At 67.5% G+C, this 57,671-nt stretch carries 49 protein-coding genes and 3 pseudogenes (2 of these 52 only partly in view); 23 read left to right on the top strand and 29 right to left on the bottom strand.

Annotation, left to right across the window (positions count from 1 at the left end):
- Both DMB37_RS35535 and DMB37_RS35530 read right to left on the bottom strand, forming a co-directional pair.
- Positions 1–1,072, bottom strand: partial view of a bifunctional 3'-5' exonuclease/DNA polymerase gene (locus DMB37_RS35535; RefSeq protein WP_135236435.1) — the 5' portion only. It extends 596 nt beyond the left edge of the window; 1,072 of the gene's 1,668 nt are visible here — the first part of the coding sequence; the start codon lies at positions 1,070–1,072; its stop codon lies off the left edge, out of view.
- Between the two features lie 72 nt (positions 1,073–1,144).
- A complete protein-coding gene (locus tag DMB37_RS35530; protein WP_135236434.1) occupies positions 1,145–1,723 on the bottom strand; it encodes a TetR/AcrR family transcriptional regulator in 579 nt (192 codons plus the stop codon).
- 45 nt (positions 1,724–1,768) lie between these two features.
- Here DMB37_RS35530 and DMB37_RS35525 point away from each other — a divergent pair, with 45 nt between their 5' ends.
- On the top strand, positions 1,769–2,620 hold the full coding sequence (locus tag DMB37_RS35525; protein ID WP_135236433.1) for a phytanoyl-CoA dioxygenase family protein: 852 nt from the start codon (positions 1,769–1,771) through the stop codon (positions 2,618–2,620).
- A 117-nt stretch (positions 2,621–2,737) separates the two neighbouring features.
- Here the strand turns inward: DMB37_RS35525 and hrpB are convergent, their stop codons facing one another.
- Positions 2,738–5,179, bottom strand: coding sequence for an ATP-dependent helicase HrpB (hrpB, locus tag DMB37_RS35520; RefSeq protein ID WP_206055088.1), 2,442 nt, complete (start codon positions 5,177–5,179; stop codon positions 2,738–2,740).
- 174 nt (positions 5,180–5,353) lie between these two features.
- Here hrpB and DMB37_RS35515 point away from each other — a divergent pair, with 174 nt between their 5' ends.
- The 4 genes from DMB37_RS35515 to DMB37_RS35500 all read left to right on the top strand — a co-directional run bounded on the left by DMB37_RS35515 (position 5,354) and on the right by DMB37_RS35500 (position 10,569).
- Positions 5,354–8,122: a PQQ-binding-like beta-propeller repeat protein gene (locus DMB37_RS35515; RefSeq protein WP_135236432.1), complete on the top strand. Its 2,769-nt coding sequence runs from the start codon at positions 5,354–5,356 to the stop codon at positions 8,120–8,122.
- Positions 8,123–8,167: 45 nt separating this feature from the next.
- Complete coding sequence (locus DMB37_RS35510; RefSeq protein ID WP_240771801.1) at positions 8,168–9,007, top strand: alpha/beta hydrolase; 840 nt, start codon at positions 8,168–8,170, stop codon at positions 9,005–9,007.
- Between the two features lie 18 nt (positions 9,008–9,025).
- Positions 9,026–9,799 carry a MerR family transcriptional regulator gene (locus tag DMB37_RS35505; RefSeq protein WP_135236431.1) on the top strand — a complete coding sequence of 258 codons (774 nt, stop codon included), beginning with the start codon at positions 9,026–9,028 and terminating at the stop codon, positions 9,797–9,799.
- A 74-nt stretch (positions 9,800–9,873) separates the two neighbouring features.
- Entirely contained in the window at positions 9,874–10,569 is a 696-nt protein-coding gene (locus DMB37_RS35500; protein ID WP_135236430.1) for a PAS and ANTAR domain-containing protein, read from the top strand.
- 3 nt (positions 10,570–10,572) lie between these two features.
- On the opposite strand, the gene DMB37_RS35495 is transcribed toward DMB37_RS35500, so the two are convergent.
- From DMB37_RS35495 to DMB37_RS35465, 7 genes are all read right to left on the bottom strand, one after another.
- Positions 10,573–11,502: a bile acid:sodium symporter family protein gene (locus DMB37_RS35495; RefSeq protein ID WP_135236429.1), complete on the bottom strand. Its 930-nt coding sequence runs from the start codon at positions 11,500–11,502 to the stop codon at positions 10,573–10,575.
- Positions 11,503–11,667: 165 nt separating this feature from the next.
- The gene (locus DMB37_RS35490; protein ID WP_135236428.1) at positions 11,668–13,692 is read right to left on the bottom strand and encodes a LuxR family transcriptional regulator; all 2,025 of its coding nucleotides are present in this window, start codon (positions 13,690–13,692) and stop codon (positions 11,668–11,670) included.
- Positions 13,693–13,920: 228 nt separating this feature from the next.
- On the bottom strand, positions 13,921–14,862 hold the full coding sequence (locus DMB37_RS35485) for a hypothetical protein (protein WP_135236427.1): 942 nt from the start codon (positions 14,860–14,862) through the stop codon (positions 13,921–13,923).
- Positions 14,863–14,865: 3 nt separating this feature from the next.
- Entirely contained in the window at positions 14,866–15,915 is a 1,050-nt protein-coding gene (locus tag DMB37_RS35480) for a 3-oxoacyl-ACP synthase III family protein (protein WP_135236426.1), read from the bottom strand.
- Between the two features lie 91 nt (positions 15,916–16,006).
- Complete coding sequence (locus tag DMB37_RS35475; protein ID WP_135236425.1) at positions 16,007–16,843, bottom strand: SDR family oxidoreductase; 837 nt, start codon at positions 16,841–16,843, stop codon at positions 16,007–16,009.
- 223 nt (positions 16,844–17,066) lie between these two features.
- Positions 17,067–17,516 carry an SRPBCC family protein gene (locus tag DMB37_RS35470; protein ID WP_135236424.1) on the bottom strand — a complete coding sequence of 150 codons (450 nt, stop codon included), beginning with the start codon at positions 17,514–17,516 and terminating at the stop codon, positions 17,067–17,069.
- A gap of 94 nt (positions 17,517–17,610) precedes the next feature.
- A complete protein-coding gene (locus tag DMB37_RS35465) occupies positions 17,611–18,492 on the bottom strand; it encodes a helix-turn-helix domain-containing protein (protein WP_167769035.1) in 882 nt (293 codons plus the stop codon).
- A 322-nt stretch (positions 18,493–18,814) separates the two neighbouring features.
- Between DMB37_RS35465 and DMB37_RS35460 the strand changes: the two genes are divergently transcribed.
- Complete coding sequence (locus tag DMB37_RS35460) at positions 18,815–24,271, top strand: carboxyl transferase domain-containing protein (RefSeq protein WP_135236423.1); 5,457 nt, start codon at positions 18,815–18,817, stop codon at positions 24,269–24,271.
- A 53-nt stretch (positions 24,272–24,324) separates the two neighbouring features.
- On the opposite strand, the gene DMB37_RS35455 is transcribed toward DMB37_RS35460, so the two are convergent.
- From DMB37_RS35455 to DMB37_RS41565, 3 genes and pseudogenes are all read right to left on the bottom strand, one after another.
- Entirely contained in the window at positions 24,325–24,684 is a 360-nt protein-coding gene (locus tag DMB37_RS35455) for a hypothetical protein (protein WP_135236422.1), read from the bottom strand.
- 217 nt (positions 24,685–24,901) lie between these two features.
- Positions 24,902–25,273 (bottom strand): polyketide cyclase, encoded by a 372-nt coding sequence (locus DMB37_RS42060; protein WP_370465435.1) that lies wholly within the window; start codon positions 25,271–25,273, stop codon positions 24,902–24,904.
- A gap of 87 nt (positions 25,274–25,360) precedes the next feature.
- A pseudogene (locus tag DMB37_RS41565) lies at positions 25,361–25,894 on the bottom strand (YbhB/YbcL family Raf kinase inhibitor-like protein); the annotation flags it as partial.
- A gap of 118 nt (positions 25,895–26,012) precedes the next feature.
- On the opposite strand from DMB37_RS41565, the gene DMB37_RS35445 reads away from it, so the two are divergent.
- Positions 26,013–26,687 (top strand): GntR family transcriptional regulator, encoded by a 675-nt coding sequence (locus DMB37_RS35445; protein ID WP_135236421.1) that lies wholly within the window; start codon positions 26,013–26,015, stop codon positions 26,685–26,687.
- A gap of 48 nt (positions 26,688–26,735) precedes the next feature.
- On the opposite strand, the gene DMB37_RS35440 is transcribed toward DMB37_RS35445, so the two are convergent.
- The 3 genes from DMB37_RS35440 to DMB37_RS35430 all read right to left on the bottom strand — a co-directional run bounded on the left by DMB37_RS35440 (position 26,736) and on the right by DMB37_RS35430 (position 29,474).
- A complete protein-coding gene (locus tag DMB37_RS35440) occupies positions 26,736–27,749 on the bottom strand; it encodes an alpha/beta hydrolase (protein WP_135236420.1) in 1,014 nt (337 codons plus the stop codon).
- Between the two features lie 269 nt (positions 27,750–28,018).
- Positions 28,019–28,780, bottom strand: a complete 762-nt coding sequence (locus DMB37_RS35435) for an AraC family transcriptional regulator (protein WP_240771800.1) — start codon at positions 28,778–28,780, stop codon at positions 28,019–28,021.
- A gap of 118 nt (positions 28,781–28,898) precedes the next feature.
- A complete protein-coding gene (locus tag DMB37_RS35430; protein ID WP_167769034.1) occupies positions 28,899–29,474 on the bottom strand; it encodes a TerD family protein in 576 nt (191 codons plus the stop codon).
- 144 nt (positions 29,475–29,618) lie between these two features.
- Between DMB37_RS35430 and DMB37_RS35425 the strand changes: the two genes are divergently transcribed.
- Complete coding sequence (locus DMB37_RS35425) at positions 29,619–30,305, top strand: Crp/Fnr family transcriptional regulator (protein WP_135236417.1); 687 nt, start codon at positions 29,619–29,621, stop codon at positions 30,303–30,305.
- Between the two features lie 82 nt (positions 30,306–30,387).
- A pseudogene (locus DMB37_RS35420) lies at positions 30,388–31,573 on the top strand (NAD(P)/FAD-dependent oxidoreductase).
- A gap of 147 nt (positions 31,574–31,720) precedes the next feature.
- Here DMB37_RS35420 and DMB37_RS35415 read toward each other — a convergent pair.
- The 5 genes from DMB37_RS35415 to DMB37_RS35395 form a co-directional block, all read right to left on the bottom strand.
- Positions 31,721–32,143: a hypothetical protein gene (locus DMB37_RS35415; RefSeq protein WP_135236416.1), complete on the bottom strand. Its 423-nt coding sequence runs from the start codon at positions 32,141–32,143 to the stop codon at positions 31,721–31,723.
- Between the two features lie 213 nt (positions 32,144–32,356).
- Positions 32,357–32,869, bottom strand: a complete 513-nt coding sequence (locus DMB37_RS35410) for a DinB family protein (protein ID WP_135236415.1) — start codon at positions 32,867–32,869, stop codon at positions 32,357–32,359.
- Positions 32,870–32,987: 118 nt separating this feature from the next.
- Positions 32,988–33,485, bottom strand: coding sequence for an SMI1/KNR4 family protein (locus tag DMB37_RS35405; RefSeq protein ID WP_135236414.1), 498 nt, complete (start codon positions 33,483–33,485; stop codon positions 32,988–32,990).
- Positions 33,486–33,522: 37 nt separating this feature from the next.
- Positions 33,523–34,398, bottom strand: a complete 876-nt coding sequence (locus tag DMB37_RS35400) for an alpha/beta fold hydrolase (RefSeq protein ID WP_135236413.1) — start codon at positions 34,396–34,398, stop codon at positions 33,523–33,525.
- Positions 34,399–34,582: 184 nt separating this feature from the next.
- Positions 34,583–35,017: a hypothetical protein gene (locus DMB37_RS35395; RefSeq protein ID WP_135236412.1), complete on the bottom strand. Its 435-nt coding sequence runs from the start codon at positions 35,015–35,017 to the stop codon at positions 34,583–34,585.
- Between the two features lie 209 nt (positions 35,018–35,226).
- Here DMB37_RS35395 and DMB37_RS35390 point away from each other — a divergent pair, with 209 nt between their 5' ends.
- A complete protein-coding gene (locus tag DMB37_RS35390; protein ID WP_135236411.1) occupies positions 35,227–35,580 on the top strand; it encodes a VOC family protein in 354 nt (117 codons plus the stop codon).
- A 9-nt stretch (positions 35,581–35,589) separates the two neighbouring features.
- On the opposite strand, the gene DMB37_RS35385 is transcribed toward DMB37_RS35390, so the two are convergent.
- Entirely contained in the window at positions 35,590–36,375 is a 786-nt protein-coding gene (locus DMB37_RS35385; RefSeq protein WP_135236410.1) for a MerR family transcriptional regulator, read from the bottom strand.
- 32 nt (positions 36,376–36,407) lie between these two features.
- The gene (locus DMB37_RS35380) at positions 36,408–38,294 is read right to left on the bottom strand and encodes a S9 family peptidase (RefSeq protein ID WP_135236409.1); all 1,887 of its coding nucleotides are present in this window, start codon (positions 38,292–38,294) and stop codon (positions 36,408–36,410) included.
- A gap of 212 nt (positions 38,295–38,506) precedes the next feature.
- On the opposite strand from DMB37_RS35380, the gene DMB37_RS35375 reads away from it, so the two are divergent.
- Positions 38,507–39,646 (top strand): LLM class flavin-dependent oxidoreductase, encoded by a 1,140-nt coding sequence (locus tag DMB37_RS35375; RefSeq protein WP_135236408.1) that lies wholly within the window; start codon positions 38,507–38,509, stop codon positions 39,644–39,646.
- Between the two features lie 76 nt (positions 39,647–39,722).
- Entirely contained in the window at positions 39,723–40,520 is a 798-nt protein-coding gene (locus DMB37_RS35370; RefSeq protein ID WP_206055086.1) for a class I SAM-dependent methyltransferase, read from the top strand.
- A 13-nt stretch (positions 40,521–40,533) separates the two neighbouring features.
- Here the strand turns inward: DMB37_RS35370 and DMB37_RS35365 are convergent, their stop codons facing one another.
- On the bottom strand, positions 40,534–41,415 hold the full coding sequence (locus DMB37_RS35365) for a hypothetical protein (protein ID WP_135236407.1): 882 nt from the start codon (positions 41,413–41,415) through the stop codon (positions 40,534–40,536).
- Between the two features lie 206 nt (positions 41,416–41,621).
- On the opposite strand from DMB37_RS35365, the gene DMB37_RS35360 reads away from it, so the two are divergent.
- The 5 genes from DMB37_RS35360 to DMB37_RS35340 all read left to right on the top strand — a co-directional run bounded on the left by DMB37_RS35360 (position 41,622) and on the right by DMB37_RS35340 (position 46,265).
- On the top strand, positions 41,622–42,080 hold the full coding sequence (locus DMB37_RS35360) for a hypothetical protein (protein WP_135236406.1): 459 nt from the start codon (positions 41,622–41,624) through the stop codon (positions 42,078–42,080).
- Between the two features lie 163 nt (positions 42,081–42,243).
- Positions 42,244–42,867, top strand: coding sequence for a TetR family transcriptional regulator (locus DMB37_RS35355; RefSeq protein WP_135236405.1), 624 nt, complete (start codon positions 42,244–42,246; stop codon positions 42,865–42,867).
- Between the two features lie 18 nt (positions 42,868–42,885).
- Positions 42,886–43,551, top strand: a complete 666-nt coding sequence (locus DMB37_RS35350) for a VC0807 family protein (protein WP_135236404.1) — start codon at positions 42,886–42,888, stop codon at positions 43,549–43,551.
- Positions 43,552–43,726: 175 nt separating this feature from the next.
- Positions 43,727–45,247, top strand: coding sequence for an FAD-dependent monooxygenase (locus DMB37_RS35345; protein ID WP_135236403.1), 1,521 nt, complete (start codon positions 43,727–43,729; stop codon positions 45,245–45,247).
- 205 nt (positions 45,248–45,452) lie between these two features.
- The gene (locus DMB37_RS35340) at positions 45,453–46,265 is read left to right on the top strand and encodes an MBL fold metallo-hydrolase (protein ID WP_135236402.1); all 813 of its coding nucleotides are present in this window, start codon (positions 45,453–45,455) and stop codon (positions 46,263–46,265) included.
- Positions 46,266–46,288: 23 nt separating this feature from the next.
- Here the strand turns inward: DMB37_RS35340 and DMB37_RS35335 are convergent, their stop codons facing one another.
- Together DMB37_RS35335 and DMB37_RS35330 are read right to left on the bottom strand one after the other, a co-directional pair.
- Positions 46,289–46,753: an SRPBCC domain-containing protein gene (locus DMB37_RS35335; RefSeq protein WP_167769033.1), complete on the bottom strand. Its 465-nt coding sequence runs from the start codon at positions 46,751–46,753 to the stop codon at positions 46,289–46,291.
- A 154-nt stretch (positions 46,754–46,907) separates the two neighbouring features.
- Positions 46,908–47,357: a protealysin inhibitor emfourin gene (locus DMB37_RS35330; protein WP_135236400.1), complete on the bottom strand. Its 450-nt coding sequence runs from the start codon at positions 47,355–47,357 to the stop codon at positions 46,908–46,910.
- Positions 47,358–47,763: 406 nt separating this feature from the next.
- Here DMB37_RS35330 and DMB37_RS35325 point away from each other — a divergent pair, with 406 nt between their 5' ends.
- On the top strand, positions 47,764–49,005 hold the full coding sequence (locus DMB37_RS35325) for an oxygenase MpaB family protein (RefSeq protein ID WP_135236399.1): 1,242 nt from the start codon (positions 47,764–47,766) through the stop codon (positions 49,003–49,005).
- Between the two features lie 7 nt (positions 49,006–49,012).
- Here the strand turns inward: DMB37_RS35325 and DMB37_RS35320 are convergent, their stop codons facing one another.
- Together DMB37_RS35320 and DMB37_RS35315 are read right to left on the bottom strand one after the other, a co-directional pair.
- A complete protein-coding gene (locus DMB37_RS35320) occupies positions 49,013–49,675 on the bottom strand; it encodes a response regulator transcription factor (protein ID WP_135236398.1) in 663 nt (220 codons plus the stop codon).
- Positions 49,672–50,778 (bottom strand): sensor histidine kinase, encoded by a 1,107-nt coding sequence (locus DMB37_RS35315; RefSeq protein ID WP_135236397.1) that lies wholly within the window; start codon positions 50,776–50,778, stop codon positions 49,672–49,674. Before DMB37_RS35315 ends, DMB37_RS35320 begins: the two co-directional genes overlap by 4 nt.
- A gap of 213 nt (positions 50,779–50,991) precedes the next feature.
- Between DMB37_RS35315 and DMB37_RS35310 the strand changes: the two genes are divergently transcribed.
- Positions 50,992–51,387 (top strand): DUF6223 family protein, encoded by a 396-nt coding sequence (locus DMB37_RS35310; protein ID WP_135236396.1) that lies wholly within the window; start codon positions 50,992–50,994, stop codon positions 51,385–51,387.
- Positions 51,388–51,429: 42 nt separating this feature from the next.
- Here DMB37_RS35310 and DMB37_RS35305 read toward each other — a convergent pair.
- Positions 51,430–52,677, bottom strand: a pseudogene (locus DMB37_RS35305) (APC family permease); the annotation flags it as partial.
- 1,000 nt (positions 52,678–53,677) lie between these two features.
- Here DMB37_RS35305 and DMB37_RS35300 point away from each other — a divergent pair.
- From DMB37_RS35300 to DMB37_RS35285, 4 genes are all read left to right on the top strand, one after another.
- Positions 53,678–55,462 carry a non-ribosomal peptide synthetase gene (locus tag DMB37_RS35300; protein ID WP_206055085.1) on the top strand — a complete coding sequence of 595 codons (1,785 nt, stop codon included), beginning with the start codon at positions 53,678–53,680 and terminating at the stop codon, positions 55,460–55,462.
- On the top strand, positions 55,459–56,688 hold the full coding sequence (locus DMB37_RS35295) for a cytochrome P450 (protein ID WP_206055084.1): 1,230 nt from the start codon (positions 55,459–55,461) through the stop codon (positions 56,686–56,688). Before DMB37_RS35300 ends, DMB37_RS35295 begins: the two co-directional genes overlap by 4 nt.
- Before the next feature lie 66 nt (positions 56,689–56,754).
- A complete protein-coding gene (locus tag DMB37_RS35290) occupies positions 56,755–57,528 on the top strand; it encodes a thioesterase II family protein (protein WP_206055083.1) in 774 nt (257 codons plus the stop codon).
- Positions 57,525–57,671: the beginning of an MFS transporter gene (locus DMB37_RS35285; RefSeq protein ID WP_206055082.1), read on the top strand. 1,071 nt of this gene lie beyond the right edge of the window; 147 of the gene's 1,218 nt are visible here — the first part of the coding sequence; the start codon lies at positions 57,525–57,527; the stop codon falls past the right edge of the window. Before DMB37_RS35290 ends, DMB37_RS35285 begins: the two co-directional genes overlap by 4 nt.

Here is a 57,671-nt window from a genome sequence, read left to right as displayed (position 1 = left end):
GACCGGCGACCTCCATCAGTCCCGGGTCGCGGGAGATCGCGGCGAGGACGCGCGGCTCCATCTGGTCGGCGTCGGCGACCACCAGCGTCCAGCCCGGGTCCGCGCGGATCGCCTGCCGGATCACCTTCGGGATCTGTAGCGCGCCACCACCATTGGTGGTCCAACGACCGGAAACCGTGCCACCGGGCTGGTATTCGGGGCGGAAGCGGCCGTCGTGCACCCACTGCTCGAGCCAGGACCAGCCGTTGGCGGTGTGTAACCGATAGAGCGATTTGTAGGCCAGCAGCGGTGCCACTGCCGGGTGATCGATCTGCTGGAGCTCCCATTTTCGGGTGGAGGACAAGAAGATTCCGGCACGGGCGAAGGCTTTGATGATGTCGTTGGGCAGATCCGGCCGCACCCGCACGCCCGTTCCGAAGGCCCGCGACACCTCGTCGGCCAACTCCGCCATCCGGCGCGGTTCCAGCCCGCCGGGAAAGCGCTCACCCAGCAGCTTGTCCAGCAATTCGCGGTGCACGTCGGCGCGCCAGGGGATCCCGGCTCGCGACATCTCCGCGGCCACCAGCATGCCCGCCGATTCGGCGGCGACGAGCAGCCGCATCCGCTCCGGATGTTCGGCCTTCGCCGTCCGGGCGAGCTGACCCTGATACACCTCGAGCAGTGCCGTGAACTCGTCCGTGCCCGGCGGCAGCGGTACCGGACCCGACTCGAACAGCGACGGCTGCGTCTCCGCCGCCCGCGCCGGCGCGTCCGCCGGAACCGGCAGCCGGTGCAGCCGCGCCCAAGCGGCGGCGAGCGACCGCGCCTGACCCGACTGCCCCTCCTCATGCCCGATGAGCAGCGCCTCCGCGGCCTGCACGTCGTAGCACCGTTCGACCCGCACTCCGGCCGCCAGCAACGACCGATAGATCTCCGCCGTCGACCGCCACACCCACCGCTCGACCTCCGGCCGCGCCCGCACCGCCTCGGCGAGCGACGGCTCACGCACCACCGGACCCGCAGGCCTTCCCTCCTGATCGAGCGGACACAGCCGAGCGCCCCCATCACCCGTCTCCGCCACCGCCCATCGCACGTGCCGAGTCTTGCACCGAGGTCCGACACGAATCCCGAGGGCGGACTCGAGCCGCGTGTCCGCTTCTGTTACTCAAACGATTCCGAGGGCCGCGGCGGTCAGGCGCCAGAGTCGTTCGGTGGTCTGCTCAACGTCGGAGGGTGGCGTTGTGCGGAGTTGCTGGGCGATCCCGTGGCGCAGTCCGCCGATGACGAAGGCGCCCGCGCTGTCGGCGTCCAAGTCGGCGGGCAATTGTCCGCGAGCTTGGCCGCTGCGGATGTTGTCGGCCGCGTTGTCGCTCATGCGCTGGATGTAGACCGATTCGAGCTCGGTGAGCTGTGGGTCCAGGGCTGCGCGATCGAGCAGGACCGGAGCCAGCGGGTCGGCGAAGTGGTAGGCGACGAAGCGGTACGTACGGGTGCGTTCGCGGGTGGCCCAGTCGGCCTCGGCGGGCAATTGGGCGTCAGCGATGGCGTGACCGAGTCCCTCGTAAAACGCATCGTAAATCGCTGCCAGCAGACCACTTTTGGAGCCGAAGTGGTGGTAGAGCGCGCCGGTGCTCAAACCGGCCCGGCGGGTGAGCGCGCTGAGTTCCAGCACACCGTTGCCGCAGACGAGTTCGTCGCGGGCGGCGTCGAGTAATTGTTGACGTCCGATCGGTGCGCGTGCCACAGTCGAATCATAACCGAACTCAGTTATGTTTCCGGAGGAGCCGCTATGAACAGCGAAGTGTCGTCGTTGGCAGACCTGGGCGGCGATCTGGCGGGAACATATCGCCGGACCGCGAGCAGCGGCGACCACATCGACGCGGCGGTCGTCGCGGCGGATCTGGCCGCGGTCGAGCGCGACGGCTATGTGATTCTGCCCGATCTGCTCACCCCGCCCGAGCTCGACGAAATCCGCGAAGCGGTAGCGCCGCTGCTGGATCGGCGCGGCCGGAACCGGTTCGAGGGACCGACCACCCAGCGGGTGTACAGCGTGTTGAACAAGACCCGCACCTGCGATCGGATCGCGGACCATCCCCGAATTCTGGCGTTGCTCGATCGGCTGCTGCTGCCGAACTACCTGTTGTCGATGCTGCAGGTGATCAACATCCTCCCCGGCGAGCAGGCGCAGATGCTGCACACCGACGACGGCTTCTACCCGCTGCCCCGCCCGCGCGCCGCCCTGGGCGCGGCGACGATCTGGGCGATCGACGATTTCACCGCCGATAACGGTGCCACCGACATCATCGCGGGTAGCCACCGCTGGGGCCATCGCATGCCCGAGGAGTCGGAGCGCGAACCCGTGGTGATGCGGGCCGGCTCGTGCGTGTTCTTTCTCGGCACCCTGTGGCACGGTGGCGGCGCCAACGGCACACAGCAGCCACGCTTGGCGGTCACCGCCCAATACTGCGAACCGTGGTTACGCCCCCAAGAGGCCTTCACGCTGTCGATCACCCGCGACACCGTGCGCGCTGTGTCGGAGGACATCCGCCGCATGCTCGGCTACAGCATCCATCCACCGTTCATCGGCCAAGTCGACGGCATGCACCCCAAACGCCTCCTGGAAGCCGATGGCCGACTCTGAATAGTCCGTGCCTGAGCACAGCCGACGGCCGTGCGGACCGCGCCGGAGACACTCGCGGGTTCGGCCACCCGGGCACTGTGATGCTGCGGCGCAACGCGTTTCGTGATCCGGCGGTCATCAACCCCGTGGTCGGCCGGTCGCGTTGCGAGCGGTGCCGCGGTGGGCGGGGACCGTGGTGGGGTCTTCGGGCCAGGCGTGTTTGGGGTAGCGGCCGCGCAGGTCGGCGCGGACTTGGGGCCAGCCGGTGCGCCAGAACGAGGCCAGGTCGGCGGTGACCGCGACCGGGCGTTGGGCGGGTGAGAGCAGGTGCAGCACGATCGGGACGCGGCCGTCGGCCAGGCGGGGTGCTTCGGTCCAGCCGAAGACCTCCTGCACCTTGACCGCGAGGACCGGCGGGTCGGTGGAGTAGTCGAGGCGCGGGCGGCTGCCGGAGGGGACGGCGAGGCGTTCGGGTGCCAGTTCGTCCATGCGGGTGGCGTCCGGCCAGGGTAGTAGGCGGCGCAGGGCTTGGCCTGCGTCGATGCGGGCGAGGTCGGCGCGGCTGCGGGCGGTGGCGAGCTCGGGGCCGAGCCAGGTGTCCGCGGCGGTGAGCAGCGACTCGTCGTCGACCGCGGGCCACGGGGTGCCGAGGGTGCGGTGCAGGAATTCGAGGCGCTGTCGTAGGGCGATGGCGTCGGCATCCCAGCGCAGCAGGGCCAGGCCGGTCGAGCTCAGTCCGCGATGCACCGCAGCGCTGAGCAATTGGCGATCGGGATTATGGATCCGCTTCTCGGACAACACGATCGCACCGAGACGCTCGATCCGCCGGGCGACCACCTCGCCGTCGATCCAATCGACCTCCTCGGCGGTGGTCAGCAGGTTCGACGCGGCACGGCGGGCCAGTTGTTCATCGGCGACGGCGGCCAGCCGGATCCAGCCGTCGGAACGGCCCGGATCGCGCGTTGCGACACCGACCGCCAGCCACTCCGCATCACCCAATCCCGAACCGGGCGGTAGCGTCACTGCGGTCCCGCCGACCATGAGATAGCTCGCTGATCCAGCACTGCGGCGGCGCGCCAGGCGCTCCGGATGAGCCAGTGCGACAACGAAAGCCGGGTCATCAGCGCCGTCCGACGGGTCGACCAAGCGGGCCAGCCGCTCGACCTCACGCCGCCAGCGCGCCGGACGCTCGCGTCGCAGCACACGCAGGCCGGCGGCCAGATCGACTCCCTCGATGAGCGTGTCGTCGTCGAGTACGGTGATCACTTCCGCAGCCGCCCGCGCACCGACCACGGGCGCTCCGTCGAGCAGCGCCCGCGCCAACCGAGGATGCAACCCGATCCTGGCGATGCGCCGCCCACGGTCGGTCACCGCACCGTCGTCATCGACGGCTCCCAACGCGTGCAACACCTCTCCGCCTGCCGCCAACCCGCCGGGCGGCGGGGCGTCCCACCAGGCGAGGCCGTGGCCGTCGGCCGTGCCCCAGCAGGCCAGCTCCAAAGCCAGCCGCGTCAGGTCCGCCGTCCGAATCTCCGGCTCGGGATAAGCGGGCAGCGTGCTGTGCTCGTGTTCCGGCCAGCATCGCCACACCTGCCCCGGTGCCTCACGCCCGGCCCGACCGGCCCGCTGCTCGGCCACCGCCGCCGAAACCCTTACTGTCGCAAGGCCGGACAGCCCGCGTCCCCGATCGATTCGCGGCACCCGTGCCAGCCCCGAATCCACCACCGCGCGCACACCGGGGACCGTCAAACTGGACTCCGCTACCGCCGTGGACAACACCACGCGCCGCCGCGACCCGGGCCGCAACGCCGTATCCTGCCCGGCGGCGGACAGCCTGCCGTGCAACGGAACCACGTCCACCCCGTCCACGCCGCCGAGAAGTGCTGTCGTCCGGCGGATTTCGGCGGCACCGGGCAGGAAGACGAGCACGTCACCCTCGGTAGCGGTGAGTGCCGCCCTGGTGGCGCGGGCGACCTGCGCTTCGACCCGTTCCCGGGGTAGCGGCGGAACATACGTCAGGTCGACCGGATAGGCCCGGCCCTGAACGTGCAGCACCGGTGCTCCGCCCAGCAGCACTGAAAGACGTTCCGCCGCAACGGTCGCCGAGGTTGCCAGCACCCGCAGATCCGGGCGCAACCCGGCCCGCGCGTCGAGCAGCAACGCCAGCAGCAGGTCCGCGTCGAGATGCCGCTCATGACACTCGTCGAGGACAACAACGTCCACGCCCGCCAACTCGGGATCGCCCTGCAACCGTCGCACCAGCAATCCCGAGGTGACGACCTCGATCCGAGTCTGTTTCCCTACCCGCCGATCCCCGCGGACCGAGTAACCGACGGTCTCGCCGACCGCCTCCCCCAGCAACGCGGCCATCCGGCCCGCCGCGGCCCGTGCCGCCAACCGTCGCGGCTCCGCGACCAGCACCCGCCCACTCGTCCCCGCCGCCAACGCCAACGGCACCAAGGTCGTCTTCCCCGTCCCTGGCGGCGCAACCAGCACCGCGGTCTCGCGTTCGGCCAACGTCTCGACGATGTGGTCGAGCGCGCCGCGGACCGGCAGATCGGGAAGCTCAGGCAGTTTCATTACCGAACAGTCTGCCTCGCACGTACTCGGCGGCCCTTCGCTACCTACAGCTCGAAGGGAACATCGGCGGTACAGCGGGCGAACTGTAGCGAGCGACGGCCGCACCGCGGGCACCGGTCCCCTAGCGTTATTTCCGTGCGGAAATGCGTGCTATGTCTGTTCATCATCCTCACAATGATCACCGCGACGGGACCGGCAGCCGGGGCGGCGGACGTCTCGACCGAGGCGCGCGGCACGGTCTTCAACGATCAGAACGGCAACGGCGTCCGCGACAGCGGGGAGCAGGGATTGCCGGATGTGTCGGTCACCGACGGCTCGGTCTGGGCGAAGACCGGCAAGGACGGTGACTACCTGCTGCGCATAGATCCGAAACGCCGGGAAACCGATCTGATCCAGGTCGTCTCGCCGGACGGCTACACCCCGGCGCTACGCGAGGATTCGGTCCCCCGCTACTTCCGCGCGCTCGACGAAGGCGCACCCCGGCAGGACGGTATCGACTTCGCTCTGGTTCCCGACAAGCACGCAGCCGATCCACGCGAGACGTGGATGATGTTGTCCGACAGCGAAACCGACAACCGCAGCGACGCCTCCGCCGCTGCCACGCGGGCCCAGTGGACCGGGCAGGTCGAGGCGATGGCGCGCAACCGGGAGGCCACCGTCGCCATCGCGACCGGCGACATCACCGTCACCGACTACACCGCGCCCGAACGCCGCCAGGGCAGCTACGACATCCTGCGCAGCGGCCTGACCAAGGGACGCTTCGGCCGCCCGTTCTATCCGGTGATGGGCAACCACGACGCGGGCGGCACCGGAACCGCGACCGGGTACGCCGCGAGCATGGAGGTCTACCGGCGGAACATGGGGCCGGAGTGGTACAGCTTCGACCGCAACGGCCGCCATATCGTGGTGTTGGAGAACAACTACGACACATCCGGGCTGGCACCCCAACTTCGCTGGCTGCGTGAGGATTTGCGACGCCATGCCGTCGGCAAACAGGTGTTCGTCTTCGCGCATCGATCGCTGTTCACCAAATATGGTGCGGGAGAAGCGATCCAGCCGACGATGGACGAGCTCGCCCGCTACGACGTCCGAATGTTCGCGGCAGGTCACAACCAGCAGAGCGAGTTTCGTCGCGGTGCCTTCCCCCGCTCGGTGGAGGTGAACAACATGGGCGCCACCTACGGCATCGACGGTGCGCGCCCCGGTTATCAGCTGTTGGACTTCACGGGTATCACCGACGATCGCTCGACGCCGGCGAACGAGGACGTCGGCTATGTCTCCGGCACGCACCGGCAGTTCTTCGTGCGCGACCGGACGGCACTGGTGAGTCCCGCACCCGACAGCGTGCATCGCGGCGGTGCGGCGGTCCCGGTGGAACTTCATGTCGAAGACGCCGGACGGACTCCGGCGAACGCGCAGGTCCTGGTGCGCGACGATGGTGGCGGCGAGGTGTGGCGCGCGGATCTGCGGTTCGGCGCGAGCACCACGCGGCCCGGCAAAGTGAATTGCTACACCCCGCCCGGTGGGCAGGCTGAGCCGTGCCCGCCCGTGCGCGCCAATTGGACTGCGGCACATGGCAGCATCCCGGATCTGCGGCCCGGAAAGTACCGCATCGAGGTGACTTCTGTTGATACCGCGGGTCAGCCATGGCCTGTCATGCGAGGAACTTTCGGCGTTGTGGAACAGGCGGCGCCCGCTTCCGGAGCGGACTGGCCCCGCCAGGGAGGTGCCGAATCGGGCGGATCGGCCGCGACCGGCGACCCGGGTGCCGTGCTGGATCAGCGGTGGTCGGCCGACACCGGCGAGCACTTCCACCTCAACGGGGCCGCCGTGGTCGGTGACACCGTGATCGTGACGTCCCAGGCCTTCGCCTCTCCGTATCACCAGGTGCTGGCCTATCACCGCGATACCGGTCGCGAACTGTGGCGGACCTATCTGGACGGCGATGCGGAGTCCTTCCCGACCGTGCAGGGTGGTCGCGTATACCTCACCACCGGCGTCGGCCGCGTGTACGCGCTCGATGCCAAAACCGGTGCCGTGGTGTGGCAGACCATCGATGACGAGCACCGAGTCGGGCAGACAGTGCGCCGTTACGGTAGGGCCGGCGGTCCGGTGAGCGTCTTCGAGCTGCCCGAGCGTCGCGCGGTCGCGGTTTATCAGCAATACGACCAAATCGTTTGCCGCGACGCCACTTCCGGAGAGCGGCTCCGCGGTGGGTTCACCGCACCGGCCGGGTGGGGCGAGTTCCACAGCATCGCGGTGCGCGGCAAGGACGCGACAATGGCCTACCTCCACTCGGGATCCAGCCAAAGCCTGATCGCGATGGACCTGGCCACCTGCACCCGGCGCTACTCCGTCGACACCGCGGGCGGACTGTTCAGTCACTCCTCCCCCACGCTCACCGACGATGATCGGCAGCTGATCACCATGACAGCCGGTGGCCTGAGCGGTCATGACCCGCGCGACGGACGTGCGCTCTGGCAGGCCGAAATCCCTGGCAGCGCTTGCGAACCCGGGCCGCCGCCGGTGACAGCTCCCGCCACGCGCGGGCAGCACGTCTACGTCGCATCCATCGATGGCAAGGTCCGCGCGTTCGATACGCAGGCACCTGATCCGGCCAAGCCCGTGTGGGAGACCGGAGTCGGCTACCTACCGGGCACTGATCCGCTCGACGACCCCGCCCGCGTAGCCGCAGGCTGTACCGCCGCACCGCATGCCCCTGCCATGCACGTATTGACCACCGAAACCGTTGTCTACGCCGGAACTTGGGACGGACGTCTGCTCGCGCTCGACCGCCGCACCGGAAAGCTGTTGAACCAGTATGACTTCGGCGGTGCGGTCACCTCTGCCATGTCGGTCACGGGCGATTGGTTGTTCGCCCTCACCACCGACGGCATCCTGCATGCACTGGCCCGGCGACCGGTCGAGCGTTCCGGGGCCTGAGCCAGCTTGACCTTGACGCAGGGTCAACCGTTCAGCATGGTCGGCATGCGTACAAACCAATTCACCGTCCGCCACGACGGTGTCACGATTCCGGTGACTCGGGCCGGCGAAGGTCGGCCACTCGTCCTGTGCCCTGGCCTCACTTCGACGCAGGCCGAATTGCACGAACTCATCGAGCTATTGCGGCGCGACTTCGACGTGTTCACCTTCGACCTGCGCGGCCACGGCTTTTCCTCGGCCGCGGACCAGTACTCGTTCGAGTCATTCCTCGGCGACTTCGTGGCCGTGATGACAGAGGTGGGACGCCTGTCCCTCCCCTCGGCCCCCTTACTCGCGGGCCACTCGTACGGCGCGGACCTCATCCTGCACTATGCCGCCGAATATCCCGACTCGGTCAGCGGACTCATTCTCATCGACGGAGCCAATCCGATACCCGCACCGTTCATCACCCGGACCGACCTGCCGGACTTCCGCGCACTATGGCAGGACGTGGTGACTTGGCAGCGAACCCTCGAAGGATCCGCACGTCAGGTGTTGCTCACCGCCGAGCAAATCCTCGACCTCAATCTCGAACTGGATGTCATCCGCTCCGGAATCGATATCGACATCGACGTGGTCGGCACCGGAATCCTCGACCGGTACCGCAAGCTCGACCGCCCGATCCACCTGATCATGGCGACAGCCATGGCCGGCGACAGCAACGAAGGGCGGGTTCCACGGCACAATCGGCTCTGGCGTGCAGGCATGGACCGGCTCGTCCACGAGCGGCCGGATATCACCACCTCCCAGCTCGACGCCACCCACGGACTGGTAGTCACGCACGCCCAGGACGTCGCCCGCATAATCCGGACTGCCCATACTCCTGCCGCTCGAGCGGCTTCGTAATTCCGGAAGACTGGTCCGATGCTCACCATCGGCAAGCTCGCGTCCTACGCCGGCGTAACGGTGCGCGCAGTCCGGCACTACCACGCCAAAGGACTACTGCCGGAACCGGCGCGAGACCACTCCGGCTATCGCAACTACGACGCCGCCGCCGTAGTCGAACTGATCAAGATCCGAACCCTCGCCGAGGCCGGCGTCCCCCTGGCGCGCGTCCGAGAACTACTCCAGGCCGACGAACAAGAATTCGCCGCAGCAGTCGCGGATATCGATAAACGCCTACAGGCGGAAATCGCGCTGCGCCAACAACACCGAGATCGCATCGCCCGCCTCACCGCCGGCGAAAGCCTCGCTCTGCCCCCGGAGGTAGCCGACTTTCTCGACCACCTACGTGCACTCGGTGTCGACGAACGCATAATCCAAGTCGAACGAGACGGCTGGATCCCGCTATCCGCCCACTCCCCCGACCTGATCCCAGAGCTGATGGCCCGCAAGCAGACCCAAATCGCCGACTCCCCACTGATCGACTTCTACCTAACCCTCAGCCGAGTCCTCGACCAAACCGACAACGACCCAATCCTCATCGCCCTGGTCGACAAAATATCCACCTACCTCACCCAACTAGCCGACGACCACGGCGACGAATACGTCGGCGGCAACATCGACCCCGCCCTAGCCACCCTCCTCGACACCCTCGCCCTGGACACCGCCCCACCCACCCACCGCCTGACCGAACTACTGCGCGAGCGCGGTTGGACCGGCTGGACCAAACTCCAACGCGTAGACCCGCCGCGATAACGCACCACGCCAACGGCTTGTTGGTGACCTTGGACCCTCGCGGCAGGGGGTGGTTCGCTTCGATAGTTGGCGGTGTGAAGGAGTTCGGGCAGGGCGGTCGGCGGTGTGCGGATGCGCTCGGGCGGGTGGCCGGGGGTCGGCCGCAAAGTGTTGGCAGCTTTCGCTTTTGGTTTGCGGATCAGCGGTGGGAGTGGTCGGACGAAGTGGCGGTGATGCATGGGTATGCGCCGGGGGCGGTGGTGTTGACGAGCGAGTTGGTGCTGTCGCACGAGCACCCGGAGGATCGCGCGCAGGTCGCTGCCACCTTGGCCGAGGCGATCGGTACCGGCCAGCCGTTCTGTAGTAAGCACCGGATCATCGACACTGCGGGCGAGGTGCATTCGGTGATCGTGGTCGGGGACCGGCTGCTCGACGAGGACGGCGCGGTCGTCGGCACCACCGGGTATTACGTCGATGTGAGCGACTCGGTCGAACAGGGGCGGCGGGAATTCGCCGAGGAGCTCCTGCCCGACCTCATCAAGGCTCGCGAGGTGATCGAACAAGCCAAGGGCGCACTGATGTTCGTGTACGGCATCAATGCCGAGCAGGCCTTCCGCGTCCTGCAATGGCGTTCCCAGGAAACCAACACCAAGCTCCGCCAACTGGCCGAACTGCTCGTCACCGCGATCACTCAGATGGGCGGCGGCCCACTACCGCAACGCACCACCTTCGACCGCCTGCTCTTGACGGTGCATGCACAGGCGCAGGAAACGCCCACTCACCATCGCTGACGATCAGCGCGCGGAAGAATCCCCGAGCGCCGCGTCGGAATCACCCACTGCCGGGCTGGATTCGGCTGAGGTTTCGGGTGACCGACGCCGGGTGACGAGCCAACCGAAAGCCGTCGCGATCGGGAAGATCGCGACGCCGTAAACGGCTGCGGGGATGGCCATTTCGATGCTGCCGAGCACACTGACGGCGATGGTGATGGCGATGACACCGTTGTGAATGCCGACCTCCATCGAGCTCGAGATCGCCTGGCGACCTTGCACGCCGAGGAGTCGGGGGACGGTGTAGCCCACGCTCAGATTGATGAAGCAGAACAGGATCATGGGGACCCCGACGGCTTGCACGTAGGGGACGATGTCGGCGCGCTGGTCGACGATGGTCGCCAGGATGACGAGGGTCAGGGTAAGGGCGGAACCTATGCGCACCGGCCGATCCATCTTGTGGGCGAAGTCGGGTGACAACCTGCGCACCAGCATGCCGAGCACGACCGGGATCAGCACGATCGAGAAGACCTGCACGACCTTGCCGAACTGCAAACCCACCGTGCCCGACTCGCCGGGGTCGAAGTGGTCGATGGCGAAGTTGGTGACCAGCGGGACGGTGACCACCGCGATGATCGAATTGACCGCCGTGAGAGACACATTGAGCGCGACGTCGCCGTGGAACAGGTGACTGAACAGGTTCGCGGCGGTACCACCCGGCGAGGCCGCGAGCAGCATCACGCCGACCGCGAGCAATGGCGCCAGATCGAACAGTTTGACCAGTCCGAACGCGGCGATCGGTAGCACCAGCAACTGGCACACCAGCGCGATGGCGGCGGCTTTGGGGCTCTTGGCGATTCGGGTGAAGTCCTCGACGGTGAGCGAAAGCCCGAGCCCGAACATGATGATTATCAAAACCACCGGCAAGCCCACGGAGATGAGTGCAGAGTCCATGGTGTCCTCACCATTCGATCGAATCCGCCGACAGAACCGATCGCTGTCACCGGCCTGCCTCGGCGCGTGCGCACGAGGGGCGAGGGTGACTCACGTCGAGCTACGCACCGAGACAATTACCGAAACTGCCAGAAGTGCGCGGGGGACGCAAGATCAGCGGCAGACCTAACCGGGAACGGAGACCGACGAGCCGGTCGCCGGACGCCGGCCCGCGCCGAGGACGAAGGTCAGTTCGGTGCGGCGGGCGACGTCCAGTTTGCGGTAGACGCGGGTGAGGTGTTGTTCGACGGTGCTGGTGGTGATGTCGAGGGCGGCGGCGATGTCGCGGTTGCGTTTACCGTGCGCGGCGAGTTCGGCGACGCGGCGTTCGGCGGGGCTGAGGGCGTCGAGACCGTGGGCGTGCGTGCGTAATCGGGCGATGGGCGCGGTGCGCGGCGGGCGGTCGCCGCGCAGATCGCGCAGCAGCGGGTCGGCACCGCAGGAATCGGCGAGCCGGGTGGCCTCGCGGATCAGTGTGCGCGACTTGTCGTGGTCGCCGACGGCGCGGTGCGCGGCGCCGAGTTCGCCTAGGACCGTGGCCAATTCGAGGTCGCAGCCGCCGGAGCGGGCGATCGCCGCGGCGTCCCGGAGCAGGCGGACCCGCTGGTAGCGGTCGGCGGCCACGGCGAGCAGGCGCAGCGATACCCCGCCGGTGCGGTGCTGGCTCGCGGCGCCGAGCAGGTCGAGATGGCGGTTCGCGACGGCGCGGGCGTGCCGGTGTTCGCCGAGCGCGAGGTGCGCGGCGGCGATGTCGTTGCGCCACGGCACCAGCCAGGGAAAGTCCATCTGCCAGCGCCGCATCAGGTGCCCGCAGCGGCGGAAGGTGCGCAGCGCCTCGTCGGCACGGCCGACGGCAAGCTGGTGGTGGCCCTGGGCATGCAGATACAGCAGGCCGAACCGCGACTCGAACAGCGCGCGGAGCACCGGTCTGCGCAGTTGCGCCTCGGCGTCGGCGTGCCTGCCCGCCAGAGTGTGCGCGCGGATGAGCGCCGCGATCGGGATACCGATCCAGACCCCGAGGTGTTCGGCGGGGACCACGTTCAGCGCGAGCATGGCGTCATCGGTCGCGGCCCGCGCATTCCCTTTGCGCAGCATCGTTTCCGCGCGCAGCCCGGCGAAGATCGACTGCCAGGTCGGTGCCCGCCGCGCCTCGGCCTCGGCCAGCAGCGAGTCGCACCAGGCCGCCGCGGTGTCCAGCCGGTCGGTGTAGATCAGGCAATGCACCGCTGCCGCAAGGGTTTCCACAGTGCTCGCGGCGAGCCGATGACAGGTGAGCAAACGCTGGGCGAGGGTGACGGTTGCCTCCCGCGAGCACCCGTCGAACAAGCCGTTCAGCAGCTGCGCACCGAGTAGATGCGGTGACGGTCGCGCCGCGACCGCCGGACGTCGCCGGGCCTGGGCCGCGAGCAACCGCTGATGCCGTTGCGCATGCGGCGGATGCGAGCATCGCAGCCAGGCGCACAGGAAGTCGATCTTCGGCGCTGCCTCGTCGAGCCTGCTGCAATCCAGTTGTCCGAGCGCCTGATCGGCGTACTGCGTCTGCCCGTGCCAGAGCAGGAACATGACGGCGGCGGGCAGTCCCGCCATCGGCACCCGGCCCGCACGAATGGCCGCGCGCACCCTGGTGTAGTTCCGCGTCCGATTCGACGGGCTGAGCCGCCACTCGGCGCGCACCAGCCGGATCGCGATCGTGGCGCGCTCGGCCGCGTCCCGAGTCACCCGGTAGGCCAACTCCAGTCGCTGCACGGCACGGTCGATCTGGTCGTTCGCCAACGCCTCCGCCGCGGCGATGAGCAGCACCCCCGCCGCCCACGGATGCCCGGTGGCACCGGCGGCAACCAAGTGATCGGCCACTACCGCCGCGGGAAACCCCTTGTCATGCAACAGCTTCGCAGCGCGACGATGCAGTTCCCGGCGCACCTCCGCCGGGGTTTCGCGCAGCATGCGGTCACCGATGTCGAGATCGAACAGCGCCCGCCCGGACGAGCCGGCGGCAAGCTGGCGGACGGTTGTGCGCACCGCCGCCTCGTCGGCGGTGAGCAGTTCGGCGACCAAGCCGACCGTGCTGGCGCTGCCCAGCACGGCCATGGCCTGACCGACCTCGGATCTGTGTAGTAGCGACCACTTTTCGCGCTCGATCTGCCGGTGCATACCCGAGTCCCCTTCGTCGATGAGGCGTGCCCGACTGGGGAAGGCACCATCGAAGAGACAACTCGGGTGCGCTGAAGACGCGGCATCGTCGCAGCGGGGGCATACCTGGACGCCCCATTGATCCAGCCGGTGCCACAAGCGTAGGTCGCCGCACCGCGACCTGTCCTCGAATCGCGGCAACAAGATCACGGGCACGGCGCCGAACAGTATGGCGGAATGTTAGTTACATCAACATCTTTCGCTCCCGGCGGCGCTGACCTCACGCCCGGTCGCCACTGCCGTCGACTGCGGATGATAGGCGAGACAAGCCGCCGCAGCGTCGTCGGCGGCCAGGAACAGCACCGTGCCCGCCGGGCCGAGCACACCGGATTCCCGCGCGCTCAGATACGCGTGGACCGGCGCCGCGGTGTACGGATCGCCGATTGCCGGGGCGACGCCGACGACCGATTCCGGTACCAGCCCCAGCGTTTCGGCGAGGCGGGCCCGGAATCCCAGTGCGGGAGCCGGAGCGAGCAGAACCGCTCGCCCCTCGGCGAAATCGTCGCTGTCGAGGCCTTGCTCGGCCACGCAGTCACGAACGGCCGCCGCCGCGAGCGTGATCGGATCTTCCGCCCCGTGCCGGACGCGCATGGCCGAACGTCCGTGCGGACCGGCCTCTGCCAGCGACACCCAGGCCGACGGCTCAGCCTTCCCGGTGGTCTCCTGGGTATGCAGGCGACCGAATCCGCCTGCGGTGGGCGTGCTTCCGAGCAGTACCGCGGCGGCCCCGGTGGTGTACGGGAACCCCGCGACGTAGCGCTGCGTGGACGGATGGGTATCCCCCGCCACCAGCAGCGCGTACTCCACCTCACCGGTGGCCAAGAAGCATTCCGCGGTGCTGATGGCGTGCAGCAGGCCGGTGGCGCCGTGCATCAGATCGAAGGAGAACGCGGGTACCCGTCCTGCCTGGTATTCCAGGCCGATGCCGATCCGTTTCTGAATGAGCGCGGACACGGCGGGCTCGGAAATATTGTCGTCCCGGAAAACTCCTACGTTGATCAGCATGCCGATCTCGTCCACGGAGACATCCGAGCCGGCCAGGCAGGCGCGGGCCGCGCGGGTGGCCAGTTCGAAATAGCTGCCGGTGTCGAGATCGGTGTTCGTCGCGGCGGCGACAATCGTGGTACCCATGGCTCAGGCCTCCAGACGCGAAATGGTCGCGGCGAGATGACCCGACACGATGCCGGACGCCTCGGGAATCATCAGGACCTTCGACCCCTTCGGGATCTTCTGTTGCGCGAGATACTCGTGCAGCACCAGGAAATGCGAGGTCGAGGCCGTATTGCCATACTCGTGCAACACATTCAAGGCCTGCGGCATCGGGGTGCCGAAGTGCTGCTCGGTCAGGTGCCCGAGATACTCGATGACCGGTCCGCTGAATTGATGATGGATCCAATAGTCGTATTTCTCGCTCTCCCAGGTGCGCCCGGTCTCCTTCAGGAAGGCGTCCATGCGGTTGATCGCCTGCATGTACCTGCCTTCGTTCTGCATCGCGCGGTTGTCGGTATACAGCGCGATACCCGCGGACTGGTCGCTGGGCATACCGAGGCAATGCTCGGCCCCACCCGCGGCGGTCATCAATTCGACATAGTGGATTTCGTCGTGGTCGTCACCGCGATCGTCGAGCACGACCGCCACCGCCGCGTCCCCCACGGTCAGTGCCGCGAATTGCGGATCGTACGGTTTGCTGATCTCCCGCACCGCGGTCTCCGCGATCGGGGTGATCTGTTCGCCGCTGACCACCAGACCGTTGCGCACCACCCCGGCCTTGATCATCCGGTCCAGCACCAGCACCCCGGTCATCATGCCCGCGCAGGCGTTCGAGACGTCGAAATGCCGGGCCGACGTCGCGCCGATCGCGTTGCCGAGCATCAGCGCGAAGGCCGGCGCGTAGCAGAAGACGTCCTTACCGCGGGTGCGGGTGATGGAGGCCGAGATGATGATGTCCAGCTCGTCCGCGCGGTAATCCGAATGTCGCAGACAATCGTCGATGGCCTGTAATGCCAATTCGAAAGACGATTCATAGTGATCCGGCCGCGAGTCATAGACCCGCCGATTCTTGATCCCGGTGATCCGCTCCAGATCGAGCGACCTGGGCACCGCCAGACTGTCGATCAATTCCTCGGTGGAACGGACGGTTTCGGGAGTGTACGAGCCGATCGACTCGAAACGCGTACGCTGCATTGCCCCTGCTTTCTGCAGATCAGTCGATGACAAACATCATGTGTCGCTTGGACTTTCGACAACGTTGTCGTGGACTGCATAGCCGCTGCACCTAGTCGGCGGACTCGACCAGGGTCGCGCTCACCTCGCACAGCTGCTGTCCGAGCGCGTCGTCCTGTGCACGACGCGACGGAGTCTTGATGCGGTTCTTCTGGAAATAGGCGCCGGTGACCGCGGCTACCTCGGGATCGGTCGCGAGATAGGTGAGCGCGCGACCGCCTTCCTCGGCGGTGATCATGAACAGCCGCTTGGCCAGCGCGACCAGCGGCTGCCCGAACCACGGCATCGAATCCCAGATGCCGGTCGCCACCGCGCCGGGGTGAAAGGCGTTGACCGTCACCCCGGTTCCCTCGACCCGGCGCGCCAACGCCCTGGCGTACAGGATATCGGCGAGTTTCGATCGGCTGTAGGCCTGCTCGCCGGAGTACCCACGCTCGAGACCGAGATCGTCGAAATCCAGTGCGGCGCCGAAATGCAGTACCGACGAGGTGAACAGGATGCGCGAGGGAGCGCTGCGCACCATCAGATCGATGAGCAGCTCGGTCAGCAGGTACCCGCCGAGATAGTTGACGGCGAACGTGGCCTCGATGCCGTCCTCGGTCTCGACGCGATTCTTCTGGTAGCCGCCCGCGTTGTTGGCGAGCACATCCAGCCGGTCATATTGCGCCAGCACGCTTTTGGCGAGCTGACGAATCGACGCCTGCGCGGCGAAGTCACATTCGAGGGTGTCCACGCCGCCCGCACCGGCGGCCCGGACGGCGGTCGCCGCATCGGCCAGCTTCTGCGGATTTCGTCCGACGAGGACCAGCCGATGCCCCTGCGCGGCGCACTGTTGTGCGGCCGCGAGGCCGATACCCGATGTCGCCCCGGTGATCAGGATCGTCTTCATACCCGATCACCCTGCCACACGATTTCGGCCGGTCGGCGGCGTCGAATAGGGGGTGCGACATGACTGAAAGATGCTGCGCCGGAACAACATCTACAGAATTACGCAGGTCGCGCGTGGTCGAGTCGGGCCGGTCGGCGCTGCTGTGCGCGTGCGCGCGCACCTACGGGTAGGGGTTGATAGGGGTTGGCGCACAACGGCGGGCGAGACAGGCGCCGAAATCAGTTCATTCTTTTACTACCTCTGCCGCAGCGTGCGCGGCAAGGCCATCCGCCATTTGCTGCATGACGCGCCGCATGACACGCTGCAGCAGCCAGCCCATGCCCCACCGCGCGGAATACGTTCCGTACCAATGAATGATCGTGCCGCCGGCCGCGGCGGGCACGAGATCGATGACCGCCTGGTAGTTGCGCAGGCTCCAGTTGAACGCATCCTCGTAGGTGAGTTGTTTCTCCTCGACGAGCCCGGTCAGCCGCTCTCCGGTCACCGTCCGCCCGGTCCGGAACGCGCGCACCGCACCGACGCCGTCGCGGCCGTTCGGATCGAGCCCGCTGCAACGTTCCGGCACCAGGGCGTCGACGGTCGACCAGAGCGGCCACGTCCGGGAATCGAGCAGCAGGCGCCAGACGACGGCGGGCGGGGCCGCCGAGGTCGCGGTCGCGTCGTAACTCTGCATGATCCGCCGTCCTTTCGCTCGCAGGTTGCCAGCCTGCTTCGAAACTAAGCGACGGGCCCGCCCCGCAGCGATGCGCCGGATTGCCGCGTATCGATCAGATGTTGCGGTACACCGACGGCCGGACGCCGACCTGGCTCAGGAACGCGGACGACAGCGCGCCCGGACTGGCGAAACCGCACCGATCGGCGATCTGCCCGACGGTGAGGTCGGTGGTGGACAGCAGCCGCTGCGCCTGCTCGATGCGCAACCGGGTGAGGAACCGGTGGGGTGTCTCGCCGATTGCTTCCCGGAAAACCCGGATGAAGTGATAGACGCTCAGATGCACTTCGGCGGCGATATCGGCCAGCGTCAGCGGCTCGGCCAACCGTTCCCGCATGACGGCGACGCTCGCGCGGACCGCCGCGTGTTCCGGGCCAGGCGGCGGCGCGTGCCGACCTCGGGTGAGCAGGTGCGTCGCGAGGAACGTCGCCGCGGATTCCGCGTACATGTCGTTGGTGCCGTCGGCGGCGGGCAGTGCTCGGATCAGCTGTTCGACCACCGGATCACCCGCGTGCACCGCGGCCGCCAGCGCCTCGAAGTCCGGCTTCCCGCCGTCGAGCTCGGCGGCCACCCGTTCGACGGTCCCGGACGGAATGTGCACCTGAACGGTGCGCATCGCCGAGGACGCCCGGTAGGCGCGCAAGCTCGGCGAATCGGGGACGATGAGCTCCAGATCGCCCGGCACCCAGCGCCTGCGCACCGGTTTCCCGTCGGCACGGGTGCGCATCGCCACGTCGCCGGCCACGTAGAGCACCAGATGCAGATCGGCCGCGCCGGGCATCGGCAAGTCGTCCGCCTGGCGAACATGGTCGAAGCACTGCACCAGCAGCGACCGCCAGCTCGCATCGTGCCAACTGCAGTAGGTGCGCCGCACATAAGCAGGCATGTCGAAGTCCGCGTACCGTGCGAGATCGAAGCCAGGCGAGTCGAACACCACCAGCCAAGCCTAGGCCCGGTGTCGAAGTCCGGTTGGCGGCATCCGGGGGCGCCTTCGCCACCGGGTCTAGGGGAATCCCACAGCGTTGCGCCGAATCCCCGAGCGAGGTGAATCATCGTTGTGCGAGGGTGATTCCGGACCGCGCCGGACACCGGAATCGGCTTGATCGAGCCAAATATGGTGGGTTCCCACAACCTACGGACCGGTAACACCCGATCGGGTGTGCACATATTTGTAGTTGAGGTGCACACTACGCGGGACCGAGAGTTGCAAACCTCACCCGTTCAACGGGTCAGCTTTCAGGAGAGGAAGGAGTCGGCGAGTGTTCAGCCGCATCGCCATCGTGAACCGGGGAGAGGCCGCCATGCGCCTCATCCACGCCGTCCGAGACTTGGCCGCGGCGACCGCGCGACCGATCGAAACCGTCGCTTTGTACACCGATGTCGACCGGAACGCGACGTTCGTGCGCGAAGCCGACATCGCCTACGACCTCGGTCCGGCCGCCGCGCGCCCCTACCTGGATCTCAAGGCGCTCGAACGGGCGCTGGTCGAGACCGGGGCCGACTCCGCCTGGGTCGGTTGGGGTTTCGTCGCCGAAGACCCGGCGTTCGCGGAACTGTGTGAACAGATCGGTGTCACCTTCATCGGCCCGAGCCCGGATGCCATGCGCAAGCTCGGCGACAAGATCGGCGCGAAGCTGATCGCCGAGGAGGTCGGCGTGCCGGTCGCGCCGTGGAGCCGTGGCGCGGTCGAGACCGTGGAAGCCGCGATGACGGCCGCCGCCGAGATCGGCTACCCGTTGATGCTGAAGGCGACCGCCGGTGGCGGCGGGCGCGGCATCCGGGTCGTCACCAACGACGCCGACCTCGTCGACGCCTACGAGCGCACCCGCCAGGAAGCCGCGCGCGCGTTCGGCAGTGGCGTGGTGTTCCTGGAGCGCCTGGTCACCGGCGCCCGGCACGTCGAGGTGCAGGTGATCGCGGACGGTCAGGGCACCGCCTGGGCGCTCGGCGTCCGCGACTGCTCGGTGCAGCGGCGCAACCAGAAGGTGATCGAGGAGTCGGCCTCGCCGGTGCTGCGACCTGAGCAGGCGGCCGAACTCAAGGCGTCGGCCGAGCGGCTGGCGATCGCCGTCGGTTACCGCGGTGCGGCGACCGTCGAGTTCCTCTACCACCCCGGTGATCAACTGTTTGCCTTCCTCGAGGTCAACACCCGACTCCAGGTCGAGCACCCGATCACCGAGTACACCACCGGTTTCGACCTGGTGCGGGCCCAGTTGCATGTGGCCTCCGGCGGCAAGCTCGAGGGTGACATGCCCATCGAACGCGGCCACGCCATCGAGGCCAGGCTCAACGCCGAGGATCCCGACCGCGACTTCGCCCCCGCCCCCGGCCGCATCGCGCGGCTGAATCTGCCCGCCGGACCCGGCATCCGGGTCGACACCGGCGTCAGCGAGGGCGACACCATCCCCGCCGACTTCGACTCGATGATCGCCAAGATCATCGCCTACGGCCGCGACCGCGAGGAAGCGCTCGGCAGGCTGCGCCGGGCCGTGGCGCAGACCAGGGTCATCATCGAGGGCGGCGCGACGAACAAGAGCTTCGTGCTCGACCTGCTGAACCAGCCCGAGGTGATCGACGCCAGCGCGGACACCGGCTGGATCGACCGTGTCCGCGGTGAGGGACGCCTCGTCTCGCATCGGCACTCCGCCATCGCGCTGGCCGCCGCGGCCATCGACGCGTACGAGGAAGAGGAGCGGGCCGAACGGCACCGGCTGCTCTCCACCGCGTCCGGCGGGCGCCCGCAGGTCCAGCACGAAAGCGGACGACCACTCGATCTCAAGCTGCGTGGCGCGAGCTACCGCGTGCGGGTCGCGCGCATCGGCGCCCACCGGTTCCGCATCGGCATCGAGGCGGCCGGTGACATCCGCACCGCCGACGTCGATCTCGAACGTTTCGACCGGCACACCGGGCAGATCATGGTGAACGGCACCCGCTACCGGCTGACCACCGGCACGCACGGCCCGGTGCACCTCGTCGACGTCGACGGGGTGACCCACCGGATCAGCCGGGACGAGGGCGGCGTGGTCCGCTCCCCCGCCCCCGCACTGGTCGTCGCCACGCCGCTCGCGGTCGGTGCCGAGGTCGAGGCAGGCGGACCGGTCCTGGTGCTGGAGAGCATGAAGATGGAGACGGTGCTGCGCGCGCCGTTCAAGGCGCGGCTCAAGGAATGCGTCGTGTCCGTCGGCAGCCAGGTCGAGACCGGCGCGCCGCTGCTGTGGCTCGAGCCGCTCGGCGACGGGGACGCGGCGGAGGAGGCAGGCGCGGTCGGCACGGTCGAGCTGGACCTGCCCGTCGGGTCCGCGCGGATCCAGCCGCACGAGCTGACCACCCGCGGCCAAGAGGATCTGCGCAGCCTGCTGCTCGGCTACGACGTCGACCCGCACGACGATCGCCGCGTGCTCGACGACTACCTCACCGCGCGTCAGGCGGCGCTCGCGGACGGTCGCAGGCCGCTGGCGGAGGAACTCGAACTGATGGAGGTGTTCGCCGATCTCGCCGAGCTGAGCCACAACCGCTCTTCGGGTGAGGACGGCCAGTACAGCCACGTGCACAGCGCGCGCGAGTACTTCCACACCTACCTGCAGAGCCTCGATGTCGAGCGGGCCGGGCTGCCGGAGTCGTTCCAGGCCAAGCTCGCCAACGCACTCGGGCACTACGGGGTCACCGAACTGGAGCGCACCCCCGAGCTCGAGGCGGCGGTCTTCCGGATCTTCCTCGCCCAGCAACGTCCGTCCGACACCGTCACCGTGATCACGACGCTGCTGCGCGAGTGGCTGCGCGAGCCGATGCCGGACCGGGCGCTGCGTGAGCCGGTCGGTCTGGCGCTGGAGCGGCTGGTGGCCGCGACGCAGGTGCGTTTCCCGGTGATCGCCGATCTCGCGCGCGGCGTGGTGTACGCCTGGTACGGCCAGCCGCTGCTGCGGCGCAACCGGGCCCGTGTCTACACCAACATCCGAAAGCACCTGCGCCACTTGGACGCGCACCCGGACTCGCCGGATCGCGCCGAGCGCATCTCCGACATGGTGCGCAGCACCGAGCCGCTGGTGCGGTTGCTCGGCCAGCGGCTGGTACGGGGCAACCAGGACAACACGGTCATGCTGGAGGTGCTGACCCGTCGGTACTACGGCAACAAGGGGCTCGAGGGTGTTCGCACCCACGAGGCGGGCGGCTGCACCTTCGTGATCGCCGAGCGCCGCGGCCTGAGCCTGGTCTCCGCGGCCGTGCGCTTCGACGCGCTGGCGGACACGCTGCGCGGGCTCACCGAACTGGCCCGCGGCTCCGCGTCCATCGACGCCGACATCTACCTCAGCTGGGAGAAGCAGCCCGCCGACTTCGACGCGATGGCGGCGGCGTTGCACGAGGTGCTCGGCGCTCATCAGCTGCCAAGCCAGGTGCACCGGATCACCGTCGCGGTGGCGGGCAGCGGCGGCGCGGTCATGCACCACCACTTCACCTTCCGGCCGTCGGCCACCGGTATGGCCGAGGAGCGACTGATCCGCGGCCTGCATCCGTACATCGCCCAGCGGATGCAGATGCAGCGGCTGCGCAAGTTCGACCTCACCCGGTTGCCGTCGTCGGACGACGAAGAGGTGTACCTGTTCCGCTGTGTCGCCAAGGACAACCCGTCCGACGAGCGCCTCATGGCGTTCGCGCAGGTCCGGGACCTGGCCGCGCTGCGCGAGCAGGACGGCAGGCTGCTCGCGCTGCCGACCGCCGAGATCGCCATCGCCACCTGCCTCGACTCGATCCGCCGGGCGCAGTCGCTGCGGCCGTCGGCCAACCGGTTCAACACCAACCGCATCGTGATGTACATCTGGCCGCCGATCGACGTCACGCCGGAAGAGCTGGAGACGGTCGTCAAGCACGTGCGGCCGACCACCGCGGGAGCCGGGCTCGAGGAGATCCTGCTCATCGCGCGCCAGCGTGATCCGAAGACCGGCGAGCTGACCAAGGTCGCCGTGCGCATCGGCTTCGATGCCACCGAGGTGACCATCGGCGAGCGGGCCGACGACGTGATCGAGCCGCTCGACGCGTACCGGCAGAAGGTGCTGCGGGCCAGCAGCCGCAACACCGTGTACCCCTACGAGCTCACCGGGCTGCTCGGTGAGTTCACCGAGTACGACCTCGACGCCGACCATGTGCTGGTGCCGGTCGACCGGCCCAAGGGTCGCAACACCGCGGCGATCGTCGCCGGTGTGGTCAGCACGCCGACTCCGCAGCATCCGCAGGGTGTCACCAGGGTGGTCCTGCTCGGCGATCCGACGAAATCGCTCGGCGCGCTGTCGGAGCCGGAATGCCGCCGGGTGATCGCGGCGCTGGATCTGGCCGACCGGTTGCAGGTGCCGCTGGAGTGGTACGCACTGTCCTCCGGTGCTCGGATCTCCATGGAGTCCGGTACCGAGAACATGGACTGGGTGGCGGCCGCGCTCAAGCGGATCGTCGAATTCACCCAGGACGGCGGCGAAATCAACATCGTGGTCTCCGGCATCAACGTCGGCGCGCAGCCGTACTGGAACGCCGAAGCCACCATGCTCATGCACACCAAGGGCATCCTGGTGATGACGCCGGACTCCGCGATGGTGCTCACCGGCAAGCAGGCGCTGGACTTCTCCGGCGGCGTGTCGGCCGAGGACAACTTCGGTATCGGCGGCTACGACCGGGTGATGGGCCCGAACGGACAGGCGCAGTACTGGGCGCCGGACCTGGCCGCGGCCCGCGATGTGCTGATGTCGCACTACGACCACACCTACATCGCGCCCGGTGAGCAGACGCCGCGGCGTTCGCAGACCAGCGATCCGGTGGACCGCGACGTCTCCGACTTCCCGCATCTGCTGGCCGACAGCGACTTCACCACCGTCGGTCAGATCTTCTCCGCGGCGGCCAATCCGGATCGCAAGAAGCCCTTCGACATCCGGACCGTCATGCGGGCGCTCGCCGACCAGGACCACCCGGTGCTGGAACGCTGGGCAGGCATGGCCGACGCCGAAACGGCAGTGGTGCAGGACGCGCACCTCGGCGGAATCCCGGTGTGCTTGCTCGGGATCGAGTCACGGGGAGTGCCGCGGCGCGGCTACCCGTCCACCGACGGCCCGGACACCTACACCGCGGGCACCCTGTTCCCGCAGTCGTCGAAGAAGGCCGCGCGGGCGATCAACGCAGCCAGTGGCAACCGGCCGCTGGTGGTGCTCGCGAACCTGTCGGGCTTCGACGGGTCGCCGGAATCGATGCGCAAACTCCAGCTGGAGTACGGTGCCGAGATCGGCCGGGCGATCGTGAACTTCCAAGGGCCCATTGTGTTCTGCGTGATCTCGCGGTACCACGGTGGCGCGTTCGTGGTGTTCTCCAAGGCGCTCAACCCGAATATGACCGTGCTCGCGCTGGAAGGATCGTTCGCCTCCGTGCTCGGCGGTGCGCCGGCCGCCGCGGTGGTGTTCGCCGGTGAGGTCAACGCACGCACCGCCGCTGATCCTCGGGTCCGGGACCTCGCGGCGCGCGCCGCGAACGCCTCCGGCACCGATCGGGCAACGCTGACCGCGGAACTCGACGAGGCCCGGTCGGCAGTGCGCACCGAGAAACTGGGCAACGTCGCCGCCGAATTCGACCGCGTGCACAACATTCAGCGCGCTGTCGAGGTCGGTTCGGTCGACGCCGTGATCAGCACCGCTGAGCTGCGCCCGCGCATCATCCAGACGATCGAAGCCGGGCTGCCCGCCTGATCGACGAAATGGCACACCATGGTGCGGGTCTCCCGCATCATGGTGTGCCATTTTCAGTACTGGATGCAGACGTGGATCTTCAGCGGAGTCGCGGGAGTGACCTTGCCGGTGGTGGCAGGGTGCGGCACGCTCAGGGCGATGCAGGCGGCCAGCTCCAGGCAGCGCCGCTCGGCGCGGCTGAGGCGCTCCTCCTGGTGTGCCAGGGCGGACCAATCGCGGATGAACGCGAGGGGCACTTGATCGCCGCCCAGGGCAACGGTCTCGATGCTGATGTAGTTGCCCAGGAATCGTTTTCCGAGCAAGCCCGCACGGTGCAGCACGTGAATCGCAAAGCGATCGGTGATCGAGTTGGTTAAGTCGGCGCCGCGCTCGAGCAGCTCCCGCAGTTGTTCTGCGGTATGTCTATTGGTCATTTGTACTCCCCACTCCAACACTCATGATCCGGCATAAGTGGTGGGGAATGCTTGGATAAACCGGCCACGAAATGTTGCTGAGGGCTTCCGGTTTCGAGGTCGAGGATGCTCGGATCGCGGTCCGGTGAGCCGGTTGCGACCCGAGCGGTGTCTCGTGCGAGCCAGTTAGGCCCTGGTCAGACGGTCGTCCTGCGCCGGACGGTGCGCTCCAGGATTCCTAGAGTGGCTTTGAGGGCGGACTCGGGACCACCGGGAAAGTCAGGCGCGACTTCCACTCCTCGCTGATTTGTGACCAGTCGTAGTACGAGGTGACGAGGGTGCCGCCCTCGGCGGGTTCCAGTCGGTAGCCGTAGATGTGCCGGACGGGTGGCCGGATCTGGCCCTCTACGGTCCAGGCGATCTCCTTGTCCGGAATGAGTTCGGTGATAACGACTTCGACGTCGTACTTCCCCAGGGGGAAATCTCCGAGGGCTTCTCGGTCCATATGGACGAGGAATCGGTCGCCGGGTTGTTGCACCGGTTCGCCTTCGGCGTCGAGGAGCATTCCGGAGGCGTCGATGTCCACATGGCCCTTCGGGTCGGTGAGCACCGCGAAGATGGTGGCGGCGGGGGCGGGGATGAGGCGGGAGACCTCGACTCGTTCGGTGGATTTACCTACGGCCGTAGCGGTCTCGCCCTCGGGCGGCGTCTCCGCCGTGGCGGTCAACACCGCACGCCCGAGGACGTGGCCGGCCATGGTGAAGCCGAGCAGCGCCGGGGTCGCGTCGGCGGGGACACCGATGGACTCGACATCGAGGGCGTGCACCACGACGAAGTAGCGGTGTCTACCGTGCCCGGCGGGCGGGGCGGCGCCGAAGTAGCGGGCTGCGCGGGCGTCGTTGGGCAGTTGGATCGCGCCTTCGGGCAGGCCTGAACCGGTGTCGTCGCCCGCACCCTCGGGCAGTTCGGTGACGGTAACGGGGATGTCGGCGACCGCCCAGTGCCAGAACCCGGACCCGGTCGGGGCGTCCGGGTCGTAGACGGTGACGGCGTAGCTCTTGGTGCCGTCCGGTGCGCCGCGCCAGGACAGCTGCGGGGAGAGGTCTTTCCCGCCGGGGACGCCGGCGGACATCTGCTCGAGTGACCAGGCGGCGCCATCGGTGACGTTGGCGCTGGTGACAGTGAAAGAGGCCGCCTCGGGGAGGCGAGCGAAGGGGTCGTTGGCGCTCATCGCGTCGTTCCTTTCAGGCCGTGCTGCGGAGTGGCGGGATGCTCCGATCAGGACGCCGCCACACGATCGACCCTAACACAGATAATCGATTATCTGTGGGATCGTCTATGCTTGGCGTATGACCCGGACGGCCCACTCCTCGACCTCCTCGGGAAAGCAGATGCTCACCGAGCAGATCTATACCCACCTGCGGGACGCGATCATGCGCGGCAGATTCGCCCCCGGCGACGCGCTCAAACCGCAGGACCTCGCCAAGGAACAGGGTGTGAGCCTGGCCGTTGTGCGCGAGGCGCTCGTCCGGTTGGTCGGCGAAGGCCTCGCCGACCGGCTGCCCAACCGTGGCTTCGCCGTCCCGGCCTTCTCCGACCGCCGCTGGCAGGAGATCGCGGAGGCCCGCCGGACCATCGAGCCGGTCCTGTTGCGCATGTCCATCCAACGCGGCGACCTCGATTGGGAGTCGCGCGTGCGAGCCGCCCACCACCGCCTGTCCCGCACCCCGCCGTACGTGCCGGACGAAGGCGAGTACTACAGCGACGCCTGGTCCGAAGCCCACCGCGTTTTCCACCGCACCCTCTTGGAAGGCTGCGGCAACCCCGTCCTCCTGGAAACCTTCGATCGGCTGTGGACCGCAAGCGAACTCGCCCGCCGCTGGTCCTCCCGCCGCAACCCCGACCGGGACGGTGTCGAGGAACACCGCAAGCTGGAGGAAGCTGCGCTGGCGCGCGACCCGGACACCGCAGCCGCCACCCTGACCCATCACCTGACGCTGACCGCAGCGGCCCTTACGGACTGACAGGCTTCCGCGAACCGCCGCAGTCAGCCGGTCCCGTGGAGTCGGGGACTATCGTGCCGTCGCCTTCGTTGGACGCGCCGACCGTGATTCGCTGAGGTGCCCGTCGAGGAACTCGGTGATCTCTGCACGTGCGGCCTTGGCCTGTGGGACCACACCGGGCAGGGCGAGGAAGGCGTGTGGGGCGCCGCGATGTTCGCAACGTCTTGCGGGAGTGCCGAACTCGCCCAGTCGCTGGGCATAACGACGACCGTGGTCGGCTACCGGGTCGATGGTCGGCACCACGACGAGGGCTGGGGCCAGTCCGCTCAGGTCGGTGGCGTGCAGCGGTGACACCGGGTGGGGATCTGTTCCCTCGGGCACTGCCAGTTTGCGGAACAGCCGCAATCTCGCGACGGTCAGGCCCGGGCTGTTCGCGTGCTCGACCATGGAGGGGTAGTCGAACATCGAATCCGTCACGTCGGCAACGGGATTGGTCAATACCTGGGCTCGTAGCGGTAGGCCGGCGGCTTTGGCTCGGATCGCGGTGAGCGCGGCGATCAATGCGCCGGTGCTCTCCCCCGCTACCGCAATCCTTGCCGGATCGATCCCCCAGTCGGCGGCGTTCTCCGCCAGGTGGCACAGCACGTCCCAGCCGTCGTCGACGGCCGCCGAGAGTGGGCTCCCCGGAGCGAGGAGCCGGTGCTCGACCGAGACGACGATCGCGGGCAGTCGTGCGGCGAAATGACTGTTCGCCCAATCGCATTGCGGTGCCGTGCCCACGAATCCGCCGCCGTGCACGTGCAGGACGAGCGGCAGCGCGGTGGCGTGCTCGGCGCTGGGGCGATACACCCTGACCTGGATCGTGCGATCGGGCAATGTCACCGACTGCCAACGGATCGTGGCACGACGATCCGGGCACCCGGTGATCACTCGACTCAGCCGAGCAGCAGCCTTGCGGTTCGCCGCGTCGCGGTAGGTGATCAGCTCTTCGTCGGTGATCGTCGACCAGTCCGGCTCCTTCTGCACCGTGTGCAGCAGCCGGTAACCGAGCGGTGGGCGTTCGATGCCGGTTTCGGCGTTCATATCATTCCTCCTCGACGGCACCGCGTCGGCCGACCGGACAGCCGGTGTCGAGCGCGGGTTTGCGGACATGACAGTCAGCATCGACGGAATCCGACCGGTTGTATTGGAAAAATGTTCCCGTTCCGGAGTTCGGCTCCGCGAGGTTGGATGTTGGTCGCGGGCGCCGGCGCGGTGCCGCCCGCCCAGCACAGCGACGCGCTCAGCGTGGCGGTCACGCGCTCAGGTGGCGGTCACACGCTCAGCGTGGCAGTCACGCACGCGCCGCGGCGTCACCGCCGCCGCGCGTGGACCGGGGCAGCCCACGCGACGGGATCGACCGCCAACCATGGCGCGACCGCCAGCGCCGTCGGTGTCAGCCCGGCAAAGCTTCTGGCATCCCGATACAGGTGCGACTGGTCTACATAACCGCTCTCGGCCGACACCGACGCGGCACTGTCCCCGTCCGCGAGACGATGCGCCGCATAGTCGAACCGAACCAGTTGCGCGGCACGCTTGGGCGTCAGACCGATCTGCGAACGGAACCGCGACCACAACCTTTTGCGGCTCCAGCCCACCTCCTCAGCCAATCGCTCCACCCGAACCTGCCCCCGGCTCTTCATGATTCGCGCCCAGGCGAAGGCGACCTCCGGATGCACCACCCGCCCCTCCCCCAGCCGACGACCGAGCGCAGTCTCCGCGATCGCGAATCGTTCATCCCAGGATCGGGTGGCGTGCAGCTGCTCCCGAAGGCATCCGGCATCGCCCTGCCAGAGCTCCTCGAGGGCAACCACCGTCCCATCCAACTCCGACGACGCACCCAGCACCGCGTGCGCAACCACCGGAGACAACCGCACCTGCAGCAAGTCGACCTCCTTGCCGCACCCGCGCACGCCAGCGGGCCCGAGACCGACGACACCACCGCCATGCATTCGCACACCACTGTCCGCATCAGCGAGAAACACGTCACCGAAATCGATGAACACCGTCAGAGCCGGATAAGGCACCATCGGCAGTTCGACCGGACTCTTTGCCCGGCTCCGGAACCCAGCCATGCTGACCCCCGGCACCCGCCCCGGCCTTGATGGGACAGCAACATCCACCTCGGCCCCAGCAACACGAACCGGCTCGACGGACATGCCGCCATCGTACGAGTCCACGGACACCGCACCCTCACCTCAGGTATTCGATGAGGTACGGGACCGCTTCGACGGGATGCGTCGCGGCAATGGGCGCGCCGATGGCGTCCAGTCTCCAGCAGTCGGCACGGCGGCACAGCATGGCCACTACCATGCCGGTGTGCGTCCCGTGATCGGTGAGGTCGAGACGGGCGAGGGTAGTGGTGCCATCGGTCAAGTGACAGAGGGCATTACGGACCGTTCTCAACTGGTGGCCGTGGTACGAGGTGACGACGAAGATTGCCGTGGTCAGCCGCCTGCGTGTTCGGGTGAGGTCGACGGTGATGCTCTCGTTTTCACCGCGCCCATCGCCGGTCAGGTTGTCGCCGTGATGGCGCACCGCACCATCGCGGGAGGTGAGTTGCCCGAAGTAGACAGCGTCGATCAGCTGCCGATCGGCGAACAACAATACGCTCGCATCGAGGTCGGCGGGGATGCCGCGACGGCCCAGGCGGGTTCGGCGTGGCAGCGGGTCCCACCACAGGCCCAACCGCACGTAGCGGAGAGTGCGGCACACCCCGAGTTCCGACACCGTCGCGGGCGCTGTGCGGCTGGTCGGTAACTGGATCACGATCCCTCACTTCCGATACGTCGCCGGCCGTAGGGCGACGGGTAATGTCGCTGTCCCCAATACGTTTCGCTCCCGGTAAGCAGCATCGACCCGGCGTCCGAATAGTTCTGCGACATATGTTGCACAGCCGTAGGATTCGCCGGTATGGAGCGTGTGCCGGCGCGAGGTCTGCTGGCCCGGCTGTCACCGTCGGACCGAGCCCGACTGCTCGGTGCGGGGCATCGTCGCGTTTACGAACCGCGTGAATACCTATGTCGCGAAGGTGAGATCGGCGACCACGTTGCCGTCATTCTCGACGGCACGGTCAAAGTTCTCTTGACGGCCAGCGCCGGAACTACGACCACGCTCGGCCTCTGCGGTGCCGGCGAGCTGGTGGGTGAGCTGTCGGCTCTCGACGGTGCCGAGGCGCCGCGGACAGCCACGGTCGTCGCGGTGGACACGGTGACGTGCTGCGTGGTCGGCCATAGCCGATTCCGGCGCCTGCTGACCGAATCTCCGGACATGCAACGCGCCATCACCATGCAATGCGCGGACCGGATGAGCATGGTCGCGGCAAGCAAATTGCAGAACGCCACCGATCCGGTGTTGATCCGAGTGGTCCGGCTGCTGCTGGAACTCGCCGAACGGTATGGGCGGGAGACCGAGGACGGCATCGTCATCGATCTCGTCCTCTCCCAGCACGACCTCGCCCTGCTCGTCGTCAGCAGCCGCGAATCCGTGGTGCGGAGCCTGGCCGAACTCCGCAACCAGCGGTTGATCCGAACGGCGCGCCAACGCGTCACCCTGTGCGACGTCGTGGCACTGCGCCGCCGTTACCTCGCGCCGGTTTAAGAGCAGTGGTCTGCCTCACACATGTCACAAAAGTCGGTCGCACGGTGTCTTATTCCCGAGCCCCGGCAACTGAGGAGACACCATGACTGGGAAAACCGATGTGGTCGTGATCGGCGGCGGGTACGCCGGTGTGCTGGCGGCCAACCGGCTGACGCAGCGCGAGGGCGTGACCGTGACGCTGATCAACCCGCGTTCGCACTTTGTCGAGCGGATCCGCCTGCATCAGTTGGTGGCTGGGTCCGGCGACGCGGTGGTCGACCACCGGGAGATCCTGGCCGAGGGTGTTCAGCTGGTCGTAGACACTGTGACAGAGATCGACGTGGCCGCGCGCAGTGTGGGTTTGGCCAGCGGTGGAATGGTCGGCTACGACTATCTGATCTACGCGGTGGGTAGCGGCAGCGCCTCGCCGCAGGTGCCCGGTGCGGCTGAATTCGCCTATCCCATCGACACATTGGAAGAGGCGCAGCGGTTGCGGCCGGTCCTCGATGCGGCGCCCGCGACGGCCGCGGTGACGGTGGTCGGTGCCGGTCCTACCGGCATCGAGGTCGCCGCCGAGCTGGCCGAGCAAGGTCGCAAGGTGACGCTGGTGTGTGGTTCGGTGTTGGGCCCGTATCTGCATCCGCGAGGTCGGCGCTCGGTGGCCAAGCGGATGGCGAAGCTCGGGGTGACCGTGCTCGAAGGTCCCGCCGCGACGGTTACGGCCGTCACGCCCGACGTGGTGCGGCTCAGCGGTGGCCACACGCTGCGCAGCGCGGTGACCATCTGGACCGCCGGATTCGGCGTCCCGGATCTGGCCGCACGCAGTGGACTGAGCACCGATGCGGTGGGCCGGCTGCTCACCGATGAGACGTTGACCAGCGTCGACGACCCGCACATCATCGCCGCCGGCGATTCGGCGGCACCGTCGAACCTGCCGTTCCGGATGAGCTGCCAGAGCGCGACGCGAATCGGGGCACACGCCGCCGACACGGTGCTCAGCCGGATCGCCGATCAGCAACCGGCACCCATCGAGCTGGGTTTCGCAGGGCAGTGTCTCAGCCTGGGCCGTCGCGCCGGGCTCTTCCAAGTCGCCGCCAATGACGACACCGCCACCAAAGTTCTACCTCGCCGGAGGGCCTGCTGCGAAGCTGAAGGAATTCGTGTGCCGACACGCGTTGAAACATTTGGCGGACGAGGCGCGCAAACCTGGTTCGTTGACGTGGATCAAGGATGAGAAACGTCGAGACCTGTTGCAGGCCAAGCGATGCGAGGCATTGTCTGTGCGTTGAGCTATCGACCGAACCACGCCCTGAAAAAACTTCAGCATGCCATGTCTTGATCATCACTGCATCGAATCCAACAGAGCTGCAACAGCTTCAGCGGTAACTTCGAGCGGGACAATTCAGCCATGGCCAATCTGGATCGTTCATGCTCCGTCACGGGGTGATTGCGGACTCCACGGGCTCGGGTAGCTGGCCGAGATGGCTAGCGACGCGCTCGCGCAGGAGAAGGTACTCGTCCCATCGCCGCGGCAGTCGGCCCTGCGGACGCTCGACAACGCGTGCGGCAGTGATGATTTGACCGAGCCGAAACTGCTCACGTGTCAGGTCGAGTTCGATACCGCTCGGCAAACGATTCCAGCAGTGGAACCCGTGCTGCTCCGCATCGAGCCACACCTCCCCCACCATAAACTCGCCGCCGAAGATGTCGTTGACGATCAAGGCGGTGATGTCGCACTGCCCCCAGGCAGGATTGTCGGTTTGCCAAGCGGCACGGGCTACATCATCGGCTGAGCAGGTGTCGGCCGCCCAACTCGCGCGCAGCGCCCGATCGATATCAAGCAGGTCCCAAACGGTCACACCGGGAGCATCCCACGCCCCACCGACATCCGCGCCAGCCGACCAACATCGCGAGCGCGGGTTTCCCCTCTCCCGCACCATGTCCCGCTCGACGCGGGATCGCGGGCGAGCGGGACACGGTGGCGGAGAAGTACACCGCAACACCGTGGGTTCAGCGTGTCGGCACTCGCGAACGCGCGGGCCAGCCGCCCTTTCCGAGACAGCGACCCGCAGCTATTCACCGGTCTGACCGTCGATGACTTCCCGAAGCAGATCGGCGTGCCCGTTGTGGCGGGCGTACTCCTCGATCATGTGAGTGAGGATCCATCGCAAGCTGTACGTGGCACCGGATGGCCGACGCGTACCGACCCTATCGAGCGACTTACTCGCCCCGACGATCTCACTGGAACGAGCACATTCTCTCTCCCACAACCGAATCGACTCCTCAGCATCGACCTCCTCGACCTCGAAGTCGGTGTCTTCAGCAGAGTCCGCGCCCCAATACAGGAACGGCGCTTCTTCCCCCGCCAAGACCCGCCTGAACCAGGTCCGTTCCACGTCGGTCAGATGACGGACAAGTCCGAGAAGCGAAAGCGCCGAAGGCGGCACCGCCCGCCGCCTAAGCTGTTCCGGGGTAAGCCCGGAACACTTCCACGCCAACGTCTCCCGCTGAAATTGCAGGAAGCCGGTGAGCGTCTCAAACTCTCCGGCAACCTGAGCGGGTTCACTGCGCTGATTCGACTCCATCCGGCCATCATGCCCGCCCGGTTTCAGGTCCCGACCCAGCGGTGGTCCTGTTCACGAGGGCAGCCGAGGGACAAGCATTCCACTCAGGCGAATGCTCCCGGCCGAGTCCTGATCGGCATCACCAAAAAGACTCGGCCGCAGTCAAACCGGCCAGGAACGTCTCGAAGTCGACCGCTAGGAGCAACGAATCCTCTTGGTCCGCAGCGAAGTACGTCACGGTGGGCTCGCCGCGAGGCCCGCACTTGCGATAGTCGAGTCCAACCCAGCTGTGCCCGTCACCATCCAGCAGCACGATCGGCGACGGAAGACCCCACTCCGACACCAGGTATGGGGTGTCCAGCATCGTCTGAAAGTCGTCGGAACGGCCGATCCCCATGACCATGTCGAACCGTGCATAGTCGCTTCGAGCGAACGACGGCACCGGAAGTGGCGACGCATTCCATCGTTTGGCGACGGCCCCACCGTTGCGCACCCACAAGAGCCGCACCAATGCGGGAGGCAGCCTCACCCGCAACTGCTCTTCGGCATCCCGAACCGCCGCATCCGTCAGCGGAGCGAGAACACCGTAGTCGGAGTCACCCCAGAACGATGCCATGACCTGATCGACTGTCGCCACAGCGCGAAGCCTACAAACGCCGCGACCTCCCCGGCGACTACTCAGTGGTCTCCAGAACCTCGCGCAGCTTGCGGGCGAAGGCTTCGGGCTGGCCGGGGTAACCGAATTCTTCGCCGGCGAAACCTCCGTGGTGACTGGGGAATACGGTGGCTTGCTGGCCGAGGAGTTCGGCGGCGGCTACGGGGGCTCGGCCGGTGAAGGTGTTGAGGGACTCTTCGCCGACGGCGATGACGATCCGGGTGGGGGCTGCGGTGAGGGCGGCGATGTCGGGGCGGTAGCTGCTGACGGCCCAGGACCGGTCGGACAGCAGCGGGTCGTCGCGGGAGCCGTCGTCCTCGCTGGGCAGGCCGAACATGGCGGGATCGGCTGGGGGCTGGGCGAAGTAGTCGTCGGTGAACTCGCCCTGCCAGGAGGTCATGGCGATGAAGCCCGCCATGCCTGCGCCGAATCCCTTGGCTTCGTAGGCATCTCGGTAGCCCGCGCGGGCGCGCTCGGCCGCGGCGGCGTCGGGGACCACGGAGATGAGCGGCGGCTCGTGTGCCACCAGGGTGCTCACGTCATCGGGGTAGGCGGTCACGAGTGCGAGCGAGACGACCGCGCCACCGCTGCTGGCGAACATCTCGACCGGCCCGGCGCCGAGCGCCTCGATCAGGGCATGCAGGTCAGCGGCGTGGACCTCGGGCACATTGTCGACCCGGCCGTCCTTGCGGGTGCTGCGCCCGATACCACGCGGGTCGTAGGTGACCACAGTGCGATCGGGGAAATACGACGCCAGCGTCGTGAAACCGGTGGCGTCCATGGGCAGGCCGACCATGACCAGCGGCGGGCGTCCATCCGCAGTGGGTAGCGGCCCGTGCACGTCGTAGACGATGGCGAAGTCGGCGGTCTCGAGGGTGTGTGTTGTTGTCGTCATATCCGTACTGACGGTGCCCGGGTCGAAAACTCATCGGTCCCGTCCATCGCGTGTGCGCAGCCGCAGGCGTAAGGCGCGCTACCGAAAGGATTACCGGGACAACCAATCTGGTAGCGCGCCCCGCCGACCGAACCCGGACCGCGCCGAGGCTGGATCACGACGCAGGCCGCTAGGCGAGCAACACTTACCCCGGCGGTTCCGGCCGACGGATCTCGTGGGCGACGGACCCGCCCGCGATATCGGCCTCGATGCCCAGATCTTCCTCGTAGCTGTGCGGCGCGACGACGTCGTCGGCGTCGGACGCGATCTCGTCGACGATGGTCATCGCCGCGGCTTCGGACGGCCCGGACTCCGGCGGCGGCTCCGGGACCAGATCGGGCTGCTCCTCTTCGAGGCGTTCGGCAAGCGGCCGCGCCTCGGCCTCCTCGCGCGGCGTCATGCCGTATTTGTCCACGCCGGACCAGTGCTCCGGCGGGTCCATGCCTTCCTCGAACGGATCCACCCGGAGACTGTCTTCGTCCAGGTCTTCGGCGCTGTTCAGCGCCGCCGGGTCGGTCTCCACCGCGTCAGGGCCGCCGGTGTCCTGCGGCGGGTCCCAGGTGTCCTTCGCGTCGGTCATTGTTAACCTCCTCGCCGTCCGAGCTACCCGGTGCACCGATGTCGAAACGTAGCCGCGTGTACCCCAGCAAACGGCACGGTGTCTGCCGACTTGCCGAGGCGGCGGTTTCCCGGTGACATGGTCGGCATGCTCACATACACGGCGGAGTTCGCGAACAGCGCGGCGGGCCTGACCGGCGAGATCGCCTACAGCACAGGAGAACCGACGAAATGACGAACCGCTGGGTCGGCGTGACCATCGACTGCGTCGACGTGCAACGGGTCGCGGACTTCTGGAGCGCACTGCTGGACCGTCCGCGAGGACCGTCCCAGCCCGGTTGGATCTATCTCGGCGAACTCGACGACTCGCAACCCCGCCTCGTCTTCCAGCCCGTGACCGAGCCGAAGCACGGCAAGGTCCGCCTGCACCTGGACGTCGCGGTGGACGACATCGATCAGGGCATCGCCCAGGTCATCGCCCTCGGCGGCCGCGACACCGGCGAGCGGCACGACTACGACGAGGGTGTGGTCGTCGTGCTCGCCGATCCGGAAGGGCATGAGTTCTGCCTGGTCCAGTACTACTGACCTGCGGGTTCAGCTCGGCGGCGCGATCTCCCGGCCGACGCGGGCAAGCACGTCGAGCTGTGCGGCGTTGTACACCTCCAACACAGCCTCAGCAGTGGTGCTGGCGGCGAACCGGGTGCCGCGCGGCGCATCGTCGAACCAGGTCAGCACCTGCGGGTGCGCGGCGTACAACTTGCGGCCGCCCTGAATCATGCGTTGCGCGACGTCCGCGCGCTGCTGCTCATCCGCATCGGCCGGCAGGTTGTCGAATTGGGTCGAGAAGGCGCTGACCTCGGGATCCTCCAGCATTCGTGCCACCGCCTGCCGCCCCGCCGGGCCGATCACCCGCGAGAGCACGAACGCGAGCGAGCGGTCCGCGTCGGACATCTCCGCTCGCTGCACCGCGGCGAACTCGGGCGGCAGGTCGGTCGACTCCTGGTGGTCCAGTATTCGGGCGACCTCGGCGCGGATCCGCTGTAGCCGGTCGATGGTTTCGGCGAGTTCGGTGTCCAGCATCCGCAGCGCTTCCTGCGGATGCTCGTCGAGGTTGTCCATCTCGGCGATCTGCGCCAGCGAAAAGCCGAGCCCGGAGAGGCGTTTGATCCGCAGCACCCGGACCAGATAGGCGACGCCATAGCTCTTGTAGCCGTTGGCATGGCGTTCGGGCTCATCGAGCAGTCCGACATCGTGATAGTGCCGCACGGTCCGCAGGCTGGTGCCCGCGAGCTCGGCCAGTTCACGAGTGCTCCACCCCACGACCGTCAATCCTTTCGTCTCCCCCACTACACACTGTGCCGTTACGGCATAGTCAAGCATTGCTCTCGGTCAGCGGCCACCAGGCGGTCCGGCTATTCGGTCCGCCCACCCAGGTACCGCGCCAGGAAACGGTCGATCGCCTGGAATAGCTCGATCGTGTTCTCGGGATTCACGAAACCGTGCCCCTCGTCGTCCTTCACGATGTACTCGACCTCGACTCCGCGCGCACGCAGCGCCGCGACTAGGTTGTCGGATTCGGCTTGCACGACGCGAACATCGTTGGCGCCCTGGGCAACCAGCAGCGGCGTGCGCATCTGATCCACCCGGGTGATCGGTGAACGTGCCACCATGTCCGCCGCCTGCTCCGGAACCTCGGGATCCCCGACGAACAGGTACCAGTTGTTGGCCATGAAGGGCCGGGAGAACACCGGCATGGTCCGCAGGAAGTTCGCCAGGTTCGAGATACCGCAGTAGTCGACGGCGGCGGCGAAGACCTCCGGGGTGAAGGTGACACCGACCAACGCCGAGTAGCCGCCGTAGGAACCGCCGAAGATGGCGACGCGCGCCGGATCGGCATACCCCTGCTCGACCGCCCACGTCACGCCGTCGATGAGATCGTCGTGCATCTTGCCCGCGAACTCACCGATGGCGGCCTTGACGAACGCCTTGCCGTACCCGGTCGACCCGCGAAAGTTCATCTGCAACACCGCGTATCCCCGATTGGCCAGCAACTGCGCCGCTGCGTCGAACCCCCAACCGTCCCGGGTCCACGGACCACCGTGCACCAAGAGCACCAACGGCAAGCCGGTCGGCGGCACCCCGACCGGCAGCGTGAGATACGAAGGGAGACTGAGCCCGTCGCGCGCCGGGATGGTGACCGGCGTCATCGGCGCGAGTGCCGCGGAATCCAGATGGGGATACGGCCGGAACAGCAGCCGACTCTCACCCGTCGCATGGTCGTAGAAGTAGGTGACACCGGGCTCGCGATCGTGCTCGAAGCTGACGACCCACCGCTGCTCGCTGTCGTCGCAGGACAGCGCGGCGATGTCGCCGTCGGACAACTTCGTCACGTTCGCCAGCACCTCGGCGAAGTGCGGGTCGAGGGCGTGGATCACCTGTCGCTCGCCGAGATACCTTGCCCCGATGAGCTTTCCGGTTCGCCGACTGAGGATGAGTGGCGTGGGGAAACCGGGACTCGCACCCGCGCGCGTATCGAGATCGAAGCTGGGGTGGCTTTCGACCTCGGCCTCCTGCCCGGTGGTCAGGTCGAGCCGAACCAGCCGGGTCCGATCGGTGCCCCGGTTGGACCCTACCCACGCCCCCGCGCCGTCCGGCGTGATCTCGATCGGCGAGACACCCACCGGGTAGTCTGCACCGTCCCACACCGCGACTCGACTCAATTCACCGGCGGCACTGTCATATCGGGATAGTTCGACATCACCGTCGTCGGTCATCGAGGTGGCGAACAGGTCACCGCGATGACTCACCTTCCAGCCGGAAACGCGACCCGGGTTCTTCGCGAGCATCACCAGTTCACCGGTGGCGATGTCGAGTTCGTACACATCGAACTCTTCGACCTTCCTGGCGTTCAGCGTGACGATCGCGCTGCCGGGCCTGCCCCGTGGCAGCTCGAGACCGAACAGCCGCGCACCGGGAAACGGGGTGAGGTCGACCGCCGCGGCCGCCGGATCCGACAGGTCTACCCGGTACAGATGCCAGTTCTCGTCGCCATTGCCGTCCTGGGTGTAGAGCAGCCATCGCGGATCGTCGGTCCAGCGGTAGTCGTGAATGCTGCGGTTGCCGTCGGCCGTCACGCACCGCGGTTCCTCAGCCGAGTCGAGGTCCTGCACCCACACATTGAGTCGGTTCTGCCACGGAGCCAGGTAGGCGAGCCGAGTTCCGTCCGGCGAGATCGACGCCGCCGATCGAACGGGCGGGCTGAAAAGGTCTTCCACCGTGAGCAATTCCGGTAACGCCATAACTGTCCTTCCAACTGGTTCGCTGCCCGCAGAAACCGCATCCACCGGCACCTGCGTCTGCCATCGACACCAGTCGAAACTATGCCGTCACGGCATAGTCAAGTCCGGCCAGAGTTGTGATCCACCGGGTTGAATCACCGGACGCGGGCGGGGTGCGTCGGGATAATCGGTGGGGTGCCTGGTGGGGGCATGCTGGTCGAGAGGGGACCGAAGTGTCGGACTCGCACAATTCGTTCGCAGTGGGCACGCTCGCCGGGGTGAATCCGCCATTGAGCGCCGCACGGTTCGTGGTGCGGATGGCCCGATTGGGCAAGCTGGATTCGGTTCTGGCACCGGACCACCTGATCAGCGTCTTTCCACGAGCCATCTGGGACACCGACTTCACCCCGCAGGCGAAAGTCGTCCGCAGCCCCGACGAGCAGTTCGATTACGCTCCGCTGCTTGCCCATCTGGCCGCTGGAGCGGGAAAGGTGCAGTTGGGGGTCGGGGTGACGGATCCGCATCGCAGGCATCCGGTGCTGCTGGCGCAGACGTTTCTCACCTTGGCGCACATGACGAAGGTGCCACCCATCCTCGGCATCGGATCCGGCGAGCGGGAAAACCTCGATCCGTACGGGTTCAGCTGGAATCGCCCGGTCGAAAGACTGGAGGAGGCACTCCAGGTGCTCCGCGCAGCACTCACCACAGCGGAATCCATCGAGTTCTCCGGTCGGCACTATAAAATCGACAGCGCGCCAATGGATTTGACCGCACCGGCCGGCCGGATGCCGCAGATCTGGATCGGCGCGCACGGACCACGGATGCTCGAACTGACCGGACGCTACGCCGACGGGTGGTACCCGTGGGAGGCCCTGTCGCCGGACGAATACCAGCACCGACTGAAGGTGGTGCACACCGCCGCCCGCGCCGCGGGTCGCGATCCCGAGGCGATCGTGCCCGCCCAAATGATCTCCATGCTCACCGCGCGAACGCCGTCCGGTATCCGGCGCCTGCTGCGTGCGCCGGCTGTCCGCTATCTCGGCTTGCTCGCACCGGACGCGGTGTGGGCGCGCCACGGCGCGAAACATCCCTTCGGAGAAGGCTTCCGCGGTCTCATCGAGCTGATGCCGCACCAGCTGACCAAGGCCGAGGTGCAGGCGGCGATCGCCGAGGTGCCCGACGAGGTGCTGCACGATTGGCTCGTGATCGGCACTCCCCGCGAGGTTTTGGCCCGCATCCGGGCACTGGCCGATGCGGGACTGCGGCACGCCGTCGTCTTTCCGTCCGCCGCGCTCGTGTCCAACGCCGATGCGGCGTTCGGTTACGGTGTCGTGCTGTGGTTGGCGGCGCGGCTACGGCGCCAGTCGGCGTGATCGCGTACGGTCCAGCTCCGCTGCACGCATTCCCGAGTACGGTCCGGCAACTGCGCGCTGCTGTCATGATGGCTCCATGATCGACCGCGGGAATCAACCGGAACCGGCCTCGAACACCATGTTCGACTACGACGCCGAGCTGCGCCGCTACCACCGGTGGCTGAGCGAGGCCCTCGACGTGGGACCGAGCGACCACGTGCTCGACATCGGTTGCGGCACAGGGCAGCTCACCCGTGACAGCGCCGAGCTCGCGTATCAGGGCAGCGCCCTCGGTGTCGACATATCGCCGGTGATGCTGGGGCACGCCGGCCGGCTCGCCGCCGCCGCCGAGATTCCCAACGTGCGCTTCGAGCAGGCGGACGCGCAGGTCTATCCCTTTCCACCCGAGCACTTCACCCGCGCCGCCAGCCGCTTCGGCACGATGTTCTTCGCCGACCCGGTCGAGGCGTTCACCAATATCGGACGCGCGATGCAGCCCGGATCGAAACTGGTGCAACTGGTGTGGCAGGACAGCGCCGAACAGGAGTGGGTGGCCGCGATCCACCGGGCCCTCACCGGCACTGCCACGCCCACCGCCGGTACCGGCGCCTTCTCGCTGGGCGATCCAGCGCGGGTGGAGGACATTCTCACCGCAGCCGGATTCAAAGACATCAGCATCACCGACCTACGCGAGCCGATCTACTACGGCGCGGACCCGGACGCCGGCGTCGACGCCGTCCGCGTATTGCACATGACGACCGATCTGCTCAGCCGCCTCGACGCCGACGAAACCCAGCGCGCACTCGACCGATTGCGCACCACCATGGCCGAGCACCACACTGCCGACGGCGTGTGGTTCGACTCGCGCGCCTGGCTGGTCACCGCGCACCGTTAGGCGCGGATCTCGATCAGCTGGGTTTCCGAGCACCTTGCGCCGCTTGGGTTACGGGTAGGCCGGAGACCGCAGCCGCTGTGGCGGCGATTTCGGAGGCAGGCTTGTCGACCATGGAATCCACGATGACCAGGGGCGACAGGTAGGTCTTCTTGTTCATTCTGGCGACGAAGGCCTGCCAGCTCGGGAGTTGGCGAAGGTAGACCTGATCGTCGTACAGCATGAAGGCGATCACCTGTCGGGTGTCGCGCGCTGATGCGCGCAGGGGGACGACGCTGATCTCGCTGAAGGACTCCCAGCCGACACTCAACCCCATCCTGGGCGTGTGCATACCGTTCGCATCGAGGACGGCCGCTGGGTGTTTCGGCAAAGCCCAGGCCAGCAGGTAGCCGGCGTAGGCGAGCACTGGGACGCTCACAACGGCGGCAGCGCCGATCAACCACGGATTCGTCCACAGCACGCCGACAAGGAGCAGAACGGCGACGATGAACAGGTAGGGGCCCGCCATGCGTACGGCACCGAGGACGGTTATCCGGATCTCCAGTTTCTCGGCGGATCCGGGCATGACCGGCTCCCGAGCCACACTGCGGCTGACGTTCAGCAGCCGGATCAGTGCGAGCTTGCGCCGAGCCATCACAAACATGACTCCGATAGCCAACACGATGACCACGGACACGAACACCCCGAACGGCAGCCCTGCCACCACCATGAGTGTTCCCAGCAGCAAGCCCATGGCCGTACCACCCACGAGAGCAACCAAGACCACCCGAACTTGCGAACGATTCAGCACCTTCTCCGCATGCGCCACGGCGATTCGATCGATCTCGGGATCGGCGGCAGGCTCCCCACGCAGCAATGCCTTCCGCGTAGCGGAATCCAGGTCGCGCCAAGTCTTCATATTTCCCCTCCTTCAGAGGGTCGCACTTTAGCCGACCGATATGACCGATTCCACCGCTACCGGCCGAGCGGCTCGCCACTGAAACAGGGCGAGCGCACCGCACCGGCCGCTAAGCTGCTGATCGAGTCAGTAGTGCTATGCGTGGCGAGGCCATCGGTATTCGACTTGCCTGGCCGCGCGGTGTGCCCGTCGCAGGAGGTGGCGCCGTGCTTATTCGTCGAAGCGTGCTGGTAGCGGTTCTGTGCGCGATACCGGCGCTGAGTGCGCCGCAAAGTCTGGCGGAGCCGTGGAGCGACAGCAATCCGGCCTGTCGACAGGGCAGCGTGATGACCGGCCGACTGATTCCCGGCACCGGCAGCGCGCGACAGTCCATCCGCCGCGAGGCCATGCTGCACCAGTGCGCCAGCCCGCTGCTGCCGGGCATCGACTCCGGTCGGTTCACCGCCACCATCCCGTGGAGTGCACCGGGCGCGGTCAGTGCGGCCGAGTTCGTCTGGTCCGACGGAAGCGTCAGCAGGGCAACCGGTTACGGCAATGGTCTGTGGTTGATCACCGACGGCCCGGCCACCGGCCACGGAATCCAGATCGACGTCGCCGACACCTGGAATGGCTGGTACCTCAGTTACGCCGACGTCGCCGTCACCTCTGCCACCTTCGTGTCCTGAGCAAGGCCGCCCGAGCGCGTCGTCGGTCCTGAGCAGACCGACCGAGCGTCGTCCGCCGTCTGACCACTGCGTTCTGGCACCGAAGTCGATGCCTAGACCAGCATAATTTGCTCATCTAACTCAACTCTTGCTTACGTAAGCAACACCGGCTACCGTTTTGCTCATGCAAGCAAACACTGGCTCGGGCAAGCAAGGCGGGCGGACGTTCACCGAGGCGGCCCGGCGGGCCCAGATCGTGAATGCCGCGATCGAGGTGATCGCGGAGCACGGCCTGCCGAATACGTCGTTCGCGAAGATCGCGCAGCAGGCGGGGTTGAGCAGCACCGGCATGATCTCCTACCACTTCCGGGGCAAGGACGATCTGATCCGCGAGGTGACCGCCGAAATCGTGCGGGTGAACACGGAATTCGTCGCCGCCAAGCTCGAGCCCGAGGCCGGATACCACGCAAGGCTGCGTGCCTACTTCGCCGCCAGCCTGGCGTTGCTCGACGAGTATCCCCACCATCAGCGAGCACTGGCGAGCATCGTCGCCAACGTCCGCCCCGACGACACCCAGGCCTTCGGCTTGCTGGAACACGTCGCCGACATCGCCCGCGGCCAGGAGGAATGGATCCGGGAAGCACAGCGGGCGGGGGCCTTTCGCGACTTCGACCCTGCGGTCATGGCACTCGCCATTCGCGCCGCACGCGATGCGGCCGTCGCACGCGCAGCCGACGATCCCGACTTCGACGCCGCGGCCTGCGCCCGTGAACTAGCCGAACTCTTCGAACGCGCCACCCGCGCATAACCGTGACCCGGAGCTGACATGAACTCACCGCAGACGCTCACCACCGAACGCACACCGGAGCAAAAACGAGCCGCCGTGCGCCGCCACCTCTTCCGCCAGTTGATCGTGGAGCTGGCACTCCCCCTCGGCGGCTACTACGCCCTGCGCGCCGCCGGGGTGAACCCGTGGCTGGCATTGATCGCGCCCGCGTTGCTCATCGGCGGGTTCCTCGCCTACGGCGCGATACGGCAGCGTCGTCTCGACACGATCGCGCTGTTCACCCTCACGCTGATCGTGGTCGGCACGGTGATGACTTTGGTAACCGGCGACCCCCGCACCCTCATGGTGCGCGACAGCTGGGTTTTCGGCGTGCTGGGCCTGTGGATACTGGGCAGCCTGGCGACCCAACGCCCCTTCATGCGCACCGCGTCCCGCGCGATCGTCACGGCGAAGATCGGCGAAGAGGGCTACCGGGAGTGGGATGCACGCTGGGACAACGACTCCCGGTTCCGCCACCACCTGCGGGTATTGACGGCGGTATGGGGCACGGTCTTCACGCTGGACGCGTTGGTGCGGGTGGTACTCGCCTACACCCTGCCGATCGATGCGATTCCGCTGGTGAGCACCGTGCAATGGCTGGTCGTCCTGGCCGCCGTCATGGTCTTCCACAACTTCTACGTCACCAGGCACGGACTGAAGGCCTGAGCCAACCGAAGAACGGTGGCTCACTTCGAGCCCGGCTTGCGCGAACGAACGGAAAAGAAGTGAACTTACCCCTTTCCACTCCTAACTTATAGCGGACCCCGGGGCTTGCGGCAAGGCCCCGTTTGTCCGGCATACTCCTCGGCCGAAGCTAGAACCTGCGGAAATGGAGTAATGAGTGACGGACATCGACGTAATCATCGTGGGCGCGGGCCCGAGCGGCCTGATGCTGGCCGGTGAACTGCGCCTGGCCGGAGTCCGATCGCTGGTGCTGGAACGGCAGCCGCAAATCCGCGACACCCCGAAGGCCAGCGGTATCGGCGGTCGAATCCTGGACCTGCTGCGCTACCGCGGCCTGCTGGACCGCTTCGAGGCGGCCAGCAGCGATCCGCACCTGGCTCCCCGATTCCCGTTCGGCAACATCTATTTGGACTTCACCCAGATGGCGGAGCCGCCGATGCGGGCGTTGCCGATCCCGCAGCGGGAGATCGAGCGGCTGCTCGACGATCGCGCGGGCGAACTCGGCGCCGAAATCCGTCGCGGCCACGAGGTGATCGCCGTGAGCCAGGACGACGCCGCGGTGACCGCGCAGGTGCGCGGGCCGGACGGGCAGTACCAGGTGACCGCGCGCTACCTGGTGGGTTGCGACGGCGGGCGGAGCCGGATCCGAGACATGGCGGGTATCTCCTTCCCCGGCACCACCTATCCGGAGGTCAACCGGCTGGGCCAGGTCACCGTGCCCGATTCGGTGACGGTGCTCGACAACGGCGACATCGAGGTCCCGGGGCTCGGCACGATCCACGCGGGCTTCACGCGCACCGACAACGGCGTGTTCGCGTTCGCCGTCTCCGATGGGGTGCTGTTCATGCAGACCACCGAGGACGAGTCCGCCGAATACGACGACGACGAGCCCCTGACCCTGACCGAACTCGCCGACAGTGCGCGCCGCGTACTCGGTGGAGAGCTCCCGATGGGAGAACCGATTCGGTTGTCGCGCTACACCTTCAAGGATCGGCAGGCCGAGCAGTACCGCGCCGGGCGGATCATGCTGGCCGGCGACGCGGCCCACCTGTTCCCCGCCACCGGCACGGCGCTCAACGTCGGCATGCTCGATACGGTCAACCTGGCCTGGAAGCTGGGCGCCGACATCCACGGCTGGGCACCGACCGGTCTGCTGGACACCTACCACGACGAGCGCCACCTCGCCGGCGCGCGCGCCCTGGTCCAGACCCGCGCCCAGGTGGCCTTGCGCCGCGGCGACGATGCGGCCGCCCAGGCGCTCCGGCAGGTCTTCCAGGAACTGCTCGCCGACGAGCCCGCCTTGCGTCGGATGGGAAACCTGGTCGGCCACAACGACATCCGCTATCCGGTGCCGGGCGACGCGCACGCCATCGCGGGTACCTTCGCGCCCGACCTGACCCTGCACACCGACCAGGGCGTCACCAGCGTCGCGGAACTCATGCGCACGGCACGGCCGGTCCTGCTCGACCTCGCCGACCGGGCCGAGCTGCGCGAGATCGCCCGAGAATGGGCGGACCGGATCGACATCCGCACGGCCAAAACCGACGACCGCCCGGCCGATGCCCTGCTGATCCGCCCGGACGCCCACATCGCCTGGGCCGCAACCATCGACGAATCCGCCGACACCGCAGCGGCCGCGTTGCGCGAAGCGCTCGTCGGCTGGTTCGGCACGCCCTGAAAGGTGGGTGCCGGTTTGCTCGCACAAGGCGCGGTGCCGAGTTCGCTCGCACCTCGAAGTGACCGGATCCTATAGAGCGGCACCGTGATCCGGCCGTCGCCAGTCCGCTGGCGACGGCCGGTCGCCGCACAGGTCCGTTCGACTGCGCCAGGGTTGATCCTGCGTGTACAAACAGTGATGGGTGTACCGAACAGACGAGGTGAATATGTGGAAGATCTGTCGGACCTGCGCGGTCGAGCACGAGGGCGAGGCGCAGCTGTGCCGCATCTGCGCCGACGAGCGACAGTGGGTGCCCGCCGAGGGCCAGCAGTGGACCACCCTGGACGAGCTCGCCGCGGCCGGCCACAAGGTGGCGCTGCGCGAGCTGGAGCCGGACCTGTTCGGCTTGACGACCGAACCGGAGTTCGGCATCGGACAGGAATCCCATCTGCTGCGGACGCCGGCGGGCAATCTGCTGTGGGACGTGACCGGTTACGTCGACGAGGATGCCGCGCGGCGGGTCCGTGAGCTCGGCGAGGTCGTCGCGATCGTGCCGAGTCACCCGCACCATTACGGCGTGCAGGTGGAGTGGAGCCGGGCGCTCGGCGGGGTGCCGGTGCTGGTCGCCGAGCCCGACCTGGAGTGGATCGCGCGCCCGGATCCGGTGATCCGACCGTGGTCCGGTCAGCTCGAGCCGTTGCCCGGGGTCACGCTGCGCCAGCTGGGCGGGCACTTCCCGGGCAGTGCGGTCCTGCACTGGGCGGCGGGCGCCGCGGGCAAGGGTGTGCTGTTCAGCGCGGACACCGTTCAGGCCAACCCGGACCGCACATCGGTCGCCTTCATGCGCAGCTATCCCAACCGGATCCCGTTGTCGGCCAACGTCGTCGCCCGCATCGCACGCACCGTCGAGGAGTTCGAGTTCGACCGCATCTACGACAATTTCGGCCGAACCATCGACGGTGACGCCCGCGCTGTCGTCCGCCGCTCCGCCGACCGCTATATCGCTTGGGTCAGTGGGGAATTCGACCATCTGACCTGAGATCCGAACTCCGCCAACCGATCTCAACGTGGCGGAATACTGGTCCGTTCAGCCGCGAGCAGTCCATTGATGTGATCGGCCAGCCAGCTGACGGCGGCCTCCGACGCCTCGGTGAGGCGATCGTTGAACGACGCCGGTTGCTCGGCGACGCCGGGGGCCCACTCCGGGTCGATCCACTGCTCGCGGCTGAACAGGGTCTGCTCGCCCCGTTCCTGGAAGGCATAGGTCAGGGTGGCGTCGTAGCCGCGGTCGTACAGCGTCATCCGGTGGGGACGTTCGTACTCGCGCACCTCCCAATACAAGTGGAAGTCGACGCCGTCGGTCACACCGTGCTCATAGACGGTGTCACCCAACCGCAAGGGCCGCTCGGTCACGCCGCCGACCGAGCGCGTGTACGGATGCCACTGCGGCCAGAATCTCGCCTGCGTGATCAAGTCGAAAACGGCCTCGATGGGCCCGTGCAGCAGAACTTCGAATCTTTCACCCACGACGACCTCCTGAATCGGGGCAACAACCCGGTCCTTGGCCTCGCTCAGCAGTCCATCGGGACACACTGGGTGCGGTTGGGCATCATTCAACCATGCGCAACCGTTCACGAAGGGCGACCAAGCCCGCCGGACGCAGGGCGGTGGGCGTCGAGGGTCAGTTGCCGCTGCCGCGGTACCCGATCTCCTTGGTCAGCGCGATGACGTCGGTCAGCTCGCGCGGCGGTTCGCCGCATTCCTCGGCGTCGACGCGTTTGCTGGTGCCGTCGCGGTAGGTCACGGTCACGGTGTAGGAGAACGCGTCGCGGCAACCGTTCGGCCCGATGTAGGCCTCCTGCAGGGACCGGAACGGTAGCCCGGCGACCATGTCGAACAACTCACTGCGGCGCGGACTCTCGACCTTGTCGTCGACGGTGTAGAACTCGTTGACCCCGGCGAAACCGCCGGTCTGGTTCACCTCGACACTCGCTACTCCCGAAGAGTCTGTCCCCGGCTGGGTTTCACCGACGCCACCGCAGGCCGCCGAGGCGAGAAACAGCACGCACATCACGGCGGCGGACAGAAACAGCGGTTGCGCGAGACCACGGCGGGACCGAGAGACGCTCATAGCCGCACACTATCGCCACGGGTGCGCCGCGACAATGCCACTTCGTCCCCAGTTGACCCGGCCCGGACCACTGGGGAATCCACCAACAGAACCACAAAGTAACTGATGGTTATCGATACTCACGATCCAAAATACCGAACCAGCGCGACTGCGGCCGCCGCCGAGCCCGCTCGATCACGAGACACCATCAAGATCAAATATGCCCGAAAGAAGCCAGTACATACCGCCTTTGACTGGCATCAGCCAAAGCAACAGCCCGCACGGCGGCTTGTTTTCCAAAGCCGGGACAATGCGTTCACAACCTTGATAAGTTAATAACCATTCTTCCACTGAAAGGCGCGGACCAGCGCTACCCGAGCGCTCCGCGCCGACCCGGTGGCGGCTGGACTCAGCGAGGAGTGGCGACATGGATGGACTCAGCAGACGCAACGCACTGAAGGCAAGCGGCGCACTGGGCGCGTTGGGGGCCTTGGCAATGGTGACGCCCGCCCGGGCGGAACCGTGGACCTGGTCACCCGACGGTTCGGTGGCGGGCAGCGGCACCGGAGCCGACCCGCTGACCGTGTGGGATGCCGAGGCGGACCCCGTGGTTGCCGGGCTGCTCGACCGCGGCGAAGTACCCGCGGTGAACGCGCTGCTGCGCACGTGGACCAGAAACGGCCAGCCCCTGCCCGCCGGATTGCCCACGGAACTAAGAGATTTCATGGAGTACGCCCGCCAGCTACCGCAATGGACCGACCACGGCAAGCTGGGCACCGCCGTCGAGTTCAACAAGAAGCGCGGCCTCTACCTCGGCGTGCTGTACGGCTTGGCCAGCGGCATGATGAGCACCGTCATTCCGAAGGAGGCGCGGGCGGTCTACTACTCCAAGGGCGGTCACGATCTGAAGGACCGCATCTCCAAGACCGCGAAACTCGGCTACGACATCGGCACCGCGAATGCCTATGCCCCCGATGGCGAAATGATTGTCACCTGTGTCAAGACCCGGCTGGTGCATGCCGCCGTGCGCCACCTGCTGCCGCAGTCGCCGCACTGGGTGCACTCCGCCGAGGAGGACATTCCGATCAGCCAGAACGACATCATGGTCACCTGGCACAGCCTGCCGACGACCGTCATGAAACATCTGACCGCGTGGCGGGTGCCCATCCCGGCGCACGAGTCGGCCGCTTTCCTGCACTCCTGGCAGGTGTGCGCGCACATGCTCGGCGTCCGTGACGAGTACATCCCGAACTCGTGGGCCGACGCGAATTCCCAAGCCGCACAGGTGCTCGACCCGATACTGATGCCGACCCCCGAGGGCACCGCGCTGGCCGACCGACTGCTGCGGCTCGGCGTGAACCTCGACCTCGCCATCCTCAGCAAGCCGGTCCTCGGCGCGTTCACCCGATTCCTGCTCGGTGACAAGATCGCCGACGGTCTGGCCATCCCCAGGCAACCGCTCTGGGACCCGCTGCTCCGAGTGAGCTGGGGGCCCTTCATCGCGGTCCGCGAGGGCCTGCTGCCCGTCGTCCCGCTGGCCCCGGATGTGTACTGGCTCTTCGACGAATTCCTCCGCCAGGCCGCGCTGATCTACCTGGCCGAACTGCGCATGCCGATCAGTATCGAACTCCCCCAGATGAATCGGGACATGAGCCGACCGCCGCGCTGACCTCCGGTCAGCAGTTGCGCCGGACCACCAAGCCGGATTCATAAGCGAGAACGACGAGTTGGGCCCGGTCCCTGGCGTCGAGCTTGGTCATCGCCCGATTGATATGGGTCTTCGCGGTGAGCGGGCTGATCACCATCCGGTCCGCGATCTCGTCGTTCGAAAGACCCTGCGCCACAAGGGTAACCGCCTCCCGCTCACGGTTGGTCAGTTCGTTCAGTGCCGCGCTGACGCCCGGGTCGAGCGGCTGGCTGACGTACCGGTCGATCAGTCGGCGAGTGATCGACGGTGCGAGCAGGGCGTCACCGCGCGCGGCGACGCGGATGGCATGCAGGAAGTCTTCCGGCTCGATGTCCTTGACGAGGAAGCCGGCCGCCCCGGCACGTAGCGCGTCGAAAACGTATTCGTCCAGGCCGTAATTGGTCAGGATGACGACGTGCACCCCGGACAGGGCCGGGTCCGCGGCGATGCGCCTGGTCGCTTCGATGCCGTCCACCACCGGCATCTGGATGTCGATGAGGGCGATGTCGGGCAGGTGTTCCCGGGCCAGCATGATGCCCTGGCTCCCGTCGGCGGCCTCGGCCACCACCTCGATGTCGTCCTCGAGCTCGAGCAGTGCGCGGAAACCGCTGCGGATCAGCGGCTGGTCGTCGACCAGCAGCACCCGGATCATGGGGTCCGATCCACGGGTAGTTCGGCGTGCACGGAGAACCCGCCTTCGCTGCGCGGTGCCGCGCGCAGGTGCCCGCCGAGGGCGGTGACGCGTTCGCGCATCCCGAGCAGCCCGACGCCGGGCGCCGACGCGGTGTTCGCGGTGGCGGTGCCGTCGTCGTCGACTCGGACGACCAGAGTGTCGGGCCGGTAGTCGATCCGGACCGATGCCGTCGCGGCCGCGGCGTGCCTGGCGACGTTGGTGAGCGACTCCTGAACGATCCGGTAGACGGTCCGGTCCACCGCGGCAGGCACGTCCTGGCGCTGCCCTTCGATCGTCAGCCTCGCGTCCAAGCCGGTCGTCCGGGCCCGTGCCACGAGTTCGGGGACGTGCGCGAGTCCTGGTGGCGGAGTGGTGCTGTCGTCGCGCAGCGCCTCCAGGGTCGCGCGCAGTTCCCTGGCGGCCTCGCGACCGGCCTGCCGGATCGCGAGCAACGCCTCGGGCACCTCTTCACCGCGTTTGCGGGCCACGTGGACGGCGGCCTCGGATTGCACCTTGATCACCGAGATCTGGTGGGTGAGCGAATCATGCAGTTCCCGTGCGATGTGCAGTCGCTCTTCGTCGGCCCGGCGTCGCGCGGTCGCTTCGCGGGTGCGCTCGGCTTCGTCGGCTCGCCGCTCGGCCTGCCGCAGGGCTTCACCCGCCGCACCGGCCGCGATCAGCCAGGCGATCTCGAGCGCGTCCCGAGCCTGCGCGAAGGCGGCGCCGGTGTCGTGCAGTGAGGCCAGGGCCGCGAGCGGAAGCGCCGCGAGCAGGGTCACCGAGGCCGCCACCGTGATCCAGCGATGGCCTGCGCGCACGGCGGCGTACACGGCGAACAGGAACGCGACCGTAGGCACGTCGAAGCCGACGGCTTGATAACCCAGCGCGCACAACCCGGTCACGGCCAGCACGGCGAGCGGAGCGGTGCGGCGGGCGGCCAGCGCCAATCCGCCCACTATCAGCAACGCGTAGCCGATCGGGTCGAGATCGGTGGCGGTGTGGTGCTTGGACAACCCGGTGGCCAGCAGGGCCGCCGCCACGCCAGCAGCGATCGCCCAGTCCGCGATCCGTTCCCTGCTCATGTAGGCACCCTAGCCGGAGCGGCGCGCGCACGAATCCCGCGCACGGACGATCATCGGACTACCGCACACGCAGTAGTGCCGCGGCTCGCTACGGCGGCTGCGGTAGTCGGTTACGGCAGCGGCGGCAGCGCGAATTGTCCACGCCTGCACGATGTTCGGCGGTGGTGCGAGCGGACATGATCGAGCGACATCATTTCTGCGAAGGAGCACGTCATGTCCATCCGGCACCTGTTCACCACCGCGATCCTCACCGCGTCGACGCTCGCCGTCCCCGCGGTCGCGCAGGCCTCGGCCCAGCCGATGGCCGCCGGCGTGACCACCATGAGCTCCGGGCGAGTCGGCGCCATCGTCGCCGCGCTGGTCGGACTGACCGGCGTGATCATCGGCGGGCTTGCGCTGACCGGCCGCCTCCGCGCGGGCAGCGCCGCCCTGATCGCCCTACTGGCGGGGCTGATCGCCATGGTTATCGGCGGGCTGGTCGTGGCCACCTCGGACGGCGGTCTCGGCACCGGCAACGGGCTGGGCGGCGCCTTCGTCGGCTTGCTGGTCGGGCTGGCCAGCGCGGTCCTGGGCGGGCTCGGCCTGATTCGCTCCCGCCGCGCCGCCTGAGTCCTCCCTGCCGAGTCCGGGTTTCGGGCGGCGGAGCACTTGCCTGCGGACGGCGAAGATCGCCGCGCCGATGGCAACGACCGCCGCACCGGACAGCACCGACGCCATCGGCAAGGTGCAGGCAAGGATCAGGCAGCCGAGCAAACCGACCGCCGGAATCACCCGCCACGGCCGCCCCTCGGCGGGGGTCAAAGTCCACGCGGCCGCGTTGGCGACGGCGTAGTAGAGCAGGACGCCGAACGACGAGAACCCGATCGCGGCACGGACATCGACGGTCGCAGCGGCGACGGCCACGACCGCCCCGACGGCGAGCTCCGCGCGGTGCGGCACCGCGAATCGGGGATGCACCGCCGCCAACGCGTGCGGCAGGTGCCGGTCGCGGGCCATCGCCAGCGTGGTGCGCGAGACACCGAGAATCAACGCCAGCAGCGCGCCCAGCGCGGCGACGACCGCGCCGATCCGCACGGCCGGCGCCAACCAGCCGGCGCCGGCCGTGCGCACCACGTCCGACAACGGTGCGCTGGACTCGGACAAGCCTTGCGGCCCAAGGATTGTCAGTGCCGCGATCAGGACGACCGCATACACGAGCAATGTGATGCCGAGTGCTATCGGGATCGCGCGCGGGATGGTCCGGGCCGGGTCGCGGACCTCCTCGCCCAGTGTGGCGATGCGCGCGTACCCGGCGAACGCGAAGAACAACAGTCCCGCCGCCTGCAGCACACTGAAAAGGGTTATCTCGGAACCGAATCCCAGCCGCGTCACGTCGGCGGCCTCGGCGGTGAATGCCGCCACAACGACCGCGGCAAGCACAGCGAGCACGACCGCCACGATCACCCTGGTCAACAGCGCGGACTTCTGTACGCCGCGATAGTTCACCACCGTCAACGCGACCACCGCCGCCGCGGCGACCGCATGCGCGTGCTCCGGCCACGCATACACGCCCGCGGTCAACGCCATCGCCGCACACGACGCGGTCTTGCCGACCACGAAACACCACCCCGCCAGATACCCCCAGAACTCGCCGAGCCGTTCGCGCCCATACACATACGTGCCGCCCGAAGCCGGATATCGGGCCGCCAACCGCGCCGACGACGTCGCATTGCAGTACGCCACCAGCGCCGCGATCGCCAGCCCGAGCAGCACCGCCGACCCAGCCGCCCGCGCCGCCGGAGCCGGCGCGGCGAAGATCCCGGCCCCGATCATCGCGCCGAGCCCGACCACCACAGCATCGGCCACACCCAAACTCCGCCGCAGCTCATCGGGGGTATCCGTCAGCGTGGCCTTCGGCATCATGGTGCCCATTCGATCAGACTCCGCCGGTGGTCACAATCGCTGTCACCACGAAGTGTTCGGCTCCGCTCCGGCGGACGACCGTTGCGTTCGCCGGGCTGGAGAGCGGCATACCGCCGTGGTTGGTGCTCCTGTCGAGCGTGCTGGTCTTCGTGATCAGCCATGTGACGATGGTCGTGGTGCGGTACCGGCGCCTGGTCTACCGAGGTTACCGCAGGATGGCGCAGGTGCTGGGCCGACCACTCATGCATCAGGCACTCGACGCCGACGTCACTCGGCGGTCGAGTAGCCGAGGCCGCCAACGCATCTGGGTCCGCCTGTGCATTCCGGACGAGACCCGGCGGGCGATGAACCTGGACGCTCCCCCGCGTCCCCGCCGCGCTCGACCGATGACCCGAGCATCGCGGAAGCCCAACTACAGGGTCTCGGCGGACCAGCGCCGCCGACTACCCAACAGTGCGTCCTCACCTCGAAAAAACCGACTGGTCTCCAGAGATCCGGCGCAATAATCATTACCTCCCCCGAGAACTATGGGCTTGTAATGGATATGCGAACTCTTATAGGGGCGTAGATCGAAATCGGCAGTGGCGGAACAGATTACCCCCGAATTGGGGGTTTGTGACACAGGTCACATATCGTTCTTCTGTCACAAATTCATGGGATCGATTCTAATGATTCCAGCCGGAACTAGGGGAAGCTACATGCTCATAGGGGGTCATGATATGTCCACAATTTCCGCTTCGCGCATTCACGCGCTATCACGGTTGCGACCGTCGGAACCGTAACTCGGGGTCGGCTCGCGTGACCAGCGTCGATACCGACCTCACTCAGCGCTGACGTCGACCTCGCGCAGTCGAGGCCGCCCGTCGCGTATTTCCCGGAAAGCCGCGATCATCATCCGCGATCACACTTTCCGCAAATATCCAGCACCGGACGTATTACCGAATTCCAGACCCGGTGAGATCTCTCTGTACGAAAGTCTCGGGTGACCCCCGAGACCGTGAGGCTGATTGTGGACGAATACGCTCTTGCCTGCCCGTCGGTCATCGGCGAACGATTTACGCTGCTGGCAAAACAGCACCCCGAACGGGTGGCTGTGATCGGCGATGGCGGACAACTCACCTACGCCGAACTCGACCGCAGATCCGACGGTCTGGCCCGGCATCTGCAGGACCGCGGCGTACGCCCGGGCGACATCGTGGCAGTGGACGCCCGCCGCCGGACCGCCACCATTGTCGGCCTGCTCGCCATCCTGAAGGCAGGCGCCGGATACCTCGCGCTCGACGAGCGTTCGCCGAGGCAGCGCCGCGAGCTCGTCCTGCGCCGATCGGCCGTGCGAATCGTATTGGTACACGAGGATTCAGCACCACAACTGCCTGCGAACTGTCGCACGGTGTCGCTGGACGCAGACCGCCCCGCTCAGTCGCCCACGCCGGTCACCATTACCGATCTGCACCCGGCTTACCTGGCATACACCTCGGGGTCCACCGGCACACCCAAGGGGGTATGCGTGCCGCACCGCGCGGTGTCGCGGCTGGTGGTCGACACCGATTTCCTCTCCGTCACAACGGATGACGTCTTTCTGCAATTCGCGCCGATCGCCTTCGACGCCTCGACCCTGGAAATCTGGGGCGCGCTGCTCAACGGCGCGCAATTGGTCCTCGCGCCCGACACCGAGCTCTCGCTCAGCGATCTGACCAAACTCGTCGGTCACCATCGGGTGACCGTGCTCTGGTTGACCGCGGGCCTGTTCCAGCAGGTCACCGAGGGTGGCCTCGACGAACTGCGCAGCCTGCGCTATCTGCTCGCCGGCGGCGACGTGCTGTCCCCCGCACACGTCCACCGGGCCGTGACCACGCTGACCGACACGACGGTGATCAACGGCTACGGGCCGACGGAGAACACAACTTTCACCTGCTGTCACGCCGTGGCCGGCACACCGACCGGGCCGGTGCCGATCGGCCACCCGATCCGCGGCACCGGCGTGCGCGTACTCGATGCCCGGCTTGCCCCGGTACCGGACGATGCGGCCGGTGAGCTGTATGCGACGGGAACCGGTCTGGCGCACGGATATTGGGGCGACCCCGGCCTGACCGCCGCAACCTTCGTCGCCGACCCGGTGGCCCACATCCCGGGCGAACGCATGTATCGCACAGGCGATCTCGTCCGTCGGCAACAGAGCGGCGCCCTGGACTATCTGGGCCGGATCGACCACCAGGTGAAGATCCGTGGGTTCCGCATCGAGATCGGCGAGGTCGAAGCCGCGATCGCCGCCCTGCCCGGTGTCGCGTCCCTCGCGGTCGTCCCGCAAGATCAGCGCGGCGGCGGAAAACGCTTGGCCGCTTGGCTCGTCGGTGCAACGAACGCCGAACTGTCCACCCTGGACGTCCGCCGCGCGCTCGCCGACACGCTGCCCTCGTATGCGGTACCCACGCTGATCCGCATCGTCGACGCCCTGCCGTTGACCGCCAACGGCAAAATCGACCGGCGAGCACTCGCCGCCGCCCAGCCCACCGAACGCCCCCAACTGACCAGTGCCTACCGCGAACCGTCCACCGCGCTGGAGACGGCCGTAACCACCTTGTGGACCGACTATTTCGGCATCACGGGCATCGGCGCCGACGACGACTTCTTCGAACTCGGCGGACACTCGCTGCTCGGCGTGCGCATCACCGCCGACCTCGAGCGCGAGTACGGCGTGACCGTCTCGCCGGTCACCTTCTACCTCGACCCGACCCCGGCAGGCCTGGCCGCCGCCGTCGAGCAAGGGCGGCGTAGCGCGTGAAGATCAGCACCGACGTCCGCGCGGCCACCGATCTGGACGGGGTCGACCTGTTCGATCCGCACTTCTTCGCCACCGGCGACCCGCATCCGGTGTGGGCGGCCATGCGCGCCGACGCTCCGCTGCATCGCCAAATACTGTCCGACGGAAGATCTTTCCGATCGGTCACCCGGCACGCGGACGCCTGCCGGGTGCTCGGCGACCATCGCGCCTTCACCTCCGAACGCGGCAGCGTGCTCACCCAACTCGGGCACGGCGACATCTCCGCGGGCAAGATGCTCGTATCCACCGATCCGCCAAGACATTCCGAGCTTCGGCGCCCGATTCAACCGCAGCTCTCGGTCCGCACGGTCGCGGCCTGGCAGGACTCCATACGCACTGCGGTGCAACGGTTTCTGGCCCCGGCATGCGACGGCGGCAGCTGGGATGTCGCGCAGCAAGCGTATGAGCTGCCGATGACGGTGGCCGGTGCGCTACTGGGCATTCCGGAGGCCGACTGGGACAACCTGGTGCGGTGGACGGCCATGGCCGCCGCACCCGAGGATCCCGAATTCCGGGTCCGTAGCGGTTCGGCCACCCTGGCCATCGCCCATCATCAGTTGTTCGACTACTTCGGCGCGCTGGTCAAACGCCACCGCGGCGACCACCCGCGCGCCGACCTCATCGGACATCTGATGAGCATGCAGGCAGGCGGCGCGCCGCTCACCGACGACGAGGTCGTATACAACTGCTACAGCCTGCTACTGGGCGCGAACGCCACCACCCCGCACACCGTCAGCGGGACCATGCTCGCGCTGGCCGAACACGAAGACCAGTGGCGCGCTGTGCGTGCCGATCCCGCACTGGTTCCCCGGCTGGTCGAGGAGGGGCTGCGCTGGACCTCGCCCGCCAACAGCTTCCTGCGGTACGCGAGCGCCGACACCGAGCTGAGCGGCGGGCTGGTCGAGGCGGGTGAGGCCGTCGCGGTCTGGATCGGCTCGGCGAACCGGGACGAATCGGTCTTCGCCGACCCGTACCGGTTCGACGTCACCCGAACCGACAACCGGCACATCGCGTTCGGCCACGGACCGCACTATTGTCTCGGCGCACCGTTGGCGCGGTTGACCTTCCGGGTGCTGTTCGAAGAACTGGCCGGGCGGTTCACCACTATCGAGCCGATGGCACCACCGCAGCACCTGGCGTCGGTCTTCATCGCCGGTATGACGCATTTCCTGATCCGGACCAGATGAGCGGTCCGGCGAAAACCGCAGCGCCACAACCAAACCCGCAGTGCCACGACGAAGGGATGTAACTCAGTGACGTCCGAGACCACCCTGCACGATGCCGCACCCATGACCCGCTGGCTGCTCCGCCTACCCGACCAGGACGCGGCCGCGCGGATCTTCTGCTTCCCGTATTCGGGGGTCGGCGGATCCATGTTCAACCAGTGGCCGCGGCGCATCGGTGGCATCGAGATCTGTGCCATCCAGCTACCTGGCCGGGAAAACCGGCTGCGCGAAGGGCATTACGGCACCTATGCGGCGCTGGCCGAGGCGCTCGCGGAATCGCTATTACCGCATCTGGACCGCCCGTTCGCCTTCTTCGGGCATTGCGCCGGGGCGTTGCCTGCCTTCGAAACCGCGCGGCTGCTCGCCGAGCGCGGGCTGCCGATTCCGCAGCGACTGTTCGTCTCCGCCCAGGTCGCACCGCACGACTGTCCGCACGATCGCTTCCTGGACATGTCCGATGACGAACTGCGTGCGGAACTGGAATTTCTCACCGTCACCCGCGGCGGACAGGTGCAGCCGCAGTTGATCGAGCTCGGTTTGGCCATTCTGCGCGAGGATCTGGCGGCCAATCGGGTCTATCGCAGACCCGCGCCCATCGAGGTGCCGTTCCCCATCACCGTGCTGCACTGGTCCGACGACCCCGAGGTCACCCCGGACGAACTGCGCGGTTGGCAGCACTACGGCGCCGATGTCCGGTTCCCGGTGGTCGCGGGCGGCCACTACGACTTCCTCAGCGCACCGGAGCCGTTGCTACAGCTCCTTTCCGAACCGTTCGCGCCGCAGCGCGGGGCGTGCGAATGAGGAAGACCATGTCGCAGGTGCCCGGCTTCGGCCGGTTGCTGCTCGGGCGCACGCTGTCGTTCCTGGCCACCGCGCTGGTGCCGATGGCGCTGACCCTCGCGGTGCTCGACGCCACCGGCCGGGCGGGCGACCTCGGCCTCGTG

It is taken from the genome of Nocardia sp. CS682 (assembly GCF_004634405.1).
Lineage (GTDB): Bacteria > Actinomycetota > Actinomycetes > Mycobacteriales > Mycobacteriaceae > Nocardia > Nocardia ninae.
Note: the sequence above shows the minus strand (reverse complement) of the source record. Positions and strands in the feature narration are given on the sequence as shown.

What these genes read in the sequence shown, in the direction of transcription:
- DMB37_RS35395 (WP_135236412.1), bottom strand. Translation starts at nt 35,017, where the DNA reads ATGACCGACGCGAAGGACACCTGGGACCCGCCGCAGGACACCGGCGGC.
- DMB37_RS35370 (WP_206055086.1), top strand. Translation starts at nt 39,723, where the DNA reads ATGATCGACCGCGGGAATCAACCGGAACCGGCCTCGAACACCATGTTC.
- DMB37_RS35380 (WP_135236409.1), bottom strand. Translation starts at nt 38,294, where the DNA reads ATGGCGTTACCGGAATTGCTCACGGTGGAAGACCTTTTCAGCCCGCCC.
- DMB37_RS35340 (WP_135236402.1), top strand. Translation starts at nt 45,453, where the DNA reads ATGTGGAAGATCTGTCGGACCTGCGCGGTCGAGCACGAGGGCGAGGCG.
- DMB37_RS35325 (WP_135236399.1), top strand. Translation starts at nt 47,764, where the DNA reads ATGGATGGACTCAGCAGACGCAACGCACTGAAGGCAAGCGGCGCACTG.
- DMB37_RS35470 (WP_135236424.1), bottom strand. Translation starts at nt 17,516, where the DNA reads ATGCAGAGTTACGACGCGACCGCGACCTCGGCGGCCCCGCCCGCCGTC.
- DMB37_RS35525 (WP_135236433.1), top strand. Translation starts at nt 1,769, where the DNA reads ATGAACAGCGAAGTGTCGTCGTTGGCAGACCTGGGCGGCGATCTGGCG.
- DMB37_RS35390 (WP_135236411.1), top strand. Translation starts at nt 35,227, where the DNA reads ATGACGAACCGCTGGGTCGGCGTGACCATCGACTGCGTCGACGTGCAA.
- DMB37_RS35365 (WP_135236407.1), bottom strand. Translation starts at nt 41,415, where the DNA reads ATGAAGACTTGGCGCGACCTGGATTCCGCTACGCGGAAGGCATTGCTG.
- DMB37_RS35445 (WP_135236421.1), top strand. Translation starts at nt 26,013, where the DNA reads ATGACCCGGACGGCCCACTCCTCGACCTCCTCGGGAAAGCAGATGCTC.
- hrpB (WP_206055088.1), bottom strand. Translation starts at nt 5,179, where the DNA reads ATGAAACTGCCTGAGCTTCCCGATCTGCCGGTCCGCGGCGCGCTCGAC.
- DMB37_RS35455 (WP_135236422.1), bottom strand. Translation starts at nt 24,684, where the DNA reads ATGACCAATAGACATACCGCAGAACAACTGCGGGAGCTGCTCGAGCGC.
- DMB37_RS35510 (WP_240771801.1), top strand. Translation starts at nt 8,168, where the DNA reads ATGCGTACAAACCAATTCACCGTCCGCCACGACGGTGTCACGATTCCG.
- DMB37_RS35385 (WP_135236410.1), bottom strand. Translation starts at nt 36,375, where the DNA reads ATGCTTGACTATGCCGTAACGGCACAGTGTGTAGTGGGGGAGACGAAA.
- DMB37_RS35490 (WP_135236428.1), bottom strand. Translation starts at nt 13,692, where the DNA reads ATGCACCGGCAGATCGAGCGCGAAAAGTGGTCGCTACTACACAGATCC.
- DMB37_RS35435 (WP_240771800.1), bottom strand. Translation starts at nt 28,780, where the DNA reads ATGGCTGGGTTCCGGAGCCGGGCAAAGAGTCCGGTCGAACTGCCGATG.
- DMB37_RS35315 (WP_135236397.1), bottom strand. Translation starts at nt 50,778, where the DNA reads ATGAGCAGGGAACGGATCGCGGACTGGGCGATCGCTGCTGGCGTGGCG.
- DMB37_RS35485 (WP_135236427.1), bottom strand. Translation starts at nt 14,862, where the DNA reads ATGGGTACCACGATTGTCGCCGCCGCGACGAACACCGATCTCGACACC.
- DMB37_RS35495 (WP_135236429.1), bottom strand. Translation starts at nt 11,502, where the DNA reads ATGGACTCTGCACTCATCTCCGTGGGCTTGCCGGTGGTTTTGATAATC.
- DMB37_RS35515 (WP_135236432.1), top strand. Translation starts at nt 5,354, where the DNA reads ATGATCACCGCGACGGGACCGGCAGCCGGGGCGGCGGACGTCTCGACC.
- DMB37_RS35425 (WP_135236417.1), top strand. Translation starts at nt 29,619, where the DNA reads ATGGAGCGTGTGCCGGCGCGAGGTCTGCTGGCCCGGCTGTCACCGTCG.
- DMB37_RS35350 (WP_135236404.1), top strand. Translation starts at nt 42,886, where the DNA reads ATGAACTCACCGCAGACGCTCACCACCGAACGCACACCGGAGCAAAAA.
- DMB37_RS35320 (WP_135236398.1), bottom strand. Translation starts at nt 49,675, where the DNA reads ATGATCCGGGTGCTGCTGGTCGACGACCAGCCGCTGATCCGCAGCGGT.
- DMB37_RS35400 (WP_135236413.1), bottom strand. Translation starts at nt 34,398, where the DNA reads ATGACGACAACAACACACACCCTCGAGACCGCCGACTTCGCCATCGTC.
- DMB37_RS35475 (WP_135236425.1), bottom strand. Translation starts at nt 16,843, where the DNA reads ATGAAGACGATCCTGATCACCGGGGCGACATCGGGTATCGGCCTCGCG.
- DMB37_RS35410 (WP_135236415.1), bottom strand. Translation starts at nt 32,869, where the DNA reads ATGGAGTCGAATCAGCGCAGTGAACCCGCTCAGGTTGCCGGAGAGTTT.
- DMB37_RS35355 (WP_135236405.1), top strand. Translation starts at nt 42,244, where the DNA reads ATGCAAGCAAACACTGGCTCGGGCAAGCAAGGCGGGCGGACGTTCACC.
- DMB37_RS35505 (WP_135236431.1), top strand. Translation starts at nt 9,026, where the DNA reads ATGCTCACCATCGGCAAGCTCGCGTCCTACGCCGGCGTAACGGTGCGC.
- DMB37_RS35440 (WP_135236420.1), bottom strand. Translation starts at nt 27,749, where the DNA reads ATGAACGCCGAAACCGGCATCGAACGCCCACCGCTCGGTTACCGGCTG.
- DMB37_RS35330 (WP_135236400.1), bottom strand. Translation starts at nt 47,357, where the DNA reads ATGAGCGTCTCTCGGTCCCGCCGTGGTCTCGCGCAACCGCTGTTTCTG.
- DMB37_RS35480 (WP_135236426.1), bottom strand. Translation starts at nt 15,915, where the DNA reads ATGCAGCGTACGCGTTTCGAGTCGATCGGCTCGTACACTCCCGAAACC.
- DMB37_RS35310 (WP_135236396.1), top strand. Translation starts at nt 50,992, where the DNA reads ATGTCCATCCGGCACCTGTTCACCACCGCGATCCTCACCGCGTCGACG.